Origin of the sequence: Streptomyces sp. NPDC046215, assembly GCF_040646215.1 — a bacterium.
Taxonomy (GTDB): Bacteria; Actinomycetota; Actinomycetes; order Streptomycetales; family Streptomycetaceae; genus Streptomyces; species Streptomyces stramineus.
On sequence record NZ_JBEYZW010000016.1, the window covers coordinates 57001 to 107663 of the forward strand.

Sequence of the window (50663 nt, forward strand, 5' to 3'; positions counted from 1 at the left end):
CGCGGTCGGTGACGTTCGGGTAGTGGTCGGAGATGCCGTCGAGGATGAGCATCCTGGAGCTGTCGACGGCGTCGACGATCTCGCGGCGCGGATTCTCCTGCCAGCCCAGGATGGCCCAGAGCGCCTCGGGGTGTGCGGCCCGCAGCGCCTTCTCCACGGCCCGGGCGGCATCGGCGACCGGTACGTCACCGGGCTTCCCGCCCTCGTGCAGCAGGTCCATCTTGTACATCGACGTGGCGCCGTACAGCTCCTTCTGCACCCGGTAGAAGGTGCGGGCGACGCGTGAGAAGTGGCGGGTGCGCGGGTCGAGCCAGTCCGGACGGCGGAAGCCTCCCCAGTCGCCCTGGGGGACGGTGCGGGCGCCGGGGTTGCGCTGCGCGAAGCCGGGCGGGACGGTGCCGAAGTAGCCGGGGAACACCGGGGTCATGCCCAGCTCGCGCAGCCGCCGCACGATCCGCTGCGCCAAAGCGGTGCGCCGCTCCAGGAGGGCGGCGGAGACGGGCCCGCCGAAGGAGGACATGTTCTGCAGCAGCCACCACGGCTGGTGGGCGGGGCCGGGCACCCACCGGCGCAGTTCCGCGTCGCTGTAGCCGTGCTCCGCGAACGTCCGGGCGTAGACGGCGTCGGCGCCCGCGTAGACGAGGACCTCGTTGTAGCCGTGCAGGGCCAGCACATCGATTTCGTGTTCCCAGTAGTCCCACCCTCTGTACGGCCCGGTGTAGCCGTCGTTGGTGTCGTTGAGGGCGAAGCGGTGGGTGACGTTCGCGGACTTCACCAGCGGGGTACGGACGCCGGGTAGACGGTCGGGGAGGGCGGTCTGCGCACCGTTCCAGGAGAAGTGGGCGTGGGCCGTGTGTCTGAGGTACCAGTGGAAGCCTGTGAGCTGCACGGCCGGCGTGGTGCCCTCGACGACGATCGCGCCCGCGGCCCCCGACACCCGGAAGGCGTCCGCGCCGCCCCTGCGGGGCACGGTGCGGAAGGTGACCTGGCGGTGGTGGCGCGGCAGCAGCCGGGCCACGGCCGCGGCGGCCCCGGACGCGGCCCCGCGCTCCGTCCAGGCGCCGGCACCCTCCCCGGCCCCGGGAACGGCCCCGGTGACGGTCTCAGGGACGGCTCCGGGAACGGCTCCGGCGGAGGACGGTCCCACCGCCCCCAGGACGGCGGATCCCGCGAAGGCGCCGAGGAGCGTACGACGGGCGATGTGCATGAGTGACCTCCACCGTTGCACCGCGACGACCGGACCGGACCACTTGAGCGCGGTGATCCTACGAGCTGACGACCGCCAGGAGGCAAGGGCGCGGGCGGCAATCCAGCCACGCCGGTTACATTTGGCACGAATGGCCCCGTCGGGCCTGCCCGACCTGCTACGTCCCCGCGACCGCACCCCGGGCCCCCGGTCCACCGACCGCCCCGCCCCACCCGCCGCATCCGACCCGAGGAAACCCGTGCGCCCACTGACCGCGTCCCTCGCCGCCGTGGCCCTCGCCGCGGCGCTGTCGGCCGCGCTGCTGTGCGGGTGCTCCGACCCCGGCGGCCTGCGCGTGACGGGGCAGGCCCAGCAGCCCACGGCGGGACCCGGCCCGGTCGGGGTGTCCGAGGGCCCCGGCAAGCCGTCGCTGCGCCGTCCGGCGGCCTTCGCGGCCTCCGCCGCCCTCGGCCTGTCCGATCTGCGCTGGCGCAGCTGGGGCGGGCCCACCGCCGAGGGCCGCGGCAGCGTCCGGGGCACCTGGTGCCTGCCGGAGTGCCGCGACCGGCCGTACCGGGCCAAGGTCACCCTCAGCGGGCTCGTGCGGCAGGGCGGCGCCGCGTACTACAGCCGGGTCACCGTCGACGCCGCCGACCTGCCCACCGGGCGCCGCACCGAGCTGCGCGACGTGCCGCTCCACGTGCCCGAGCGCTAGCCGCCGAGGAGCCTTCACACCATGGGACTGCGTACGAAGATCGGCGTGGCCATCACCGCCACCGCCGCCCTGGTCGCGGTCATCATGGGCCTCGTCGTGCACCACCGCACCGCCGTCAACCAGCTCGACACCGCCCGCGACACCATCGACACCCGCCTCGGCGTGGCCGTCGAGGACCACGCGGCGGGCGTCGACCGGCCCCGGACGCTCATCAACCCCGAGCGGATGCCCGGTCCGCTGCGCAAAGCCGCCGAGCAGGGCAAGCGCGCCACCTACCTCGACACCAGTGGCCGCGAGCCGATGCTGTGGGCGGCCAGCCGGCTGGGCGACGACCTCGTCGTCGTCCGGCACCCCTACGTCCGGCAGGCCAAGGACCTCCGCGACCTCGACGAGGTCCTGTGGTGGGCAGGCGGCCTCGGCACCGCGTTCGCCGGTGTCGTCGGCGTGGCTCTCGCGACCGTCGCCGGACGCCGCCTCAACGCCTCCGCCCGCACCGCCGAGCGGATAGCCGACGGTGACCTCAGCGCCCGGCTCAGGCCCCGCGGCGGCCGGGACGAGATCGCCCGGCTGATCGTCTCCGTCAACACCATGGCCGACGCGCTCGCCGCCCGCCTCCAGGCCGAACGCGAGGTGACGTCGAACATCGCGCACGAGCTGCGCACGCCCGTCGCGGGTCTGGTCGCCGCGGCCGCGCTGCTCCCGCCCGGCCGGGCCGCGGAGATGGTGCGGGAGCGGGCCGGGCGGGTGCGCGGCCTCATGGAGGACGTCCTGGAGGTCGCCCGGCTCGACGCCCGCACCGAACGGGCCGACGCGGACGTCCGCGAGCTGGGCGCTTTGACCCGGCGGGCGGTGGCCGCCACGGCCGTACCGGAGCCGGGGGCGGTGGACGTGCGGGTCGTGACCGACTGCCTGGTGGAGACCGACGCCCGGCGCGTCGAGCGGATCCTCGCCAACCTCGTCACCAACGCCTTCCGGCACGGCGGCGCGCCCGTCGTCGTCGAGGTCGACGCCGGGACCGTCCGGGTGCGGGACGGCGGTCCCGGCTTCCCCGCCCAGCTGCTCGCCCGGGGCCCGCAGCGCTTTCTCACCGGGTCGGGGTCCGGGCTGGGCCTGGGCCTGACGATCGCCGCCGGGCAGGCGGGGGTGCTCGGGGCCCGGCTGACGTTCGCCAACCCCGAGGGCGGTGGCGCGGAGGCCACCTTGGACCTCACCGCCTCGGTACGGCCGCCCGGCGACGGCGGACCGGGTGCCTGACATGCGGTCCGGTGGGGTAGGCGCGACAGTGGAAGGCACGATTTCCGCCGACGCAGGGGAGCCGCCACGATGGACGAGCACGTCCTCTTCATGAACGTCGACAGCCCCGCCGCCGGGCACCGGGCGCTGGAGGCGCTCCGGCGGGTGCACGGCGACGGTGACATCAAGCTGCGCGAGGCCACGGTGATCACCCGGGACGCCGGGGGCGCCCTCGACTTCCCCGACAGCGAGGACAACACCGGGACGGCGCGGGGCTTCGCCGTGGGCGGGCTGGTCGGCGGGCTCGTCGGCATCCTCGGCGGCCCGCTCGGCATCATGATCGGCTTTGGGGCGGGCGGGCTGATCGGCGGTGCGCGGGACGCGCGCGAGGCGACCGCCGCCAACGCCGCCGTCGAGATGCTGGCGGCGGAGGTGCCGCCGGGCAGCACGGTCCTGATCGCGGAGCTCGCCGAGGACCGGCCGGAGCTGCTGGACGACATCCTGGAGCCCTACGGCACCGCGCTGGAGCGGTACCCGGCGGACCGGGTGCGCGAGGCGGTGGAGGCGGCGATCGAGGAGGGCGGCAGGGGGTAGCCCCGCGCCTCACAGGCGCAGCGGCTTCGTGAAGCAGCGGCTGTTGGTGTGGTGGCGGTAGAGGCCGAATTTCACGGCCGCCGGCTCGTAGCCGCTGGAGGTGTACAGGGCTATCGCCTCCGGCTGCTTGGTTCCGGTCTCCAGGACCATCCGCGTGCGGCCGGCCTCGCGCGCGCTGTCCTCCAGCGCCGCGAGGATCTTCCGGGCCAGCCCCCGGCCGCGGGCCCCCGGCACGACGTACATCCGCTTCAGCTCGGCGTCCCCGTTCGCGTACCCCTCCCCGTTCGCGTCCTGCGAACGCCAGCCGCCGGTGGCGACGGGGGTGCCGTCGTCCTCGTACGCGATGAGATAAAGGCCACGCGGCGGGGCGAACTGCGCCGGGTCCATGGGGGTCAGGTCACCCTCGCCGCCGTACCGCTGCGCGTATTCGATTTGTACCTGGTCACTGAGCTTCACGGCGTCCGGGTGGTCATAGCCGGCGGGCACGATGCGCATCCGGAAATCGTACGGTCGTACCGGCGGCGTGTGCCGGGGGTGTCGTGGAAGTCGGTATCGTGCCGTAATGCTCACCGTGACCACCGTGAACGTCAATGGCCTGCGCGCCGCCGCGAAGAAGGGCTTCGTGGAGTGGCTCGCGGCCACCGAGGCCGACGTCGTCTGCCTTCAGGAAGTCCGCGCCGAACCCCACCAGCTCCCCGATGAGGTCCGCGACCCCGCCGGCTGGCACACCGTGCACGCCCCGGCCGCCGCCAAGGGCCGTGCGGGCGTCTCCCTGTACTCCCGGCGCGAGCCGGACGCGGTGCGGGTCGGGTTCGGCTCGGCGGAGTTCGACGGCAGCGGCCGCTACGTCGAGATCGACCTGCCCGGCGTCACCGTCGCCAGTCTCTACCTGCCCTCCGGTGAGGTCGGTACCGACCGTCAGGACGAGAAGGAACGCTTCATGGCGGAGTTCCTCCCCTACCTCGTCGCCCTGCGGGCGCGGGCGGCGGCGGAGGGGCGCGAGGTCCTCGTGTGCGGCGACTGGAACATCGCCCACACCGAAGCCGACCTCAAGAACTGGAAGGCCAACCGCAAGAGCGCGGGTTTCCTCCCCGAGGAGCGCGCCTGGCTTACGCGGGTGTTCGACGAGGCGGAGTACGTGGACGTGGTCCGCGCCCTGCACCCGGGTGTCGAGGGTCCCTACTCCTGGTGGTCCTACCGGGGTCGCGCCTTCGACAACGACTCGGGCTGGCGCATCGATTACCTGGTCGCGACGCCGGGCCTGGCGGAGCGGGCCCTGAAGGCCGTGGTGGAGCGCGCGGCCTCGCACGACCTGCGCTGGAGCGACCACGCGCCGGTGACGGCGGTGTTCGGCTAGCGGTACCGCAGGAGGCAGCCCCCGCCCGGCCGCACGGCCGGGCGGGGGCTTTCCGCTGCCCGGCGCGACCAACGGTGGGACTGTCCGCCCCGCCGAAGCCTCAGAGCGCCGCCCGGCTCCCCGTGCTCACCGGTGTCGTGGCCCCGGCCGCCCGTTCGGCGGCGGCCGCGACCTGGTCGGCGGTCAGGACGTAGCCCGTCTCGGCGTCGGAGGTGGAGCGGGCGAAGACGACGCCGTAGACCTTGCCGGACGGGGTCAGCAGGGGGCCGCCGGAGTTGCCGGGGCGGACCGTGGAGCGGACGGAGTAGACGGTGCGGGTGGTCACGCCGTCGCCGTAGATGTCCTGGCCCTTGGCGCGGACCTCGTTGGCGACGGTCGCCGCGCGGAGGTCGAGGCCGCCGTTCTCGGGGAAGCCCGCGACGACGGCCGCGTCACCCCGCTTCGCCGTCTTGTCGAAGGGCAGGACGGGCGCCCGCAGGCCGGGGACGTCCAGGACGGCCACGTCCGTCTTCGCGTCGAAGTGCACGACCTTCGCCCGGTACGCCGTGCCGACGCCGCCGACCCGTACGGTCGGGGCGGTCACCCCGGCGACCACGTGCGCGTTGGTCATCACGTGCTCGGTGGCGTAGACGAAGCCGCTGCCCTCCTGGCCGCGCCGGCCGCTGCCGACGTCGGCGACGCCCTCGACCTTGACGACGGACTCGCGGGCCGCCCGGGTCGCCGCCGGGGTGACCGCGTCACCGGACGGCTCGGCGACACCGGTGGCCGGTTCATGTTCGAAGGGGTTGAAGACCTGGGGGAAGCCGGCGCCGGACAGCGCGTCCGTGGTGCGGCTGAACCAGGTGGGCGCCTGCTCGGGCATCGACTCCTGGACGGCGCCCAGCAGCGTCGAGTCCCTGATCTGCCGGCTCAGCAGGGTGGAGTTCGCGGAGACGAGGACGCTCGCGGCGACCCAGCCGACCAGCAGGACGGCCAGCGAATTGACGGCCGCGCCGCCGATCCCGTCGACCCCGCGCACCGGCGCCCAGGTCAGCCGGCGCCGCATCCGCCAGGCGACGCGCCCGGCGAGGGCGTGGCCGATCGCGGCGGGCAGCAGGACGACGAGGACGGCGGCGAACGCCGCCGTCGAGGTGCCGGCCTCGAAGGGCTCCAGGGCGTACGGGAGGGCCCAGACGCCGAGCACCGCCCCGCCGAGGAACCCGGCGAACAGCACGAGACCGGCCACCAGGCCCCGCCGGTAGCCGGAGACGGCATAGGCGATCACGATCAGCAGCAGAATGACATCGAGCAGGTTCAACGCGGAGCCCTTTCCCTCGCACGCGCCCCCGACCGCGCCCACAGGTGTGGACTAAGAAAAACGCCCGTAGTGGGACCAACGGTTCCGTCGCATGGCACAGACCACAGGTGTAAGAGGCGTGTAAGAGCGCGAAAAAGGCCCGGCGGCCGCTCCCCGCGTGTGCGGGGGGCGGCCGCCGGGCCGGCCGGTCATCGGCTGTCAGACGCGGCTCGGCTCCCGCAGCGGCTCCGCGTCCGGGGCGCCGTGCGCAAGCTGCTTCTGGAGCTGCTCGCCCTCGACGTCCACGTTCGGCAGGATCTTGCCCAGCCAGCCGGGCAGCCACCAGGCGGTCTTGCCGAGCAGGGCGAGGACGGCCGGGACGATGGCCATGCGGACGACGAACGCGTCGAAGAAGACGGCGATGGCCAGGCCGAAGCCGATCATCTTGATCATCGATTCCGAGGAGCCGATGAAGCCCGCGAAGACGCTGATCATGATGACGGCGGCGGCCGAGACGACCCGCGCGCCGTGCTTGAAGCCGGTCACGATCGCCTGGCCCGGACGCTCCCCGTGCACGAACGCCTCGCGCATCCGGGTCACGAGGAAGACCTCGTAGTCCATCGCCAGACCGAAGACGACGCCCACCATGAAGATCGGCATCATGCTCATGATCGGGCCGGTCTCCTCGACGCCGAAGAGCCCGCCGAGCCAGCCCCACTGGAAGACCGCGACGACCGCGCCGAGCGCGGCGACCACGGACAGCAGGAAGCCGAGGGCCGCCTTGAGCGGGACGAGCACGGAGCGGAAGACGACCATCAGCAGCAGGAAGGCGAGACCGACGACGAGCGCCAGGTAGGGCAGCAGCGCGTCGTTGAGCTTCTCCGAGACGTCGATGTTCATCGCCGTCTGGCCGGTGACGAGCACCTTGGCGCCGGTGTCGGCGGTGAACGAGGCGCCCTTGTCACGGATGGCGTGGACGAGGTCCTCGGTCTCCGTGCCCGTCGGCTTCGACTTGGGCATGACCATGATGGTCGCGAAGTCGCCGCTCTTGTTGAACGTGGCGGGGGAGACCATGGCGACGTTGTCCAGGCCCTTGACGGTCGTGACGACCGACTCGGCCGCGGCCTTGGCGTCCTTCGTCCCCGCGCCGTCGAAGGCCAGCATCAGCGGGCCGTTGAAGCCGGGGCCGAAGCCGTCGGACAGCAGGTCGTACGCCTTGCGCTGGGTGCTCTTCTTGGACGCCGCTCCGTCGTCGGGCAGGCCCAGCTGAAGGGACGCGGCGGGGACGGCGATCGCGCCGAGCCCGAGCACACCGGCGGCCAGCACCCACACGGGCTTGCGCAGGACGAAGCGGGCCCAGCGGGTGCCCATGTTGGGCTTGCCCTCGGCCTTGGCGCCGTCCTCGGCCTTGCGGTCCTTGCGGGCCAGGACCTTGCGGCCCGCGAAGCCCAGCAGCGCCGGAATGAGGGTGAGCGCGATCAGCACGGCGATGGCGACGGTGCCGGCGGCGGCCATGCCCATCTTCGTCAGCATCGGGATGTTGACGACCAGCAGCCCGGCCAGCGCGATAACGACCGTCAGACCGGCGAAGACCACCGCGGAACCCGCGGTGCCGACCGCCCGGCCGGCGGCCTCCTCGCGCTCCCGGCCCTCGGCCAGCTCGGCGCGGTAGCGGGAGACGATGAACAGCGCGTAGTCGATGCCGACGGCGAGGCCGATCATCATGGCGAGCGTCGAGGTGTTGCTGGACAGGTCCAGGACCGGCGCCAGGGCGGCGATCGAGGACACGCCGATGCCGACGCCGATGATCGCGGTGAGCAGCGGCAGCCCGGCCGCGACCAGCGAGCTGAAGGTGATCAGCAGGACGACCGCCGATATCGCGATGCCGATGATCTCGGTGGAGCCCTGCTCCGGCATGGCCTGGAGCGCGCTGCCGCCGATCTCGACGGTCAGCCCGGCGTCCCGGCCGTGCTCGGCGGAGTCCTTGAGGACATCGCGCGCGTCATCGGTCAGGGCGTCGGCCTTGACCTTGTACGAGACCGAGGCGTAGGCGGTGGTCCCGTCCGCGCTGACGGCGTTGCCCGCGAACGGGTCGACGGCCGTGTCGACCTGCGGGCCGCCCTTCAGCTCGCCGACGACCTTCTCGATCACCGCCTTGTTCTTCTCGGCGGTGACCTTCTGGCCGTCGGGGGCCTTGAAGACGACGCGGGCGCTGGCGCCCTCGGCGTTCTGGGCGGGGAAGCGCTTCTCCAGCAGGTCGAACGCCTGCTGCGCCTCCGTGCCGGGTATGGAGAAGTCGTTGTTGGTGGACTTCGAGGCGGTCGCGGCGCCCACACCGGCCAGCACCAGCAGCGTCACCCATATGAGCAGCGCGGACCAGCGGCGGCGATAGGAGAGCCGACCGAGTTTGTAGAGGAACGTTGCCATGAGGCGTGTAGCTCCCGTCGGATCGAGATACGGAGAAACAGGGCGTGGGGTATCCGCCCGACGACGAGAGCGGCGCGTCAGGTGGGGGGCGTGGGGGCCCGGTGGGGATTTACAGGCCGAGAGCGGGGAGGATCACGGCGTCGATATAGCGGGACAGGTACGCCGGGTCCGCGGGCCTGTCGTCGATCATCGGCCGGGCGATGAAGGCGCCCAGCATGGTGTGGGCGACGTACTCCAGGGCGGGGTTGTCCGCGGCGACCTCGCCCCGGTCGACCGCGCGCCGCAGCATCGCGTCGAAACCCTCGGTCTCCGGCTTGATCAGCAGTTCGCGCAGGGCGCGGTGGAGATCGGCATTGGTGTGGATCGCGTGGCCGAGCCCGCGCATGAGAGCGGTGTCCTGCTCCATCTGCGCCTCGTCGGCCTCGCACACCACGGCGTGGAGGTCGCCGCGCAGTGTGCCGGTGTCGATGTCCGCCAGTCTGACGGGCTTCTTGTGGCGCAGCGCGTGGACGACCAGCTCCGGCTTGCCCTTCCACTGGCGGTAGAGGGTGGCCTTGCTGGAGTGGGTACGGGCCGCGACGGCGTCCATGGTGAGGGCGTCGTAACCGACCTCACGCAGGATGTCGAGCACGGCGTCGTACAGCTCGCCCTCCCGTTCGGGCGTCAGGCGGGTACGGCGCGCCGCCGGCTTGGGTGAGTCCGAAGGCATTCCCTGCCCCCTTTCCGACGCTGAACGAAACGGTTTCGTACACCAGCAGGGTACGCCGTCCGAAAAGGCCAAAAAGCGAAACGGTGCCGTTTCGCTGAGTGTTCTGCGTCACGGACCGAGTTGCCGCCAGGTACGGGGACCGAAACCATGGGTGGGTGAGAGAGGACCCTGGCTCGTACCTCCGCTTCCCGCACCTTCACGGTGACCTCCTCTGCTTCGCCGCCGAGGACGACCTCTGGGTGGCCCCGCTGGCCACGGAGGGCTCCGACCCGGCGGCGCGGGCCTGGCGGCTCACCGTCGACCGGACCCGCGTCGGCCACCCCCGCTTCTCGCCCGACGGCCGGCACATCGCCTACACCAGCTGGCGCAGCCTCGACCCCGAGATCCACCTGGCACCCGTCGCGGGCGGGCCCGCCCGCCGGCTCACCTACTGGGGCAGCAGCGACGCCCGGGTCTGCGGCTGGTCGCCGCCCGACCAGGACGGGCACAGCGACATCCTCGCCGTCTCCTCGCACGGCCAGCCCTTCTCGTACTTCTCCTGGGCGTACCGGCTGCCCACCGACGGCAGCCCCGGCGGCCGGCTCCCCTGGGGGCCCGTCTCGGACCTCGCGATCCGCGGCTCGGACGGCAAGACGCTGCTGCTGACGGGCAAGCCCCCGCACGAGCCGGCCTCGTGGAAGCGCTACCGGGGCGGGGCGACCGGCCGCCTGTGGCTGCACGGCACCCGGCTGGTCCCGGACCTCGGCGGCCACCTGGACTCGGTGATGTGCGTCGGCGACCGCATCGCCTTCCTCTCCGACCACGAGGGCGTCGGCAACCTCTACTCCTGTCTGCCCGACAGCTCCGACCTGCGCCGGCACACCGACCACGACGACTTCTACGCCCGCCACGCCGCCACCGACGGCTCGCGCGTCGTCTACCAGTGCGCGGGCGAACTGTGGCTGGTCGACGACCTCGGGCCCGATGCCGGGCCGCGGCGCCTGAGCGTCCGCCTGGGCGGGCCGCGCGCCGGCCGCCGCACCTACCAGGTGCAGGCCGCCTCCCACGTCGACGCGCTGACCGTGGACTCCACGGGCCGGGCCAGCGCCGTCCAGGTGCGCGGCAGCCTCTACTGGCTCACGCACCGCGACGGGCCCGCCCGGACGATCGCCGACACCCCCGGGGTGCGGGTGCGGCTGCCGGAGATGCTGGGCTCGACCGGGCAGGTCGCCTATGTGACGGACGCGGAGGGCGAGGACGCGATCGAGATCGCACAGCTGCCCCGCGCCACCGGGCCCGCCGAGCCGCGCCGCCTCGCGTCCGGTCGGGTCGGGCGGGTGCACGAGCTGATCGCCGCACCGGACGGCGAACGGCTGGCCGTCGCCGCGCACGACGGGCGCCTCCTGCTCGTCGACACCGCGCCCGAGGGCGACGGCGAGGTCAGCGAGCTGATCCGGTCGGCCAACGGGCCCGTGCGCGACCTCGCGTTCTCCCCGGACTCGGCCTGGCTGACCTGGTCGCACCCCGGCATCGGCCGCTCCCTGCGCCAGATCAAGATGGCCCGGCTCTCGGACCGGCTCGTCGTGGACGTCACCAACGGCCGCTTCGAGGACGAGCAGCCGGTCTTCACCCGGGACGGCCGCTACCTCGCGTTCCTGTCGTGGCGCGGCTTCGACCCGGTCTACGACGTGCACACCGGTGACCTGTCGTTCCCGCTGGGCTGCCGCCCCTACCTCGTACCGCTGTCGTCGGCGACGCCTTCCCCCTTCGCCCTGTCGGCGGAGGGCCGGCCGGCGGGCGGGGGCCTGGACATGGAGGACAGCGGCGGCGACGGTGCGGCGCTGATCGAGGTGGAGGGCGTGGAGAGCCGGGTGACGCCCTTCCCGGTCGCCGCCTCCAAGTACTCGGCCCTGCACCCCGTCGCCGGTGGCGGCCTGGTGTGGCTGCGCTGGCCGATCTCCGGCGCCCTGGGCGAGACGTTCGCCAACCCCGCCGACACCTCCGGCCGCCCCACACTCGAACACTTCGACCTGGCCAAGGCCAAGCGCACCGAACTCACCAGCTCCCTCGACTGGTTCGCGGTGAGCGGCGACGGCACCCGGCTGGTCGTCTACGACGAGGGCGAGCTGCGGGCGGTGCCCGCGGCGGACGTGGGCGACTCCGACTCCACCGTCTACATCGACATGCGCCGGATCCTCCACGAGGTGGACCCGGCGGCGGAGTGGCGGCAGGCGTACGAGGAGGCGGGCCGGATCATCCGGGCGTACTTCTGGGAGCCGGGCATGTGCGGCATCGACTGGGACGCGGTGCTGGACCAGTACCGGCCGCTGGTCGAACGCGTCGCCACCCCCGACGACTTCGCGGACCTGCTGCGCGAGGTCCTCGGCGAGCTGGGCACCTCGCACGCCTACGTGGCCCCCGCGCGCCGCAACGAGGGCCCGCCGCACTACCAGCGCGCCATCGGTTTGCTCGGCGCGAACCTCGTCCACGGCAAGAACGGCTCCTGGACGGTGCGCCGCATCCTGCCCGGCGACTCCTCCGACTCCAAGGCCCGCTCTCCGCTGGCCGGTTCGGGCATCCGCGAGGGCGCTGCCCTCACCCACGTCGACGGCCGTCCCGTGGACCCGGTCGCCGGCCCTTACCCGCTGCTGTCGGCGGCGGGCGGCACCACCGTCGAGCTGACGTTCAGCCCCGCCGAGGGCGAGGGGCCCGCGCGCCGGGTGGCCGTGGTGCCGCTGGTGGACGAGCGGCCCCTGCGCTACCAGGACTGGGTGGCCAAGCGGCGCGCGGTCGTCCGGGAGCTGAGCGACGGCAAGTGCGGCTACCTGCACATCCCCGACATGGGCGGCTCAGGCTGGGCGCAGTTCAACCGCGACCTGCGCATGGAGATGTCCCGCCCGGCCCTGATCGTGGACGTCCGCGGCAACGCGGGCGGCAACATCAGCGAGCTGGTGGTGGAGAAGCTCACCCGCACGATCATCGGCTGGGACCTGACGCGCGGCGCCCAGCCGGTGTCCTACGCGAGCAACGCCCCCCGCGGCCCGGTGGTGGCCATCGCCGACGAGATGACGTCCTCCGACGGTGACATGATCACCGCGGCCTTCAAGCTCCAGGGCATCGGGCCGGTGGTGGGCCTGCGCACCTGGGGCGGGGTGGTCGGGATGACCGGGCGGCACCGGCTCGGCGACGGCACGGCCATCACCGTGCCGATGAACGCGGCCTGGTTCGACGCGTACGGGTGGGGGGTGGAGAACCACGGCGTCGACCCGGACATCGAGGTCGACCGCACCCCGCTGGACTGGGCGGAGGGCCGGCACAAGCAACTGGACGACGCGGTGCGGGTCGCCCTCGACCTGCTGGAGCGGCACGGTGCGGCGAAACCGCCTGACTACTCGGGCGTACCGGACCTGCGGCGCCCGAAGCTGCCGCCGCGCGCAGGCCGTTGACGGGCCGAGTGTGGCCTTTGCCGTGCCGAGCGGGGCGGCAGCTCCGGGTGCGGCAGTAGCAGCTCCGAGTGCGGCATAGGTAAGGGGCGCGCCTCCAAGAGGCACGCCCCTTACCCGGTCCGCGTCACGACACGGGCGTCACGAGACCGGCGTCACCGGCGGTCGTCCATGTCGTCCTGGATGTCGTCGAAGGACCGCTGGCCCGACTGCCGCGTCTCGTCGGCGCGCTCGCGCAGGCGGTCCTGTTCGGTCCGGCCGCGCTGCGCCGCCTCGTCCTGCTTGTTCTGCAGCTTCTCCTTGGCCTTCTGGGCCTTGTCCTGCATCTCGTCCTTGATGCCCATGCTGGTTCACTCCTCGTGGGGGTGGGTGCTCGGGGCCGTCGGCCCCGAAATCAGCCTGGCACGCACCCTCACGCCACGCATATCCTATGATTACCCTCCGCTACCGTCCTGCCGCCCGGTCCGCGCGGGCTTTCTCGTCCGCCGCGCCCCCGGCGCCCACCAGCCCCGAGGGCCGCCCCGCCAGCCTCGGTTCGATGCGCCGCATCTCGCGCCGCGCGCCCGCCGCGAGCAGGGCGGGCACCCAGCTGCGCGCCGCCTGCATGCCCCGCAGCCAGCCCTGCCCGTAGACGTGGGCGGAGCGCCGTTCGATGCCGGCCACCAGGCGGTCGGTGGTCGGGCCGAGGGGGTAGGTGCGGTTCATCGGCCACGGCAGCCGCGCCCGCATCTCCCGCATCACCTCGTCTTCATCCGCCCCGCGCACCATGTCGGTGTCGGTCCAGCTCAGATAGGCGACCCCGACCCGCACGCCCTTGTGGCCCACCTCGGCGCGCAGACAGTGCGCGTACGCCTCGACCCCCGACTTCGACGCGCAGTAGGCGCTCATCAGCGGTGCCGGGGTGAGCGCCGCGAGCGAGGCGATCTGCAGCAGATAGCCGCGGCTCTCGGTCAGGACGGGCAGGAAGGCGCGGCCGGTGACGGCGCTGCCGACGAGGTTGACCTCGATGACCCGGCGCCACTGCTCGGCGTCGGAGTCGGCGAAGCTGCCGCCGCCGGCCACCCCGGCGTTCGCGACCACGATGTCGACCTTGCCGAAGCGGGCCTTCACCTCGCGCGCCACCTGATGCATCGCGGCCTGGTCGGTGACGTCGGCGTACCAGTGCGCCGCGTCCTCGTGGCACGCGGCGGCGACCCGCCGCAGTTCCTCCGCCTCCAGGCCCACCAGCGCGACCCGGGCGCCGCGCGCCGAGAGCTTGCGGGCGAGCTGCTCGCCGACGCCCCGCGCCGCGCCGGTGACCACGGCGACCTGTCCTTCCAGGCACGTACGGGCCAGCGGGCTCATCGGGCCGCCTCCGTCCTGGCCGGGGTGCGGGGGGTGCTGCGGACCCGCAGCAGCTGGTACTCCGCGAGGTCGACCTGCCGGGTGACCCTGCGGAACTCGGAGGTGGTGCCCGGCCAGATGACGGTGTTGTTGCCGCGCGCGTCCAGATACCAGCTGTCGCAGCCGGAGTTCCACACCGTGCCGGTCATCCGGTCCTGGAGCCGCCGGTTCCAGGCGCGGACGGCGGAGGGGCGGGCGTCCAGGGCCGCGCGGCCGCCGATGGTGTCCAGCTGGCGGAGGAAGTCGGCCAGGTAGTTCAGCTGCGATTCAATGATGAGGATCATCGAGTTGTTCCCCAGGCCGGTGTTGGGCCCGATGACGAAGAGGAAGTTGGGGAAGCCCGCGGCGCTGGCCCCGCGCAGCGACGCCATGCCCTCCCGCCACTCCTCGGCGAGCGTGGTGCCGGCGGCACCGGTCACCCGCTCGGCGATGGGCATGTCCGTCACCCGGAAGCCGGTGCCGAAGACGATCGCGTCGGCCTCGCTCTCCGTGCCGTCGGCGGCCACCAGCGTGGAACCGCGGACCTCGGCCAGCGCGGAGGCCACCAGATCCACATTCGGCCGGGTGAGCGCGGGGTAGTAGGTGTTGGAGAGCAGGATGCGCTTGCAGCCGATGGAGTAGTCGGGGGTGAGGCGGGCGCGCAGCGCGGGGTCCTTGACGGCCCTGCGCAGGTGGGCCTTGGCGAAGTTCTCCACCAGGCGGAGCCGGCCCGGGCGCTTGGTGAACGCGCTGACCTGCGCTTCCCTTGCCGCCCACAACAGCCCCCGGCGCAGTGCGGCGGTCGCCGGGACTTTCGCGTGCAGCCATTGCTCGGCAGAGGTGATCCGCCGGTCGGCGCGCGGCAGCACCCAGGGGGGCGTGCGCTGGAAGAGGGTGAGCCGGTCCACGTCCGGCTGGATCGCGGGCACGATCTGGACCGCCGAGGCGCCCGTGCCGACCATCGCGACGCGCTTGCCGCGCAGGTCGTAATCGTGGTCCCAGCGGGAGGAGTGGAAGACCTTGCCGGGGAAGGTGTCCAGACCGGGGACGTCCGGGATCCGCGGGTCGGACAGCGGTCCGGTCGCGGAGACGACGACGTCGGCGGTGAGCGCGCCGGAGGCGGTTTCGATCTCCCAGCGCAGCTGCTCGGTGTCCCAGCGCAGGGCTTTCACCTCGGAGTTGAGGCGCAGGTGCGGCCGGATGCCGAAGGTGTCGGTGACGTGCTCCAGGTAGGCGCGGATGTGCGGCTGGCCGGAGAAGCTGTGCGGCCAGGCGGGGTTGGGGGCGAAGGAGAAGGAGTAGAGGTGGGAGGGCACGTCACAGGCGCAGCCGGGGTAGGAGTTGTCCCGCCAAGTGCCGCCTACGGATCCGGCGCGTTCGAGGACCACGAAATCGGTGACGCCCTCGCGGCGCAGCCGCACGGCCGCGCCCAGCCCGCCGAACCCGGCTCCGATCACCGCCACCCGTACGTGCTCGCGCTGACGTTGGTAGTCGGACATGCCGTCGCCTCCCGCAATAGCGCCAACCGTGCCAGCGATGACTGGCACGGTGGGGAGCGTAGGGCAGTGATCCGGCGAGCGATAGGGGTCCCGTACAAGGAAGTTACCGACGGTCTCACCCCATTGTGTCCACGGCTCGAACGCATAGGCTGCCGGTGTGGCGATAGAGCAGAGGGCCCCCGACCAGGGGAGCGAGGAGCGGGAGTACCGCACGGCGGAGCTGGCCGAGGCCGCCGGGATCACCGTCCGCACGCTCCGCTTCTACCGCGAGCGCAGACTCATCCCGCCACCGCGCCGCGAGGGCCGGATCGCCTGGTACGGCCACCACCACCTGGCCCGGCTGCGCACGATCGGCGCGCTCCTGGACCGCGGTCACACGCTCGGCGGCATCGCGGAGCTGCTCACCGCTTTCGAGTGCGGGCGGAACGTGGGCGAACTCCTGGGCCTCAGCGGGGCCCTGGCATCGCCGTGGTCCGAGGAGACGCCGGTGCGGCTGGCGCCGGAGGAGCTGGCGGACCAGTTCGAGGGCGAGGTCACCGCCGAGAACCTCGCCGCCTCCCTCGACCTGGGCTACCTGGCCGTCGACGGCGACCGCGAAGAGCTCGTCCACATCAGCCGCCGCCTCCTGGACGCCTCGACGGAGCTCGTCCGCAGCGGCGTCCCGCTGGCCGCCGTCCTGGCGGCGGGCCGCGAGGTCCGCTCCCATGCCGACGCCATCGCCGAAACGTTCCTGGCACTGGTCCGCACGCATGTCCTGCCGGACGTGCCGGGGGCCGCGGACGCGCCGGACGAGGCGGCCCGGATCGCCGGAACCCTCGCCCGGCTGCGCCCGACCGCCAAGGCCGTCGTCGACGCGGAGTTCGCCCTGGCGATGGACCGCCGGGTGCGCAGCGGACTGGAAGGCGGGGCCTCCCGGGAGGGGGAGAGGCCGGGCTCGGACGCGCGCGGGGTGACGCACGGCTCGGACCCGAGGTGACGCCGGGCTCGGACCCGGGGTGACGGACGGGGCCGGCGGCGGCCCGGGGCCCGGTGTGGGCAGGTGCGGTGTGCCGCGGAGATGCCGGCGGACGACGGGAGCCGACGCTGCGGGCCGCGAGGCCGCGGCGTCGACGAACTCGGCGCGCCCCGCACCCGGCCAGGGCACGGGCGGCCCGCCGCTTCACGCGAGCGGGCCGCCCGCAGGCGGGCACGGTCAGGCGCCGTCGGCAGAAGTCCCGTTGGGGCTGAGGAGGTTGAGCAGGGTCTGAACGAGCTTTTCGACGGCCTTGAGGACCTTGTCGATGCCGCCGTTCACCTTTCCGGTGGCCGTCTCCTTCGCCAGCTGGTCGACCGCCTGCTTCAGGCCGGCGACGGCGTCCGCCTTGGGGTCCACCGCCTTCGCCTGGGACGCGACCTGCGTGCCCTTCTGCGGGGCGGCGATCCGGTCCACGGCCGCGTGCACCTTCTTCTGCAGCGCCGCGATCTTCTGCTGGTCCGGCTTGGCGGCCAGGGCCTCGTTGAGGAACTCGACCACGGGCGCGGCCACCGCGCTCAGTTCGCCGAGTGACTTCACCTGCGCGGTGATCCTGGCGCGGTCGTCGGGCGGCGGATCCTGGGCGACGGTCCTGGCGGCCCCGGGCGCCTGGGCGGCGGTCGCGGTGCCCACGGCACCGAGGACGAGGGCGCCGGCGAGTGCGGGGGCGGTGAGGAAGCTGATCGTCCGGGATATGCGCATGAAACTGTTCCCTTCGGTGCGGGGTTCTGGAGATGTGACCACCATGGAAAGACGGCATACCGCCCGCAACTCGTCAGCCGCCCACCGCCGCCCGTCACAGGCCCGTCGGCCCGGTGCCTGCGGGGGCCGCGGGGGAGCGGGCGGGGCCCGGGGGCCGTGCGGCCATCGGGGTGGCCGGGCCCGTGGGGCGCCAGGCGCCGGCCCGCGCTGGTGGGGTGTCCGCCCCCGGCCTCCCGGAGCAGCCTCAAGCCCGCTCCGCAGGGGATCGGGTCAGGCCCCCAGCCCCGCGTCGCGGGCCAGGAGCGCCGCCTGCACCCGGTTCTCGCAGTCCAGCTTCGCGAGAATGCGGCTGACGTACGTCTTCACCGTGGCCTCGCTCATGTGGATGCGCCGCCCCGCCTCGGCGTTGGACAGGCCCTCGCCGAGCAGCGCCAGCACCTCCCGCTCCCGCCCGCTCAGCGACGCCACCTGCCGGCGGGCCTCCTCGGCCCGGCCCGTGGCCGGCCCGGACGCCAGCGAGTCCGCCACGTGCCGCGCCGCCGCGGGCGAGAGGTACGCGTTGCCCGCCGCGGCCGCCCTGACCGCCCCGATCAGCTCCGCGGGCGCCGAGTCCTTCAGGAGGAAGCCGGCCCCGCCGTGCCGCAGGGCCCGCAGCACGTTGTCGCGTTCGCCGAAGGTGGTCAGGATCAGCGCCCGCACGCCGGGGGCGGAACGCCCCAGTTCGGCGAGGGCCGCGAGCCCGTCCATGACGGGCATCTGGATGTCGAGCAGGGCGACGTCCACCAGGTGCCGGTGGGCCAGCTCGACCGCCTCGCGCCCGTTCGCCGCCTCCGCCACGACCTCGATGTCGTCGGCGGACGTGAGGATCATCCGGATCCCCGCCCGGATGAGCGGTTCGTCGTCGGCGATGAGGACGCGGATCAACGGATCTCCCGTGGTGCTAGTTCTTGACGTCGAACTCACGCTTCTCGATCAGCTTGCCGCCCTGGAAGCAGAACCGGTACACGGTGTCGGTGGTCAAACCCTTGGACGTGTCGGTGGACAGAAGGCTAAGGCAGCTCGCACCGGCGGGTTCGGCCGGTCCCTTGTCCTTGACGTCCGAGGTGAGGAAGGACTTGCCGGAGGGCAGCTTCCCGCGCACCTGCTCCTCGGGGTCGCCCTCCTGCACGGACGCGTAGAGGCTCGGCTCGATCATGCCCTTATCGGCCTCGTCCATGACCTTGCTGACCCCGAACACCAGGGCCACCGCGAGCCCCACAAGAATCAGCAGGCCCACGCCACAGCCGATCATCAGGCCGTTCTTCTTCTTCGAACCCATGATGTTCTCGAACTCCTCGCGCGGATCGGACCAGTCGATGACCGGTCCACCGTCGCCAGGGGGCACCGCGCCGCTCTGCCCCCGAAAGTCGTCCGCCGCGTCGACGAAGGTCTCCTCCCGCGCCTCCTTCGTCCCGTACGGGAGCACCCCCGCCAGCCGGAAGCCGCCGCCGTCCACAGGACCGGCGTGCACCATCCCGCCGACCAGCCGGGCCCGCTCCCGCAGCCCCGTCAGCCCCTGGCCGCCGCTGACCGCCGCCGGCCACGGGCCGTGGCCGGCGGGGGCCGGCCCGTTGGCCACCTCCACCAGCAGCGAGTCCGGCTCGTAGCGCAGGCCGACGGTGATCGGCGCGCCGGGGGCGTGCTTGTACGCGTTCGTCAGCCCCTCCTGCGCGATGCGGTACGCGGCGTGGTCGGCCGCCGGGGCCAGCGGCCGGGGCTCACCCGAGCGGTCGAGCCGGACGGGGGTGCCCGCCGCGGCCGCGGACTCCACCAGCGCCTCGATCCCGGCCGCCACCCGGGAGACGGGCTCCACCGCCGGCTCCTCGGCGACCCCGTCCTTGAGGATGCCGACGACCTCGCGCAGCTCGTGCATCGCCGCCACGGACGCTTCCCGCAGCACCCCGACCGCCTCGCGCTGCCGGCCGGTCAGCTCCCGGTCCACCTCCAGGGCGCCGGTGTGCACGGCGATGAGGGCGAGCTGGTGGCCGAGGCTGTCGTGCATGTCCTGGGCGATCCGCTGCCGCTCGCGCATCCGCGCCTGCCCGGCGACCATCTGGCGCTCGCGCAGCAGCTGGGTGTTGCGCTCCTGGAGGGCGCGCAGAAGGGTGCGGCGCTGGGCCCAGTAGCGGCTGGCGAGCCCCGGGACGACCGCCGCGACGAGATAGAACAGGACGGTGAACACCAGCGTCGCGGGGGTCGGCGGCTCGTGGAGGGCGGTGAGCGCCACACACACCGCGCCGGACACGGAGAAGGCCGCGACGGCGTGCAGCACCCCGGGGATCCGGCGGCCCGCGGACCAGCCGACCGGCACCAGCAGCAGCACACCGCCCGGGGTGCTCCCGGTCAGGGCCGCGGCGGCGATGAGGGCGGGCGTGGGCAGCGCGCGGCGCAGCAGCGACAGCGCGGCGACGGCGAGCGCCACCGTGAGGGTCCGCACCGGGCCGCTGTGGCTGAGATCCTCCAGCCCGGCCGCGAGCAGGGCGAGCACCGCGGCCACCAGGCCCTCGACCACCAGCCGCCGCCGGGACCACTGCCCGGGTTCGAGCACCTGCCGCCACAGGTCACGGGCCCACGATGTCGCTCTCATGACCGCACCCTAAGCAGGCGGGGCGGCCCGGCGCGTACATCGAAAGTCGCGATTCGGGCGGCGGTGTCCGGGCTTCCGGGGCGGGACTCCTCCTCGCGGCCTCCGTCCTCGCCCGCACCACGCTGCGCCGCCCCCGGCCCCGCCCCCCCCCGGCACCGGCTCGCCGCGCCCGGCGAGGGCGGCGCCCCGGCCATGGCTCCCGGCGAGGGCGGCGCCCCGGCCGTGGCTCCCGGCCGACCCGGGCCCACCGGGTGCGTCCGGCCCGCGGACGCCCCGCCTGATGGCAGGCTGGGGCCCATGCGTCCGTACCGCTTCCTCTCCCGGCCCCTCACGGCCGCCGCGCTCAGTGCGCTGGCCGTGCTGCCCGCCGCCGTCCCCGCCGTGGCCGACAGCGGTACGCCCCCGGCCTTCACCATCGAGGATCCGCGGATCAGGGAGTCCAGCGGCCTGGCCGCCAGCCGTGTCCACCCCGGCGTCTACTGGACGCACAACGACAGCGACGACGGCCCGTACGTCTACGCCGTCGACAGCCGCACCGGGCGGACCGTCGCGAGGGTCACCCTCGCGGGGATCACGCCCCGCGATGTGGAGGCCATCAGCATCGGCCCCGACGGGAACGTCTACGTCGGGGACATCGGGGACAACCTCGGCGGGAGCTGGCCGCAGGTGTGGATCTACCGGTTCCCCGAGCCGAAGACGCTGAAGGACACCACCGTCACCCCTGTCCGGTACACCGTGCGCTACGAAGACGGGCCCCGGGACGCCGAGTCGCTGATGGTGCACCCGAAGACCGGGCGGGTGTACCTGGTCAGCAAGAAGCGGTCGGGCAAGGGCGCGCTGTACGCCGGTCCGGAGAACCTGTCGGCGTCGGGCACGAACACCTTCCGCCGCGTCGCGGACATCAACGTCTGGGCCACGGACGGGGCGTTCTCCCCGGACGGCACCCGGCTCGTCGTCCGCGGCTACTTCAACGCCCGGGAGTACCGCTGGGAGAACGGGCTGCCGAAGGAGATCGGCAGCCCCGGCGTGCCGTTCCAGGGTCAGGGCGAGTCGGTGACGTTCACCCCGGACGGGCGGACGCTGATGTACGGGTCGGAGGGCAAGCGCAGTTCGGTGCAGCCGATCGCGCTGGAGGGGGAGCTGCTGCCCGAGCAGGCGGCGAAAGCCCCGGACGACTCCAAGGGCGGCGGCCCGGCGGCCCCGGAGAGCGAGGGCGGCGGGGACCGCAACCGCAACCTCTTCGTCGGGGCCGCCGTCCTCGCCGCCGCCGTGGTCCTGGTGACGGGGCTGCGCAAACTGGTGCGGCGGAAGTGACTCCGCCCGCCGTCAGAGCCGCTCGATGACGTAGTCCACGCACGCCGTGAGCGCCTCGACGTCCGCCGGGTCGATCGCCGGGAACATCGCCACCCGCAGCTGGTTCCGGCCCAGCTTGCGGTAGGGCTCGGTGTCGACGACGCCGTTGGCGCGCAGGGCCTTGGCGACGGCCGCGGCGTCCACGTCGTCGGAGAAGTCGATCGTGCCGATGACCTGCGAGCGCTTCGCCGGGTCGGTGACGAACGGGGTCGCGTGCTTGGACGCCTCGGCCCACCCGTAGAGGGTGCGCGCGGAGGCCGCGGTGCGGGCGACCGCCCAGTCCAGACCGCCCTGGCCGTTCATCCACTCCAGCTGCTCGTTGAGGAGGAACAGCGTGGAGAGAGCCGGGGTGTTGTACGTCTGGTTCTTCAGCGAGTTGTCGATCGCGGTCGGCAGGGAGAAGAACTCCGGGATGTGCCGGCCGGACGCGTGGACGCGGGCCGCCCGCTCCAGGGCCGCCGGCGAGAACGCCGCCAGCCACAGGCCGCCGTCGGCGGCGAAGGACTTCTGCGGGGCGAAGTAGTAGACGTCGGACTCGGTGATGTCGACCGGCAGGCCGCCCGCGCCGGAGGTGGCGTCGACGAGCACGAGCGACCCGGCGTCGGCGCCCGCGACCCGCTTGACCGGGGCCGCGACACCGGTGGAGGTCTCGTTGTGGGTGAGGGCGTAGACGTCGACGCCCGCCTCGGCCACCGGCTCCGGGTGGGTGCCGGGCGCGGAGGAGATGACGCTGGGCTCCGCCAGCCACGGCGCGGCCTTGGCGGCCGTGGCGAACTTCGAGGAGAACTCGCCGAAGGAAAGGTGCTGCGACCTGGACTCGATCAGCCCGTGCGTCGCGATGTCCCAGAACGCGGTGGACCCGCCGTTGCCGAGGATCACCTCGTAGCCCTCGGGGAGGGCGAACAGCTCGCGGATGCCCTCGCGCACCCTGCCGACCAGGTTCTTCACCGGGGCCTGGCGGTGGGAGGTGCCGAGAAGAGAGGTTCCGGTGGCAGCCAGGGCGCCGAGCGCCTCCGTACGCACCTTGGACGGGCCCGCGCCGAAGCGACCATCGGCGGGCTTGATGTCAGCGGGAATCTGGATATCAGCCACGGGGGCAGCCTAATCCGTCCCGGTGACGGCCACGGCTGAACGTCCATCCGGTGAGATGACCTCACGCCGACCTCAGGTGGATAAATGATCTGTTCTGGGCAGGATCCGGTCATGGTCGATCGCGATGCGCTGTACGCCGGACTGCGGGCCGCCGTGCGCGGCGACGTCGACTTCGGGGCCACCGCCCGGGCGCTGACGACCATGGACGCCTCGAACTACCGCCGCGTGCCGCTGGGTGTCGTCGCCCCGTTCGACGCCGGTGACGTGGCGGCGGCCCTCGCCGTCTGCCGGGAACACGGCGTTCCGGTGGTGCCGCGCGGCGGCGGGACGTCCATCGCCGGGCAGGCGACCGGCGTCGGCGTCGTCCTGGACTTCACCCGCCACATGAACGCCGTCGTCGGTATCGACCCCGCCGCCCGCACGGCCGTGGTGCAGCCGGGCGTCGTCCTCGACACGCTGCGGGCGGCCGCCGCCGCGCACGGCCTGACGTTCGGCCCCGACCCCTCGACGCACGCGCGGTGCACGCTCGGCGGGATGATCGGCAACAACGCGTGCGGCTCGCACTCCGTGGCCTGGGGGACCACCGCCGACAACGTGCGCTCCCTGGACGTCCTGACGTACGACGGCGAACGCGCCCGCCTGGGCCGCGGGCTCGACGGGCTCCCGGAACACCTGGCCGACGGGCTGCGCGACCTGATCGACGGCGAACTCGCCCTGCTGCGCACAGGTTTCCCCCCACTGCCCCGGCGGATCTCCGGCTACGCCCTGGACGCGCTGCTGCCGGAGCGGCACACCGACATCGCCCGGGCGTTCACCGGCAGCGAGGGAACGCTCGGGGTGCTGACGGAGGCCACCGTCGCTCTCGTGCCGGCACCCCGCGCACGGGCCCTGGCCGTGCTGGGCTACGCGGACGAGAGCGCCGCCGCCGACGCGGCCCACCTGCTGCTTCCTTACGGCCCGTTGACGGTCGAGGGCATGGCCGCCGACCTGGTGGGGAAGACCGCCGGGCTGCCCGAGGGCGCGGCGTGGCTGTTCGTCGAGACCGGCGGCGCGACGGGCGGGGAGGCGGCCGCCCGCACGGCGGAGATCGTCCGGGCGGCCGCCCCCGGCACGACCGGCCGGGCCGTCGTCAGCGACCCGGCCGGGCAGCGCGCCCTGTGGCGCGTCCGGGACGACGCGGCCGGCACCGCGACCCGGCTGCCCGACGGCTCCGAGGCGTGGCCGGGCTGGGAGGACTGCGCCGTGCCGCCGCCCCGCCTCGGCGCCTACCTGCGGGAATTCCGGGCCCTGCTGGCCCGCTACGGGCTGCGCGGCGCCCCCTACGGGCACTTCGGTGACGGCTGCGTCCACGTGCGCATCGACTTCGACCTGCTGAGCCCGGACGGGGTGCGGCGCTTCCGTGACTTCTCCGCCGACGCCGCCGAACTCGTCGTCGCGCACGGCGGTTCCCTCTCGGGCGAGCACGGCGACGGACAGGCACGGGCCGAGCTGCTGCCCCGGATGTACGGGCCGGAACTGGTGCGCCTCTTCGAACGGGTCAAGGACCTGTGGGACCCGGCGGGCGGCCTGAACCCCGGCATGCTCGTCCGCCCGCACCGGCTGGACGAGAACCTGCGCTTCGCGGTCCTGCCGGGCCGGGGCGCGGTGCCGGTGGAGTTCGGCTACCCGCACGACGGCGGAGACTTCACCGCCGCCGTCCGCCGGTGCGTCGGCGTGGCCAAGTGCCGGGAGACGGCGACGGATACGGGCGTGGGAGTGATGTGCCCGTCCTACCGCGTGACCGGCGAGGAACGGCACTCCACGCGCGGGCGCGCGCGTCTGCTGCACGAAATGCTGGCGGGCGAACGGGGCGGTGTCGTCACCGACGGCTGGCGGTCGGAGGAGGTACGGGACGCCCTCGACCTGTGCCTGTCGTGCAAGGGCTGCCGCAGCGACTGCCCGGCCGGAGTGGACATGGCCACCTACAAGGCGGAGTTCCTCCACCACCACTACGCCGGGCGGCTGCGGCCCGCCGCGCACTACACGATGGGCCGGCTGCCGCTGTGGCTCCGCGCGGCGGCGGCGCTGCGGGCCGCGCCCGCGCTGAACGCGGCGGCGCGGGTACCGGCGGTGAGCGGCCTCATGAAGCGGGTGGGCGGCATCGCGCCGGAGCGGGAGCTGCCGGAGGTGGCGGGGGAGACGTTCAGGAGGTGGTGGCGGGCGCGCGCCGCGGCTGCCGGGGAGCGCGCCGGCCGGACCGTCGTCCTGTGGCCCGACACCTTCACCGACCACCTCTCTCCCGCCGTCGGACGCGCCGCCGTGACCGTGTTCGAAGCCGCGGGCCTGCGGGTCGTCCTGCCGCCCCGCGCGGTCTGCTGCGGGCTCACCCGGGTCTCCACGGGCCAGCTCGGCCAGGCCCGCCGCACCATGCGGCGCACCCTCGGCGTCCTGGCCCCCGCCCTCGCCGCCGGGCTGCCCGTCGCCGTCCTCGAACCGAGCTGCGCCGCCGCCCTGCGCACCGACGTCCCCGAGCTGCTGCCCGATGACCCACGCGCCCGGCAACTCGCCGCCTCCGTCCGGACCTTCGCCGAGACGCTGGAGGAGCTCGCCCCGGACTGGCGGCCTCCGTACATCGGCCGCCCGGTGGCCGGGCAGACGCACTGCCACCAGCACGCCGTCCTGGGCGACGCCGCCGAACGACGCCTGCGGTCCCGCGCCGGGCTCGACGGGGAACTGAGCGGCGGCTGCTGCGGCCTGGCGGGTAACTTCGGCTTCGAGCGCGGCCACTACGAGGTGTCGGTGGCCTGCGCGGAGGAACAACTGCTGCCGGCGGTACGCGGCGCGCCACGGGGGGCGGAGCTGCTGGCGGACGGCTACTCCTGCCGAACCCAGCTCGCCCAACTGGCGGGCCACCGGGCGCGACACCTCGCGGAGGTACTGGCGGAAGCGCTGGGGTGACGATGGCGGGGCCACCGATCGCGGAACCCCGCCCTCCGTAAAGCCGCCGGAGGCCGTGCCCCCGCCGGCTACCCCCGCCCCGCCTCTGCATCCGCCTCCGTCTACGTCTACGTCTACGTCTACGTCTTCGACGGGCCGGAGGAGCGGGAATGGCGGCGCCGGGCAACCTTTAGTAATCGAACGTCTCGAAGGTGACGGCGGCGGTGTCCCCGCCTTCCCAGCGGACGTCCACCCTCACCTCGTCGGCGTGAAGGCGGCCCGGCGGCCTGAGGATGTCGAGGGCGAGCCCTTCCTTCCGTTCCACCACGCTGTCGGATCCCGCCCCCTCCCGCCTGTTCCGCTCTCCGGGGAGCGAAGCGAGCCAGGGGCGGACATCGGCGCGCGGCATGCGGAAGGTGCCCGACTGGGTGTGGCCCGCCAGGCCGCCGGTGAGCTCGGTGCACCGTTGGTCGCTGGCATGGTCGGGAAGCACCCAGTCCATGGCGTACATAGCCTCCGAGCAGGCCTTCGGGCGTTCTTTGAAGCCCTCGTCAACGGTGTCCCCGCCCCTGGTGACGGCGTACGCCAGGCCGCCCGAGGCCGCGATCACGGCCAAAGGGGTGAGCCACAGCGCCTTGCGGCGCTTCGGGCGAGGGGCGGGCGCTGGGATCTCCGTGGCTATAGGCATCAAGAAAGTATGACCTAAGCGACATGACAGCAGGTCAACCAGCCGTAGGAGCGCGGCCGGCCGCCTCCCTGCGGACCGGCCCACCCTCCGCGACGTGATGAGTGTTCGATCCGGACAGGAGACAGGCCCGGATCGCCCCTCAACCTCCAACTCCCGGAACCCGCCCGAAGGGCACCCCGCGTTCCGAAAAAAATAAAGGCAAGCACGCTTGATTGTTTCTGTGGGCACTGCCACGCTCTTCCTGCGACGGGGGTCGACGGGCGTCTCTATGGAGATGACGCGCCGTCAAGTCACCTTTCCCGAGGGGAGTGCGGCGTGGTCGACCCGGTGGAGTTACTCGCGGAACTGCGAGCGGAAGGCGAGGAGCTGGACGGCCTGGTGGCCGGGCTTCCCGCCGAGCGGTGGGCCGAGGCCACCCCCGCGGCCGGGTGGACCGTGGCCCACCAGATCGCCCACCTGGCCTGGACCGACGCCCGGTGCGCCCGGGCCGCCACCGACCCGGACGGTTTCACCCGGGAAGCCACCGCCGCCCTCGCCGCGCCCACCGCCTTCGTCGCCGAGGGCGCCGAGACCCTGGCGCGCACGGCACCCGCCGACCTCCTGGCCCACTGGCGCGAGACCCGCGCCGCCGTGCGGGCCGCCCTGGCCGCCGTGCCGCCCGGGGTGAAGCTGCCCTGGTACGGGCCGCCCATGAGCCCCGCCTCCGCCGCCTCCGCCCGGCTGATGGAGACCTGGGCGCACGGCCAGGACATCGCGGACACCCTGGGCGTCCGCCGCACCCCCACCGCCCGGCTGCGGCACGTGGCGCGCATCGGGGTGCGGGCCCGCGACTACGCCTTCGCCGTTCGCGGACTCCGGCCTCCCGCATCGGAGTTCCGGGTGGAGCTGCTGGCCCCGGACGGGCGGAGCACCTGGGCCTACGGGCCCGAGGGCGCCGCCCAGAGCGTCACCGGCCCCGCCCTGGACTTCTGCCTGCTCGCCACGCAGCGCGCCCACCGCTCGGACCTGGCGCTGACCGCCCGGGGCGCCGACGCCGAGCGGTGGCTGGACATCGCCCAGGCGTTCGCCGGGCCGCCCGGCACCGGCCGCCCGCCGAGAGGAGGCGCACGGTGACCGAACCGCCCCGCACCCCGCCCAGCCTCCTCCGCGAGCCCCTGCGCATCGGCAACGCCTCCGGTTTCTACGGCGACCGCTTCTCCGCCCTGCGCGAGATGCTCACCGGCGGCCCCCTGGACGTGCTCACCGGCGACTACCTCGCCGAGCTGACCATGCTCATCCTCGGCCGGGACCGGCTGAAGGACCCCCGCCGGGGCTACGCGACGTCCTTCCTCTGCCAGCTGGAGGAAGGGCTCGGCCTCGCCGCCGACCGCGGCGTGAAGATCGTCGCGAACGCGGGCGGCGTGAACCCCGCCGGGCTCGCCCGGGAGATCCGGGAACTGGCCGACCGCGTCGGCGTCCCCGTGCGCGTCGCCCACGTCGAGGGCGACGACCTGCGCGGGGAGCGCGACTGGGGCACGGGCGTGCTCACCGCCAACGCCTACCTGGGCGGCGCCGGCATCGCCGGCTGTCTGCGGGCAGGCGCGGACATCGTCGTGACCGGGCGCGTCACCGACGCGGCCCTCGTCACCGGCCCCGCCGCCGCGCACTTCGGCTGGCTCTGCGACGACCTGGACGCGCTCGCCGGGTCGGTCGTCGCCGGGCACGTCCTGGAGTGCGGCACCCAGGCCACCGGCGGCAACTACTCCTTCTTCGAGGAGCTGTCCCGCACCGCCGACCTCCGCCACCCCGGCTTCCCCGTCGCCGAGATCCACGCGGACGGCTCCGCCGTCATCACCAAGCACCCCGGCACGGGCGGCGCCGTCACCGTCGGCACGGTCACGGCTCAGCTGCTGTACGAGACGGCGGGCCCCCGCTACCTCGGCCCCGACGTCACCGCCCGCCTGGACACCGTCCGGCTGAGCGACGACGGCCCCGACCGGGTCCGGATCAGCGGGGTGCGCGGCGAGGCACCGCCCGCCACCCTCAAGACCGGCCTGACCCGGGTGGCCGGCTGGCGCAACGAGGTCGTCTTCGTCCTGACCGGCCTCGACATCGAGGGCAAGGCCCGCCTGGTGCGCGAACAGCTCGAAGCGAGCCTGGCCGGACGCCGCCCCGCCGAGCTCCGCTGGACCCTCGCCCGCACGGACCGGGCCGACGCGGACGTCCAGGAGGAGGCGAGCGCGCTGCTGCGGCTCGTCGTGCGCGATCCCGACCCCGAGTCGGTGGGCCGGGCCGTCAGCGGCGCGGCGATCGAGCTCGCCCTCGCCAGCTACCCCGGCTTCCACGTGACGGCTCCGCCGGGCAAGGGCACCCCGTACGGCGTCTTCGAGGCCGCGTACGTCGACGCGTACAGCGTCCGGCACGTGGCGGTGCTGCCGGACGGCACCCGGGTGCGCGTACCCCCCTCGACGGCGGCACCGTCCATGGACCCCGCGGACGAGACAGCCGGCGCCGAGGGGCCGGAGCCCGTGCCGGAGCCCGCCCTGCCCCCGCCGCTCGCCCCCGGGCCCACCCGGCGCGCCCCCCTCGGCCTGGTCGCCGGGGCCCGCAGCGGCGACAAGGGCGGCTCCGCGAACGTCGGCGTCTGGGTCCGCGGCGACGACGCGTGGCGCTGGCTCGTCCACGAGCTCACCGTCGAGCGCTTTTGCGAACTGCTGCCGGAGACGGCGCCGTTCGCCGTGGAGCGGCACGTGCTCCCCAACCTGCGGGCCCTGAACTTCACCGTCGCCGGCCTGCTCGGCGAGGGCGGCGGCGCCCAGGCCCGCTTCGACCCGCAGGCGAAGGCCGTGGGGGAGTGGCTGCGCGCCCGCTGCCTGGAGATACCGGAGGTGCTGCTGTGACCGTGCTGGCGTCCGCGCTGGACACGTCGGGCCCCGCGTACACGGCCCACCGCGAGGCCATGCTGGAGCGGCTCGCCGCCATCGGGGCGGAGCACGCCAAGGCGCTCGCGGGCGGCGGCGAGAAGTACACCGCCCGCCACCGCGCCCGCGGCAAGCTCCTCGCCCGGGAGCGCGTCGAGCTGCTCCTGGACCCCGACACCCCGTTCCTGGAGCTGTCGCCGCTGGCCGGCTGGGGCAGCGACTACACCGTCGGCGCGTCGATCGTCACCGGCATCGGTGTCGTCGAGGGCGTCGAGTGCCTGATCACCGCCAACGACCCGACCGTGCGCGGCGGGGCCAGCAACCCCTGGACGCTGAAGAAGGCCCTGCGCGCCAACGAGATCGCCCGCGCCAACCGGCTGCCGTGCATCGCCCTCGTGGAGTCCGGCGGCGCCGACCTGCCCAGCCAGAAGGAGATCTTCATCCCCGGCGGGGCGCTGTTCAAGGACATCACCCGGCTGTCGGCCGCCGGGATCCCCACCGTGGCCGTCGTCTTCGGCAACTCCACGGCCGGCGGCGCGTACGTCCCCGGCATGTCCGACCACGTCATCATGGTCAGGGACCAGGCCAAGGTCTTCCTCGGCGGGCCCCCGCTGGTCAAGATGGCGACCGGCGAGGACGCCGACGACGAAGCGCTGGGCGGCGCGGAGATGCACGCCCGCACCTCCGGCCTCGCCGACCACTTCGCCGCCGACGAAGCCGACGCCCTGCGGCAGGCCCGGCGGGTGGTGGCCCGCCTCAACTGGCACAAGGCCCACCCCGATCCCGCGCCCGCCGAGCCCCCGAAGTACGCGGAGGAGGAACTCCTCGGCATCGTCCCCGGCGAGCTCAAGGTGCCCTTCGACCCGCGCGAGGTCATCGCCCGGATCGTCGACGGCTCCGACTTCGACGAGTTCAAGCCGCTGTACGGGCCCAGCCTCGTCACCGGGTGGGCCCGGCTGCACGGCTACCCCGTCGGTGTCCTGGCCAACGCCCAGGGCGTGTTGTTCAGCGCCGAGTCGCAGAAGGCCGCGCAGTTCATCCAGCTGGCCAACCAGCGGGACATCCCCCTGGTCTTCCTGCACAACACCACCGGCTACATGGTGGGCCGGGAGTACGAGCAGGGCGGCATCGTCAAACACGGATCCCTGATGATCAACGCGGTGTCCAACTCCCGCGTCCCGCACCTGTCCGTCCTGATGGGCGCCTCCTACGGGGCCGGCCACTACGGCATGTGCGGACGGGCCTTCGACCCCCGCTTCCTCTTCGCCTGGCCCAGCGCCAAATCCGCCGTGATGGGCCCCCAGCAGCTCGCCGGGGTCCTGTCGATCGTCGCCCGCGCCTCGGCCGCCGCCAAGGGACAGCCCTACGACGACGAGGCCGACGCCGGGCTGCGCGCCATGGTCGAGCGGCAGATCGAGGCGGAGTCGCTGCCGGTGTTCCTCTCCGGACGGCTCTACGACGACGGGGTCATCGACCCCCGCGACACCCGGACCGTGCTCGGGCTGTGTCTCTCCGCCATCCACACGGCGCCGGTCGAGGGCGTGCGCGGTGGCTTCGGCGTCTTCCGGATGTGAGGTTCCCGTGATCCGCTCTGTGCTTGTCGCCAACCGAGGCGAGATCGCCTGCCGCGTCTTCCGCACCTGCCGCGAGCTCGGCATCGCCACGGTCGCCGTGCACGCGGACGCCGACGCCGGCGCCCGCCACGTCCGCGAGGCCGACACATCCGTGCGCCTGCCCGGCTCGGCGCCCGCCGACACCTACCTCCGGGGCGACCTGCTGGTGAAGGCCGCCCTCGCGGCCGGCGCGGACGCCGTCCACCCGGGGTACGGGTTCCTCTCCGAGAACGCGGACTTCGCGCGGGCCGTGCACGACGCGGGCCTGGTGTGGATCGGACCGCCGCCGGCCGCCGTCGAGGCCATGGCGTCGAAGACCCGGGCGAAGGAGCTGATGGCCGCGGCCGGGGTGCCGCTCCTCGCGCCCGTCGACCCCGCGGCGGTACCGGAGACGTCCCTGCCGCTGCTGCTGAAGGCCGCGGCGGGCGGTGGCGGGCGCGGCATGCGCGTCGTGCGCGACCTCGCCGCCCTGCCCGGCGAGCTGGCCTCCGCCCGGGCCGAGGCGGCCGCCGCCTTCGGGGACGGCGAGGTGTTCGCCGAACCATATGTGGAGGGCGGCCGCCACGTGGAGGTGCAGGTCCTCGCCGACGGCCGGGGCACCGTCTGGGCCCTGGGCACCCGCGACTGCTCGCTCCAGCGCCGCCACCAGAAGGTCGTCGAGGAGGCCCCCGCGCCCGGCCTGCCCGACGGCCTGCGGGAGTCCCTGCACACCTGGGCGGCCGACGCCGCACGGGCCATCGGTTACGTGGGCGCGGGCACCGTCGAGTTCCTGCTCTCCGCCGGCGGACGCCCGTACTTCCTGGAGATGAACACCCGGCTCCAGGTCGAACACCCGGTGACGGAGGCCGTGTACGGGGTGGACCTCGTCGCCTGGCAGATCCGCATCGCCGAAGGCCACGCACTGCCGCCGGCCCCGCCCCGGCCCACCGGGCACGCGGTGGAGGCGCGGCTGTACGCGGAGGACCCGGCCCGGGGGTGGCAGCCGCAGACCGGGGTCGTCCACCGGCTGGACCTCGGGCACGGCCCCGCCCTGCGCGTCGACTCCGGCGTCGAGGACGGCGACACCGTCGGCGTCCACTACGACCCCCTGCTCGCCAAGGTCGTCGCCCACGCCCCCACGCGCGAGGAAGCCGTCCGGCTGCTCGCCCGCACCCTGGAACGGGCCCGCATTCACGGCCTCGTCACCAACCGGGACCTGCTCGTGCGCACCCTCCGCCACCCCGGCTTCACCGCCGCGGCGATGGACACCGGTTTCCTCGACCGGCACCTCGCCGACCTCACCGCCGCGGACGAGGACGAGGAGGCCGTGCGGCTCGCCGCCCTCGCCGCCGCCCTCGCCGACGCCGCCGGCCGCCCCTCGCGCTTCGGCGGCTGGCGCAACCTCCCCTCCCAGCCGCAGGTCAAGCGCTACCGCCACGAACCCGCCGGGCGGGAGATCGAGGTGCGCTACCGCCTCGGCCGGGACGGCCTCACCGCCGAGGGCTTCCCCGGCGTCCGGCTGGTGAACTCCGGCCCCGGCCGCGTCGTCCTGGAGACCGGCGGGGTGCGCCGCGCCCTGGACGTGGCCGTCTACGGCACCCGGGTGCACGTCGGCCGCCACGCCCTGACCGCCCTGCCCCGCTTCCCGGAACCCGTCACCCGCGCCGAGCCCGGCTCGCTGCTCGCCCCCATGCCCGGCACCGTCGTCCGCGTCGCGGAGGGCGTCACCGTGGGGGCGCCCGTGACCGCCGGAGCGCCCCTGCTGTGGCTGGAGGCGATGAAGATGGAACACCGCGTCGTCGCCCCCGCCACCGGCACGCTCACCGCCCTGCACGCCGGCCCCGGCCGGCAGGTCGAGGTCGGAGCCCTGCTCGCCGTCGTCACCGAGACCGAGGAGCCCACGCCATGAGCACCGCCCTCATCGAGAGTCAGGAACACCGCGACCTGCGCACCGCCGTCGCCGCCCTCGGCCGCCGCTACGGTCACGACTACATGGCCGCGGCCGTCCGCGACGGCAAGCACACCGACGAGCTCTGGCGGGAGGCCGGCAAGCTCGGCTACCTCGGCGTCAACCTGCCGGAGGAATACGGCGGCGGCGGAGGCGGCATCGCCGAACTGTCCATCGTCCTGGAAGAACTGGGCACCGCGGGCTGCCCCCTGCTGATGATGGTCGTCTCGCCCGCCATCTGCGCCACCGTGATCGCCCGCTTCGGCACCGGCGCGCAGAAGCACCGCTGGCTGCCCGGGCTCGCCGCCGGCACCCTCAAGATGGCCTTCGGCATCACCGAGCCCGAAGCCGGCTCCAACTCCCACCGCATCACCACCACCGCCCGCCGCAACGGCACCGACTGGATCCTCACCGGCCGCAAGGTCTTCATCTCCGGTGTGGACGCCGCCGACGCCACCCTGATCGTCGGCCGCACCGAGGACGCCCGCACCGGCAAACTCAAGCCCTGCCTGTTCATCGTCGACCGCGACGCCCCCGGCTTCACGTACCACCGCATCCCCATGGAACTCGCCGCACCGGAAAAGCAGTTCGAGCTCGTCATCGACGACGTCCGGCTGCCCGCGGACGCCCTCGTCGGTGACGAGGACGCGGGACTGCTCCAGCTGTTCGCCGGGCTCAACCCCGAGCGGATCATGACGGCCGCGTTCGCCACCGGCATGGCCCGCTTCGCGCTCACCCGGGCCGTCGACTACGCCCGCACCCGACAGGTGTGGCAGGGGCCCATCGGCTCCCACCAGGCCGTCGCCCACCCGCTCGCCCAGTCGCACATCGAAGTCGAACTTGCCCGGCTGATGACGCAGAAGGCGGCCCACCTCTACGACGCGGGCGACGACGCCGCCGCGGGCGAGGCCGCGAACATGGCCAAGTACGCCGCCGCCGAAGCCGCCGTCCGCGCCGTCGACCACGCGGTGCACACCCTCGGCGGCAACGGCCTCACCACCGAGTACGGCCTCGCGTCGCTGATCACGGCGGCGCGGGTGGCGCGGATCGCCCCGGTCAGCCGGGAGATGATCCTCAACTACGTCTCCCACCAGACTCTGGGACTCCCCAAGTCCTACTGAAGGGAAAGGGGTTCGCCGGTGCTCGTTCGCCGCTCGTCCGCTGATGGCATCACCGGGCTGACGCTCGACTCACCGCACAACCGCAACGCCCTCTCCGCCCGGCTGGTGGCGGAGCTGCACGACGCCCTCACCGCGGCGGCGGCCGACCCCGCCACCCGCGCCGTCCTCCTCACCCACACCGGTGGCACCTTCTGCTCGGGCGCCGACCTCACCGAGGCGGGCACCGGCGCCGAGGGCCCGCTGGGGCTGGCCCGCCTCCTGCGGGCGGTCGTGGAACTGCCCAAACCCGTCGTCGCCGCGGTCAACGGGCACGTCCGGGCCGGCGGTCTCGGGCTGCTGGGGGCCTGCGACATCGCCGTGGCGGGCGCGGGCGCCTCCTTCGCGTTCACCGAGGCGCGGCTCGGCCTGGCCCCCGCCGTCATCTCCCTGCCCCTGCTGCCCCGCCTGGATCCCCGGGCGGCCGCCCGGTACTACCTGACCGGCGAGCGCTTCGACGCCACCGAAGCCGCCCGCATCGGGCTGATCACCGTCGCCGGGGAGCCCGAGGCGGTCCTCGGGCCGCTCCTGGACGGGCTGCGCAGAGCCTCCCCGCAAGGGCTCGCCGAGTCCAAACGGCTCCTCACCGCCGGTGTGCTGCGGGTGTTCGACCGAGACACGCAGGACCTCGCCGACCGCTCGGCCCGGCTGTTCGCCTCGGAAGAGGCCCGGGAGGGCATGACCGCGTTCCTGGAGCGGCGGGACCCCGCATGGGCCCGGTGACCGCCACCGGCCCCAAGCAGGACCGCAGCCGGGCCACCCGGCAGCGCCTGCTGGAGGCGGCCATCGCCTGCCTGGCGGAGCACGGCTGGGCCGGTTCGACGGTGGCCGTGGTCGCCGGCCGGGCCGGGGTGTCGCGGGGTGCCGCCCAGCACCACTTCCGCACCCGGGAGGACCTCTTCATGGCCGCCGTCGAGTACGTCGGCGACCAGCGGTCGGCCGCGGTACGGGACCTGCTGCCCACGGTGCGGCAGATCCTGGGCCCGGCCCGCACCCACCTCGTCGTCGAGGAACTCGTCGGCCTGTACACCGGCCCGCTCTTCCGCGCCGCCCTCCACCTGTGGATCGCCGCCTCCGACGAGGAGCCGCTGCGCACCCGGGTGCGGGAGCTGGAGGCGCGGACCGGCCGGGAGGTCCACCGCATGGCCCTGGACCTCCTCGGCGCCGACGAGGCACAGCCCGGGGTGCGGGAGACCGTCCAGGGCCTGCTCGACATGGCCCGCGGCCTCGGGCTCGCCAACCTGCTCACCGACGACCGGGCCCGGCGCGAGCGCGTCGTGAGCCAGTGGGCCGGCATCCTCGACGGCGTACTGCGCCGGCCCGGCTGAGCGGACGTGGCGCAGCCCTGCGCGGTTCGGCCGCGCCCCGAAGGGGCGCGGGGAACTGCGCGACCGGCCACGACGCGCCCGCAGATGACGCGCCGGCTTTCAGCGGGCGCTCGGGGCCCGCTCAGCTGCCCGAGATATCCCCGTACCCCGCGATCTCCCGCGGGTCGCGGGGGCCCGGCCCCACATAGCGGGCCGAGGGCCGCACAAGCCGGCCCGTGCGCTTCTGCTCCAGGATGTGGGCGCTCCAACCGGCCGTCCGGGCACAGGTGAACATCGACGTGAACATGTGCGCCGGGACCTCCGCGAAGTCCAGGACGATGGCCGCCCAGAACTCCACGTTCGTCGCCAGCACCCGGTCCGGGCGGCGGTTGTGGAGCTCCTCCAGGGCGGCCTTCTCCAGGGCCTCCGCGACCTCGAAGCGGGGCGCGGCGAGCTCCTTGGCCGTCCGGCGCAGCACGCGCGCGCGGGGGTCCTCGGCCCGGTAGACGCGGTGGCCGAAGCCCATGAGGCGCTCGCCGTTGTCCAGCGCCTGCTTGACGTATGCCTTCGCGTCGCCCGTGCGCTCGATCTCCTCGATCATCCCGAGGACGCGGGAGGGCGCGCCGCCGTGCAGCGGCCCGGACATGGCGCCGACCGCGCCGGAGAGCGCGGCGGCGACGTCGGCGCCCGTGGAGGCGATGACGCGGGCGGTGAACGTGGAGGCGTTCATGCCGTGCTCGGCGGCGGACGTCCAATAGGCGTCGACGGCTTTGACGTGCTTGGGGTCGGGCTCGCCGCGCCAGCGCTTCATGAACCGCTCGACGACCGTGTCCGCCTTGTCGATCTCCCGCTGCGGCACCATGGGCAGGCCCTGGCCGCGCGCCGACTGGGCGACGTAGGACAGCGCCATCACCGCGGCCCGCGCGAGGTTGTCGCGCGCGGTGGCCTCGTCGATGTCCAGGAGCGGCTTCAGGCCCCAGACGGGGGCGAGCATCGCGAGCGCCGACTGCACGTCGACGCGGATGTCACCGGAGTGCACCGGGATCGGGAACGGCTCGGCGGGCGGCAGACCGGGGTTGAAGGAGCCGTCGACGAGCAGGCCCCAGACGTTCCCGAAGGACACCTGGCCGACGAGATCCTCGATGTCCACGCCTCGGTAGCGGAGAGAGCCGCCTTCCTTGTCGGGTTCGGCGATCTCCGTCTCGAACGCGACGACTCCTTCGAGTCCGGGTACGAAGTCGGACATCAGGCGGCTCCTCATGATGTGTACGACAGGCGAGTGCCGAGCCGGTTACGCGGCGCTGTATCGCGGCTCGCGGTCCGTTATCGGTCAATCCGGTGATGCCCCGCACGGCAGGCTTTCACCCGGTTCCGCGCCCGGCCCTTCGCGGGCGGCGGTTTCCGGGATTCAGGGCGGTCACGATAGCTGGTGAGGTGCGGGCCTCACAGCTACCCGCCCTGCGATTTTGGAGGGTTCGCCACAAGCGGGGAAGGGTGATGTCCGGCACACTGCGGGTTTTTCCCGCGCGAGGATTACCGCGCGCCGGCACCGGGCAAGCTGAGGGGCTGCGTTCGCGTGGCAGCTGCTGAAAGGATGAGCGCGTGACGCACGCCGACGAGTTTTCCGCCGAGTTCCACGGCGGCGCCCTCGACCCCGCCGCCATGCGCGAGCAGTACGTTTCCGAGGGCCTCTTGGAAGACGACCTCGCCCCGGCCCCGTACGAGCAGTTCGCGCTCTGGTTCGCGCAGGCGTTCGCCGGCGGGCTCCAGGAGCCCAACGCGATGGTCCTGTCGACCGCGGACGCCGCCGGCCGGCCCAGCTCCCGGACGGTCCTGCTCAAGGGCTACGACGAGCGCGGCTTCGTCTTCTACACCAACTACGGCTCCCGCAAGGCCGGTGACCTGACGGCCAATCCGTACGCCTCGCTGCTCTTCCCCTGGCACCCGCTCGCCCGTCAGGTCATCGTCTCCGGCAGCGCCGGCCGGGTGGACGCGGCGGAGACCGCGGCGTACTTCCACTCGCGGCCGCGCGGTTCGCAGCTCGGGGCGTGGGCGTCCGCCCAGTCGACGGTGGCCGGCTCGCGCGCCGAGATCGACGCGGCGTACGAGCGGCTGGCGGCGCGCTACCCGGAGGGGGAGCCGGTGCCCGTGCCGCCGGGCTGGGGCGGCTTCCGGGTGGTGCCGGAGACGGTGGAGTTCTGGCAGGGGCGCGAGAACCGCCTGCACGACCGGCTGCGCTATGTGCGCGCCGGTTCCGGCTGGCGCGTCGAACGGCTCTGCCCTTAAGGCGTGGCCGGCGGTTTTCGGCTGCGGGTTCGTTGTTGCCGCCTGTGGCGGCGAGCGCCCTGCGGGCGCGTCCGTCCAGTTGTGGAGAACGCAGACGATCCGTGGGCCGGCTACCGCCGCGCCCTGCGGCGCGGCGGTGCCGAGCGGACGACTCGGCGGCCCACGGATCGGGTGACTGCTGGGGATTGGCCGGCAACGCCGGCGCTGCGCTTGGCGCGACGACGGGCGCTAGCCCGCAGTCACCTCACGCGTCCGGAAAGAAATCATGTCCCGAACCACCTCCCTTCTCGTGTGCTCACCACCCTAGGAAGCCCCCCGGCGCCCGACAACCCAATTTCCGGTGGGCAACGATTTTCGCGAAGACGGTGTGGTGCCCATCACGGTCGAGTTGAATACCGGACGTGCAGGACATGCAGCCGCGTCCGCCTGGGGGTACCTCGTGACCGCACCACACCCGTCCGGCCCCGCCCGTCCGGAAGCCCTTCCCGAGGCCGGGCCCGAGAGCGACGGCGCCGATCTGCTCGCGGCACTCCTCGACGGGATGGACGCCGCCCTGTGCGCCTTCGACGCGAGCGGCACGGTCACCCACTGGAACCGCGAGGCCGAACGGATACTGGGCTGGACCGCCGCGGAGGCCGTCGGCCGGCAGGGCCTGGACGGCTGGGCGGTACGGGCGGCCGACGCCGAGGAGGTCACCGCCCGCCTGATCGGCGCGATGCGCTCACCGGGCCGGCAGGTCCACGAGTTCGCGCTCCTCACCAAGGACGGCGGCCGCGTCCTGGTCCGCACCCAGCTGTCCGCCGTGCCCGGCCCGGACGGCACCCCCGCCGGCGCGTACTGCGCCTTCAGCGAGGTGCACACCCAGATCGACCTGGAGCGGTCGATCGCCCTGAGCGAGGCCCTCTTCGGGGACGCGTCCTGGAGCGTGGTCCTCGTCGACGCCGACCTGCGCCCCGCCCTCGCCAACGCCCACGCCGCCCGCGCCCTGCGCACGGGCCGCACGGCCCTCCTGGGCCGCCCGCTGGGCGAACTCCTGGACCAGGGCGTGGAAGAGGTCGAGGGGGCCCTCCAGCACGTCCTGGCGGCCGGCGCGCCGCCCGCGCCCACCGACCTGTGGGTGACCCTGCGCGACCAGGGCGGGGCGCCGCCCGAGCGCCGCTGCTGGCGCAGCGGCTTCCTGAAGCTGGCCTCCCCGCTCGCGGAGGAGCCCGTTCCGCTGGGGGTGGCCTGGCTGTTCCTCGACGTGACGGCGGCCCGGCTGGCGGAGCAGGAGAGCGCGCGGCTGCGGTTCCGCGGCAGCCAGCTGCACCGTGCCGGGCGGGCGGTCGCCGAGTGCGAGGACCCCATGGAGGCCGCCTCCCTCTACCTGGACTTCGCCCTCGCGGGCTTCGCCGACCACGCCGTGGTCGACCTGCTGCCCGCCCCGCAGGCGGCGCCCGAGCCACCGGTCTCCCTCGTCCGGTCCGCCGCGACGCCCACCGGCGCGCCCGGGCCCTGCCCGGCGGTCGGCCGGGGCGGGATCCCCGTGCCGTACGGCGAGGGCCACCCGGCGCTCCAGGCGGTCGAGCGCTGCGGCTCGGTGCGCGCCGCGTCGGACTGCACGGAGAGCTGGGCCGCGGCCCGCAAGTGGCCGGAAGGCACCGTGCACGCCCTGGCCACGGTGCTGCGCAGCCGGGGCCGGACGGTGGGCGTGGTGACGTTCCTGCGCGGCCCGTCCCGCCGCCCGTTCGACCGCGGGGACGCCACGTACGCGGAGGACATCGCGTCCAGGGTGGCGGCGTCGGTGGACCTGGCACTGGTGGCGGAGCGGTAGCCACGGCCACGGCGCCCGGCAGTCCGCGCGCCCGGTGAAGGGGCGCGGGGAACGGCGCGAGCAACCAAGAACGCGCCGCAGACGACGCGCTCAGCCCGGCTGAAGGGGCGCGGGGAACGGCGCGCCCAGCCACGAACGCGCCGCAGACGACGCACTCAGCCCGGCTGAAGGGGCGCGGGGAACGGCGCGAGCGACCACAACGCACCCGCGGACGACGACCGCACCCCCCGAAGAAACCACTCAGTGCCGGAAAAAGATCCGATCCCCGTAGTCATCCATGACCCGCCCGTTCCACTCATGGCCCCCGTCGACGTTCCCCGAACGCAGCATCGGCGGATCGATGCCCCGGGCGGCCAGCTCCCCCGCCGCCGAGGCGACGACGGCCTGCATCAGCGCGCTGGTGACCACCGTGGAGGCCGGCCCGAACGGCGCGGCGATGCCGTCGGCGGTCAGCTCCGCGTCCCCGATGGCGATCTTGCTGTCGATGACGAGGTCGCAGTGGTCCTTGAGGAACGTCCCCGACACGTGCCGGGACCGCGTCCGCTCGGCGTAGGCGAGCGACGTGACGCCGATGACCTTCAGGCCCAGCGCCCGGGCGTTCTGCGCCATCTCCACGGGGAGCGAGTTCCGCCCGGACAGCGAGATGACGACCAGTACGTCACCGGGCTGGACGGGGCTGGTGTCCAGGACCGCGCCGGCCAGCCCGTTCACCCGCTCCAGCGCGCTGCCGAGCGTGGCCGGCATGACGTCGAGGCCCACGACCCCGGGCACCGCGAGCAGGTTGACCAGCGCGAGGCCGCCCGCCCGGTAGACGATGTCCTGCGCGGGCAGCGAGGAGTGCCCGGCGCCGAAGACGAAGAGCCGCCCGCCGTCCGCCACGGCGTCGGCGAGCAGGGCACCGGCTGCGGCGATGTGCTCCGCCTCCTCGTCCCGCACCCGCTGCAGCAGCCCGATCGCGGCGTCGAAGAACTGCCCGGCCAGCTTGTTCTCGCTCATCGCTGAGGGGGCTCCTTGGGTCGGGATCCGGTGGCGCGCACGGTCTGGGCGTACGCTCGTGGCGCGGATCACGTTGCGGTCTGGACCAGCGCCCTGTCAATACGGCACCGGCGGGCAATGCCGTACGCGGCACCGTTGTCGGTGATATGCGTCAGAATTGGGTCCAGGGGCCAGCGCACGACTTATCAAGGGGCACGCATGTCCGGACTGATCGACACCACGGAGATGTATCTCCGCACCATTCTCGAGCTGGAGGAGGAAGGTGTGGTCCCCATGCGCGCGCGCATCGCCGAGCGGCTCGACCAGAGCGGTCCGACGGTGAGCCAGACCGTCGCGCGCATGGAGCGCGACGGCCTGGTCTCGGTCGCCGGCGACCGGCACCTGGAGCTCACCGAGGAGGGCCGCCGCCTGGCGACGCGCGTCATGCGCAAGCACCGCCTCGCGGAGTGCCTCCTCGTCGATGTGATCGGCCTGGAGTGGGAGCAGGTGCACGCCGAGGCGTGCCGCTGGGAGCACGTGATGAGCGAGGCCGTGGAGCGGCGGGTGCTGGAGCTGCTGCGCCACCCCACCGAGTCGCCCTACGGCAATCCGATCCCGGGCCTGGAGGAGCTGGGCGAGAAGGCCGAGCCGGACCCGTTCCTCAACGCCGGCATGGTCAGCCTGATGGATCTGGAGCCCGGCGCCGAGGCGAAGAACGTCATCGTGCGGCGCATCGGCGAGCCCATCCAGACCGACCCCCAGCTGATGTACACGCTGCGCCGCGCCGGCGTGCAGCCGGGCGCGGTGGTGACGGTGACGGAGTCCGCGGGCGGGGTCCTGGTGGGCAGCGGTGGCGAGGCCGCGGAGCTGGAGGCGGACATCGCCCAGCACGTTTTCGTCGCCAAGCGGTAGCAGAGCAGCAGCCGGGCGACAGCCGCTGACGGTACGGCGCTGGAAAAAGACGGGCGGCCCCTCACAGGGGCCGCCCGTCGGCGTTCCCGGCCCCGGCCGCCGTCCGTCCGCCGCGGCTGCGGGCGGGGCAACTCCCTTGAATCCGGCGGGAGTCGGTGTAATGGACGCGTGGGGCCCGCGGGCGTGTCACGCTGTCGCTGACGCATATGCGGGGTGCGCCGTCGTCCGGGAAGGGAGCTTGCGGTGGGGGCGGTGACCGGTCGTGCGAGGGCCCCGGCGCCCTTTCGAGCAGCCGGGGCCCTGCCTCCCCATATACCCCCGCGGCGACCCGGAGCCCCGAGCTCCCAGGGTCCGCCCCGCGGACCTTTCTTCCCCGAGCGGTCCGCGCCCAGGTCGAATACTCCCCTGAGCGCCGACGGTCAACCCTTCTGCAAGGTCACTCGAACGAGGGGTGTTGCCCGGAACACGCATGCATTCGAATGTCAGTTCTCTACAGTTGGGCTCTGCTCGGGGGAGAAGTGGGAGTGCCAGGACTCATGGTGCGGCGTATCGACGTGAGCGGGAGCGGCGGAGTGCGGCTCGCGGCCTGGGAGTTCGCCGACCCGCCGCAGGCCGGCGGCCGGAACGGCGCGGGCGCGGTGCTGCTGCTCCACGGCCTGCTGGGCCGGGCGGCGCACTGGGCCGAGACCGCCCGCTGGCTCTCCGTCCGCCACCGCGCGGTCGCCCTCGACCAGCGGGGCCACGGCCGCAGCGGACGCCCCGCCGACGGCCCCTACACCCGCGAGGCGTACGTCGCCGACGCCCAGGCCGCCGTCGAGCACCTGGGGCTCGCGCCCGTCATCCTCATCGGCCACGCCATGGGCGCCCTGACGGCCTGGCAGCTCGCCGCCCGCCGCCCCGACCTCGTCCGGGCCCTGGTCATCTGCGACATGCGGGCCTCCGCCCTGGGGGCGGCCGGCCAGCGCGAGTGGGGCGAGTGGTTCCGGTCCTGGCCGGTCCCCTTCGCCACGCTCGCGGACGTCCGCAAGTGGTTCGGCGAGGACGACCCGGCCCTGGAGCGGCCCAAGCCGGCCCGCGGTGATTTCTACGCCGAAGTGATGGCCGAGCGGGCGGACGGCTGGCGCCCGGTCTTCTCCCGCCGCCAGATGCTCCTCGCCCGCGAGACCTTCGTCCACGACGCCCACTGGGAGGACCTCGCCCTGGTCGAGTGCCCCACCCTCGTCGTCCGCGGCCTCGACGGCGAGCTGGGCCGCGCCGAGGCCCAGGAGATGGTCCGCGTCCTTCCGCGCGGCACCTACGCCGAGGTCCCCGACGCGGGCCATTTCGTCCACTACGACCAGCCGGAGGGCTGGCGCCGGGTGGTGGAGCCCTTCCTGGGGGCGGCCGCGCCGGCGTAGCGGGGCGCGGGTCGGGACCGCGCGCCGACATTAATTCAACAAGCGTTGACATAATTCGGGTGCCGGGTGTGCACTGGAAGTACGGCATGAACGGCGTGTACGCCGCGTACCGCCCTGCCCCGTCCCCGAGGAGATGTCATGTCCTCCCCACTGTCTTCGTCGTCCCATTTCTCACCTTCCTCCGCCGATGCCCGTGATGCGGATGTCCTCGTCGTCGGCGCGGGCCCCACCGGGCTGCTGCTCGCCGGGGACCTCGCCGCCGCCGGGGTGCGGGTCGTGCTGCTGGAGCGGCGGGCCCGGGAGTCCAACCTCACGCGGGCGTTCGCCGTGCACGCGCGGACCCTGGAGGTCCTCGACGCCCGGGGGCTCGCCGAGGACCTCCTCGCCACCGGGCTGTTCGCCCCCACCGCGCGGATCTTCGGACGGGCCCGGATCGACCTGTCGACACTGCCCAGCCGCTTCCCCGGCGTTCTGATCACTCCGCAGTACGAGACCGAGCGGGTGCTGGAGGAGCGCGCCGTGAAGTGCGGGGCGGAGATCCGGCGCGGCGCCCGGGTCACCGGCGTGCGGCAGGACGCCCACGGCGTCGAGCTGGACGTCACGGCGGACGGGCAGGACGGCGGGGAGACCGTACGCCTGCGCGCCGCCTACGCGGTCGGCGCCGACGGTGTGCACAGCTCCGTACGGCAGGCCCTGGGCATGCCCTTCCCGGGGAAGTCGGTCCTCCGCTCGGTCATGCTCGCCGATGTCCGCCTCGGCACCGAGCCCGACGGGCTGCCCGCCTTCAACGCCGTCGCCGAGGGCTTCTCCCTGCTCGTCCCCTTCGGGGACGGCTGGTACCGGGCCATCGTCTGGGAGCGCGGCTGCCGCCTGCCCTCGGACGCCCCCGTCGACATGGACGTCCTCCGGGCCGTCACCCGCGCCGCCTTCGGCACGGACTTCGGGATCGGCGCGCCCCGCTGGACCTCGCGCTTCCACAGCGACGAACGTCAGGTGCCCCGCTACCGCGACGGCCGGGTCTTCCTCGCCGGGGACGCCGCCCACGTCCACTCACCCGCCGGCGGCATGGGCATGAACGCCGGGATCCAGGACGCCGCCAACCTCGCCTGGAAGCTCGCCGCCGTCCTCCAAGGCCGGGCGGACGACGGCCTGCTCGACACCTACCACGGCGAACGGCACCCCGTCGGCAAGCTCGTCCTGCGCCTGAGCGGGGCCATCGTGCGCGCCGCGCTGCTCGCCTCGCCCGTCGCCCGGGGGCTGCGCGACGTGGCGACCGTCGCCGCCCGGGGCCTGCCGTTCGCCACCCGGCGCGGGGCGCTCCTGGTGTCCGGCATCGGCATCGACTACCCCGCGCCGCCCGGCGCCCACCCCCTGACCGGGCGGCGCGCCCCCGACCTGCCGCTCGCGGAGACCGCCGACGGGCCCGCCCGGCTGTACGAGGCGCTGCGCGCCGGCCGGTTCGTCCGGGTCCTGCCGCGCGGTGCGAGTGCCGGGCCGGAGGACGGCGTCACCACCGTCACCCGTGCCGACGCCGCCCGCGTCACCTTGCTCGTCCGGCCCGACGGGCACGTGGCGTCGGCGTCAGAAGGGTGAACGCGGCGGGACGGGAGGGGGATGGGAGGAGCGACGGCGGACGGCGCGGCCGGGTTCAGCGGCGGCGCGCGTCCGCGGCGTCCCGACCGCAGGCGTACGCCAGCGCGCTGACCAGCTCCTCCGCGTCGGGCAGCCAGCGGTTGGCGGCGGTGGGCTGGCGCGCCCACTGCACCGATCCGCGCGCGCCCATCCGGGTCGGCGGGGCGACCACGTAATCGCCCTCGCCGCGCGCGATCAGATCCAGCGAGGAGGGGTGCCAGCCCAGCTTCCGGGCCAGCTCCCCGACCTTCAGCGCCCCGCCGGGCAGCACGAAGAACAGCATCCGCCGGTACGGGGTGCAGGTGATCGGCCCGAGCTGGATGTCCATGCGCTCCATGCGGGCGAGCGCCAGGCAACCGGCGGTCTCCGGCACGTCGAGCGCGTCGAAGGTGCGGCCGGTCGGCAGCAGGACCGAGGCGGCGGGCTGTCTGGCCCACATCCGGCGGGCGGCGACGGCGCTGCCGGTGGCCTGGTTCGCCCAGTCCGGCCGGGCCGGATGCGCCCCGGGGGCCGGGCAGTCGGGCTCACCGCACGAGCAGCGCTCCCGCCCCTCGTCGGCCTCCAGCCACGTGCCGGCGAAAACGTCCCAGTGCCGCTCCTCCGCGTATCGAACCGCGGCGTCGAGCAGCTGCTCGCCGCGCTGTTGGGGGATCCGCGGTGCTCCTACTCCGATGGTCTCTTCCACGTTCATCACAACTCCCCTTGTCACCAGGGGTTACGGCTCAGGGTCACGCTTGTCGGCGGCGGCCCGATATGCACGTGGGGCGCACGGATGCATGTACGGGGGCGCAGGGGCGGGTTCCCCGCCGAGGGTGGGTAGCCACCTGCGAGGCGCGGGGGCGGGACGACTCAAGACCGTTGTCGTCCGGCTTTTGCCGCCTTTGCTGTCATTACCGTTAAGTCCGCATTCTCCGGACATCCAGGGGGCAAAGATCACAGGGGAAGGCGCTCTCAGCTGTTCCAGCTTCTCCACACCTCGCGGCGGCACCTGCCGCGAACGCTTAGCAGTATCAGGGGGTACAGCATGGCCGCACGGCCACTCGTGGCGCGGCAGCCGAACGAACGGCTGCAGGCGCTCATTCAGGAAGCCGCCTGTTCCAACGCCGGCCTGGCCCGGCGCGTCAATATGTGCGGCGCCGAGCACGGTCTCGATCTGCGGTACGACAAAACGTCCGTAGCGCGGTGGCTGCGCGGCCAGCAGCCGCGGGGGCGCGCCCCCGCGATCATCGCGGAGGCGCTCGGCCGCAAGCTGGGCCGTACGGTCACGATCGACGAGATCGGCATGGCCAACGGCAAGAATCTCGCCTCGGGGGTCGGCCTCCAGTTCTCCCCGACCGTCCTGGGCGCGATCGAGCAGGTCTGCGAGCTGTGGCGCAGCGACGTCGGCCGCCGGGACTTCCTCAGCGGCACCTCGGTGGCGTCCTCCGCGCTCGTCGAGCCCAGCCGCGACTGGCTGATCACCGGCGCCGACGCCCAGGTCGCGCGGAACGCCGGGGCCCGCGTCGGATCGTCCGACGTCGACGCCGTACGGGCCACGACCGAGGCCCTCGTGGAGCTCGACCACCGGTACGGCAGCGGGCACGTCCGGCCCGTGGTGGTCCACTACCTCAACAGCGTCGTCTCCGGGCTGCTCGCCGGCTCCTACCGGGAATCCGTGGGGCGTGAACTCTTCGCGGCCGTCGCCCGGTTGACGGAGCTGGCCGGCTACATGGCCGTCGACACCGGCCAGCCCGGCCTCGCCCAGCGGTACTACATCCAGGCGCTGCGGCTCGCCCAGGCCGCCGGGGACCGCGGCTACGGCGGCTACGTCCTGGCCGCCAGCATGAGCCACCTCGCCGCCTCCCTGGGCAACCCCAGGGAGATCGCCCAGCTCGCGAAGGCGGCGCAGGAGGGCGCACGGGGGCACGTCACACCGCGTGCCGAGGCGATGTTCTGCGCGGCCGAGGCCCGGGGGCACGCGCTCCTGGGCGACGCGCGCTCCTTCCAGGCCGTGGCCACCCGGGCCCTGGCCAAGCTCGAACAGGCCGACAACAAGGAGGAGTCCGGCGACGACCCGGCGTGGATCCGGCACTTCGACCACGCCTACCTCGCGGACGAACTGGCCCACTGCCACCGCGACCTCGGCCAGGCCGAACTGGCCCGCCGGCAGGCGGAGGACGCCATCGCCGGCCACCCCGAGGGCCGCGTCCGCCGCCGCGCGATCGGCATGCTGCTCCTGGCCACCGCCCAGGTCCAGCAGCGCGACGTGGACGAGGCGTGCGCCACGGGGGCGCGCGCGCTGGAGTTGCTGGGGACGCTGCGGTCGAATCGGGGGGCGGAGTACCTGGACGACTTCCAGCAGCGCCTGGCTCCCTACCGGGAGGAGCCGGTGGTGCGGGAATTCGGGGCGAGGTTGGAGGTACAGGCGGCTTAGCGGGCTGCCGCCCCTGCGGAGGGGGCGGGCCGGGCCACGGAGGGGTTGCCGCTACCGCCCCCTCCGCGGCGGCCCGCCCCCGGGCCGGGGTGCGGCCGGTGGCCGATGGCGCGGCCTTCGGCCGGCCGGGTCACCGACCGGCCGAAGGCCGTGAGCGAGGTCGCGGTCCGGCTTGCCCGGCGAGGCTCGGCGGCCGGTGTCCAACCGGGGGTTACGGCCGGGTCTGTGGGCCCGGCGGGGCTTTGCAGTTTGCGGTTGGCCGGGTGGACGCTCTCGTCGGGGTCGCCGGTCGGCCGAAGGCCGTGAGTGAGGCTGCGGTTCGGCGCGCCCGGCGCTGGATGTGTGAGGTCGGACTTTTGGCTGTGGACTGCGGCCGGGTCTGTGGGCCCGGCGGGGCGCTGTGGGGTGCGGCTGGCCGGGCGGTGGATCCGGGCCGTGGTCCGCCGGCGCGCGTCGCTGGGTGAGGCAGGGGCGGAGGCGCCGCCTACCGGCATGAGCCGCGGGTGAGGCCGCGCTTCGGGCCGCTCGGCCGAGGGCCGCCGGCTGAGCGATGCGGTCGGCCGCGCAAGGTGACGGCCGGCGGTGAGGGGTGCGGGGCCGGGCCGCCGGTGACCGGCGGGGGGACCGAGGTTCGGTTCGCTCGGCCTCGGGCCGTCGGCGTGGGTTGATCCGGGCCGGTCGTCCCCTGGGCGTGGCTCCCGTCGACGGGAGCAGGGCACGTCGATACCCGTGCACGGCAGTGCGCCCGCGAGGGGCCTCGGCGGGGACAGGGGAGCCGCCGCCCGTCAGGGAACTGGTACCGGACTGGTACGGGACCGGCACAGAGTCCATGGTCGAACACCGGAGCGACCCGGTAGCGTGAGTCGACGCTTCCGTAAGTCCCGTACAGCTTGAGGAGTCCCGGTGTCGCAGAGCGGACAGGGAAACGTGCCGGGTGCCAACCGGCACCGCGCGCCCGCGGCCGGTGAGTCCTGGGGGGAGCCCTGGGGTGCCGGTGCGCACCGTGCGCCCCTGCCTCCCGAGGCTCCGCCGGGTGCGCCCCGTCCGCCCGCCCACGCGCCGGGCCGGCCCGCCGCGGGGGACTCCGAGGCCACCCAGTACCTGGCGCCCCCGCTCGGCGACGCCCCCGGCGCGGGCCCCGCGCCGGACGCCGGTTCGGAGGCGACCCGGTACCTCCCGCCGGTGGGGGCGGGCCCCGTCCCGGGCGCCCCGCCGCCGCCCGCCCCGTACGCGCAGGGCGCGCCGGGCGGAAGCGCCGAGGCCACGCAGTACCTGCCGCCGGTGGGCTCCGGTCCGCTGCCCGCGGCGGACGGCGGCGCGGACGGCCCGCAGTACCTGCCGGCGCCCGGCGACGGCTACCCGGAGTCCGGTGCCGCGACCCAGTACTTGCCGCCGGTCGGCGACGGCCCTGCCCCCGAGCCCGCGTCAGCGGCGACCCAGTACCTGCCCCCGGTGAGCGCCGCCCCGGCGTCACCGCAGGCGGAGCCCGCCACCCAGTACCTCCCGCCGGTCGGCGCCGGGGCCGCTCCGGAGTCCGGTGCGGCCACCCAGTACTTGCCGCCGGTCGCCGCGGGCCCGCCCCCCGGCGCCGCCTCCGCGGCCACCCAGTACCTGCCGCCCGTCGGCACCGGCCGCACGCCGCCGCAGGCCCCGCAGGGCGACGCTGCCACCCAGTACCTGCCGCCCGTACCCGGCGGCCCGGCGCCGTCCCCGGCCACCGGGGAGCGCCCGCCGCCCGCCGAGTTCGACGGGCTGTTCCGCACCGAGGGCGGCTCGCTGCGCGCCGGGCCCGCCCAGCAGCTGCCGCCCGCCCGGGGCCCCGTCCCCCCGCCGCCGCCCGCGCCCCGGGCGCCCGCGCCCCCGCAGCCTGCCGGGCGCCGGCGGAAGATCCCGACCGCCGCGATCGTCGGCATCGTCGTCGCCGGCTGCGCCGCCGCCGGGCTCGGCGCGGGCGCGCTGCTCAGCGGCGGGGATGAGGGCAAGAGCACGCAGCAGGAGAACACGGCGGTCAGCTCGGCCACCCCGGACGCCCCCGCGAAGGACGAAGGCGGCAAGAACCAGCCGTCGCCGGCCGCCGACCCGGCCGCGGCCCAGGCCAAGGCGCTGGACGCGCTGCTCAAGGACAGCAACAACAGCCGTGAGTCCGTCATCAAGGCCGTCGACTCCACCAAGAGCTGCAAGGACCTCGACAAGTCCGCGTCCGACCTGCGCGACGCGGCCAAGCAGCGCGACGGCCTGGTGACCCGGCTGGAGCGCACGCCGATCGACAAGCTCCCCAACAGCGCCGAGCTGTCGGCGCAGCTGACGAAGGCGTGGAAGTCGTCCTCCTCGGCGGACTCCCACTACGCCGCGTGGGCCGGCCAGGTCGGCGGCAAGGGCGGCTGTGTGAAGGGCCACGCCCGTACGACGGACGAGAGCGCCGCCGCCGACCGGGCGAGCGGCGACGCCACCGCCGCCAAGAAGAAGGCGGCGGACCTGTGGAACCCCATCGCGCAGAAGTACCGCCTGTCCTCGCACAAGTGGACGCAGCTGTGACGAGGGGCCGTGACGGGCGGCCGCGGGCCGCGCACCGCCGGCCGGCCCGGGGCGGGTGACGGGGCCCGAGGCGAACCGTTCGCCAAGGGAACGTACGATCGATTGCTGTGCAAGGTTCGGAGAAGTCTTCCCGTCGCGGCCGCCGCTCGACCACCATGGACGGCATGCCGCTCAATGACATGCCGTGGTGGCGCTGGCGTACGAACGTACGCTCCGCGCTGCACATGCTCTCGGACCCGGTCTTCCAGCAGGAGTGCTGGCTCACCGGCCGCGAGGGGTTCGGGGATGTGACCGACGCCGTCTACCGGCTGGTCGAGGACACCTGGCTGGACAACTGGTCGGCCGAGAAATACATCGGGACGATCTTCCGCGACTCCGGCGAGGCCGCGCTGGTCGACGTCGCCGTGCTGCGCGTGCTGCGGATCATGCACCAGGTCGGGGCCGACGCCCCGGTCTCGGCCTATCTGGAGCACCACGGCTGGTCCGAGGCCGTCCGGGCGGCACGGGAGGCGCACGTGCGGATGGCGGCCGGCGACGGCGACGACCCCGACGTCCCCCCGCGCCCGCTGGAGGTCCTGGCGCAGCTCACCGGCGCGCGCTGAGGCGGCCGGGGGCCGCGCGGTCGGGAGGCGGTCCGCGGATGTGCGACGCTATTGGGCTATGAACGCCTCGCAGTCCCCTGTCGCCGGAGCGGCTCCCGCCCAGCCCGAGCAGTACGTCCTCACCCTCTCCTGCCCGGACAAGCAGGGCATCGTGCACGCGGTGTCCAGCTATCTCTTCATGACCGGGTGCAACATCGAGGACAGCCAGCAGTTCGGTGACCACGACACCGGGCTCTTCTTCATGCGCGTCCACTTCGGCGCGGAGGCGCCGGTGACCCTGGAGAAGCTGCGGGCCAGCTTCGCGGCGATCGGCGACTCCTTCCAGATGGACTGGCAGATCCACCGCGCCGACGCCAAGATGCGCATCGTGCTCATGGTGTCCAAGTTCGGGCACTGCCTGAACGACCTGCTCTTCCGCTCGCGGATCGGCGCCCTGCCGGTGGAGATCGCCGCCGTCGTCTCCAACCACACCGACTTCGCCGAGCTCGTCGCCTCCTACGACATCCCCTTCCACCACATCCCGGTGACGAAGGAGACGAAGGCGGCCGCGGAGGCCGAGCTGCTCAAGCTCATCGACGCCGAGAACGTCGAGCTGGTCGTCCTCGCCCGCTACATGCAGGTGCTCTCCGACGACCTGTGCAAGGCGCTCTCCGGGCGGATCATCAACATCCACCACTCCTTCCTGCCGAGCTTCAAGGGCGCGAAGCCCTATCACCAGGCACACGCGCGCGGGGTGAAGCTGATCGGTGCGACGGCGCACTACGTGACCGCCGACCTCGACGAGGGCCCGATCATCGAGCAGGAGGTCGAGCGCGTCGGCCACCAGGTCACCCCCGACCAGCTGGTGGCCGTCGGCCGCGACGTGGAGTGCCAGGCGCTCGCCCGCGCCGTGAAGTGGCACAGCGAGCACCGGGTGCTTCTCAATGGCCGCCGGACGGTCGTCTTCGCGTAGGTGCCCCTGGACGGGGGGGTGGGGGGGGGGGGGTGGGGGCCGCCCCCCCGCAGCCCCGGGCGCGACAGGCCCC

At 74.0% G+C, this 50663-nt stretch carries 40 protein-coding genes (1 of these 40 running past the window's edge); 24 read left to right on the top strand and 16 right to left on the bottom strand.

All coding sequences use genetic code 11. The annotated features are described in order from the left end of the window. On the bottom strand, positions 1–1207 hold the 5' portion of the coding sequence (locus tag ABZ951_RS10010) for an alpha-N-acetylglucosaminidase (RefSeq protein ID WP_344092991.1). 1046 nt of this gene lie to the left of the window's left edge; 1207 of the gene's 2253 nt are visible here — the first part of the coding sequence; it begins with the start codon at positions 1205–1207; the stop codon falls past the left edge of the window. Between the two features lie 238 nt (positions 1208–1445). Here ABZ951_RS10010 and ABZ951_RS10015 point away from each other — a divergent pair, with 238 nt between their 5' ends. The 3 genes from ABZ951_RS10015 to ABZ951_RS10025 all read left to right on the top strand — a co-directional run bounded on the left by ABZ951_RS10015 (position 1446) and on the right by ABZ951_RS10025 (position 3728). Next, positions 1446–1901, top strand: a complete 456-nt coding sequence (locus ABZ951_RS10015; RefSeq protein WP_344092993.1) for a hypothetical protein — start codon at positions 1446–1448, stop codon at positions 1899–1901. Positions 1902–1922: 21 nt separating this feature from the next. Then, complete coding sequence (locus tag ABZ951_RS10020; RefSeq protein WP_344092995.1) at positions 1923–3155, top strand: HAMP domain-containing sensor histidine kinase; 1233 nt, start codon at positions 1923–1925, stop codon at positions 3153–3155. Positions 3156–3224: 69 nt separating this feature from the next. Further along, complete coding sequence (locus tag ABZ951_RS10025; RefSeq protein WP_344092997.1) at positions 3225–3728, top strand: DUF1269 domain-containing protein; 504 nt, start codon at positions 3225–3227, stop codon at positions 3726–3728. Positions 3729–3737: 9 nt separating this feature from the next. On the opposite strand, the gene ABZ951_RS10030 is transcribed toward ABZ951_RS10025, so the two are convergent. Further along, on the bottom strand, positions 3738–4223 hold the full coding sequence (locus ABZ951_RS10030) for a GNAT family N-acetyltransferase (protein ID WP_344092999.1): 486 nt from the start codon (positions 4221–4223) through the stop codon (positions 3738–3740). Between the two features lie 67 nt (positions 4224–4290). Here ABZ951_RS10030 and ABZ951_RS10035 point away from each other — a divergent pair, with 67 nt between their 5' ends. Continuing rightward, complete coding sequence (locus tag ABZ951_RS10035) at positions 4291–5085, top strand: exodeoxyribonuclease III (protein WP_344093001.1); 795 nt, start codon at positions 4291–4293, stop codon at positions 5083–5085. A gap of 100 nt (positions 5086–5185) precedes the next feature. Here ABZ951_RS10035 and ABZ951_RS10040 read toward each other — a convergent pair whose 3' ends face one another. The 3 genes from ABZ951_RS10040 to ABZ951_RS10050 all read right to left on the bottom strand — a co-directional run bounded on the left by ABZ951_RS10040 (position 5186) and on the right by ABZ951_RS10050 (position 9497). Next, positions 5186–6382: a MarP family serine protease gene (locus ABZ951_RS10040; protein ID WP_344093004.1), complete on the bottom strand. Its 1197-nt coding sequence runs from the start codon at positions 6380–6382 to the stop codon at positions 5186–5188. Between the two features lie 198 nt (positions 6383–6580). Next, complete coding sequence (locus tag ABZ951_RS10045; RefSeq protein WP_344093006.1) at positions 6581–8788, bottom strand: MMPL family transporter; 2208 nt, start codon at positions 8786–8788, stop codon at positions 6581–6583. Between the two features lie 109 nt (positions 8789–8897). Next, on the bottom strand, positions 8898–9497 hold the full coding sequence (locus ABZ951_RS10050; protein ID WP_344093008.1) for a TetR/AcrR family transcriptional regulator: 600 nt from the start codon (positions 9495–9497) through the stop codon (positions 8898–8900). Between the two features lie 155 nt (positions 9498–9652). On the opposite strand from ABZ951_RS10050, the gene ABZ951_RS10055 reads away from it, so the two are divergent. Next, a complete protein-coding gene (locus tag ABZ951_RS10055; protein WP_344093010.1) occupies positions 9653–12922 on the top strand; it encodes a S41 family peptidase in 3270 nt (1089 codons plus the stop codon). A 152-nt stretch (positions 12923–13074) separates the two neighbouring features. Here the strand turns inward: ABZ951_RS10055 and ABZ951_RS10060 are convergent, their stop codons facing one another. From ABZ951_RS10060 to ABZ951_RS10070, 3 genes are all read right to left on the bottom strand, one after another. Then, positions 13075–13263: a hypothetical protein gene (locus tag ABZ951_RS10060; protein ID WP_344093012.1), complete on the bottom strand. Its 189-nt coding sequence runs from the start codon at positions 13261–13263 to the stop codon at positions 13075–13077. Positions 13264–13363: 100 nt separating this feature from the next. Beyond that, positions 13364–14263 (bottom strand): SDR family oxidoreductase, encoded by a 900-nt coding sequence (locus ABZ951_RS10065; protein WP_344093014.1) that lies wholly within the window; start codon positions 14261–14263, stop codon positions 13364–13366. Continuing rightward, the gene (locus tag ABZ951_RS10070) at positions 14260–15780 is read right to left on the bottom strand and encodes an NAD(P)/FAD-dependent oxidoreductase (protein ID WP_344093016.1); all 1521 of its coding nucleotides are present in this window, start codon (positions 15778–15780) and stop codon (positions 14260–14262) included. The genes ABZ951_RS10065 and ABZ951_RS10070 overlap by 4 nt, the downstream gene beginning before the upstream one ends. Positions 15781–15937: 157 nt before the next feature. On the opposite strand from ABZ951_RS10070, the gene ABZ951_RS10075 reads away from it, so the two are divergent. Beyond that, a complete protein-coding gene (locus ABZ951_RS10075) occupies positions 15938–16756 on the top strand; it encodes a MerR family transcriptional regulator (RefSeq protein ID WP_344093018.1) in 819 nt (272 codons plus the stop codon). Between the two features lie 216 nt (positions 16757–16972). Here the strand turns inward: ABZ951_RS10075 and ABZ951_RS10080 are convergent, their stop codons facing one another. From ABZ951_RS10080 to ABZ951_RS10090, 3 genes are all read right to left on the bottom strand, one after another. Beyond that, positions 16973–17494 carry a hypothetical protein gene (locus ABZ951_RS10080; RefSeq protein WP_344093021.1) on the bottom strand — a complete coding sequence of 174 codons (522 nt, stop codon included), beginning with the start codon at positions 17492–17494 and terminating at the stop codon, positions 16973–16975. 270 nt (positions 17495–17764) lie between these two features. Beyond that, positions 17765–18418, bottom strand: a complete 654-nt coding sequence (locus ABZ951_RS10085) for a response regulator transcription factor (RefSeq protein ID WP_344093023.1) — start codon at positions 18416–18418, stop codon at positions 17765–17767. 16 nt (positions 18419–18434) lie between these two features. Beyond that, entirely contained in the window at positions 18435–20120 is a 1686-nt protein-coding gene (locus ABZ951_RS10090) for a histidine kinase (RefSeq protein ID WP_344093025.1), read from the bottom strand. Positions 20121–20417: 297 nt separating this feature from the next. Between ABZ951_RS10090 and ABZ951_RS10095 the strand changes: the two genes are divergently transcribed. Next, positions 20418–21434 (top strand): hypothetical protein, encoded by a 1017-nt coding sequence (locus ABZ951_RS10095; protein ID WP_344093028.1) that lies wholly within the window; start codon positions 20418–20420, stop codon positions 21432–21434. Positions 21435–21446: 12 nt separating this feature from the next. Here the strand turns inward: ABZ951_RS10095 and serC are convergent, their stop codons facing one another. Beyond that, positions 21447–22565, bottom strand: a complete 1119-nt coding sequence (serC, locus tag ABZ951_RS10100) for a phosphoserine transaminase (RefSeq protein WP_344093030.1) — start codon at positions 22563–22565, stop codon at positions 21447–21449. A 111-nt stretch (positions 22566–22676) separates the two neighbouring features. Here serC and ABZ951_RS10105 point away from each other — a divergent pair, with 111 nt between their 5' ends. After that, complete coding sequence (locus ABZ951_RS10105; RefSeq protein WP_344093032.1) at positions 22677–25502, top strand: FAD-binding and (Fe-S)-binding domain-containing protein; 2826 nt, start codon at positions 22677–22679, stop codon at positions 25500–25502. Positions 25503–25671: 169 nt separating this feature from the next. On the opposite strand, the gene ABZ951_RS10110 is transcribed toward ABZ951_RS10105, so the two are convergent. Beyond that, complete coding sequence (locus tag ABZ951_RS10110) at positions 25672–26169, bottom strand: hypothetical protein (RefSeq protein ID WP_344093034.1); 498 nt, start codon at positions 26167–26169, stop codon at positions 25672–25674. 315 nt (positions 26170–26484) lie between these two features. Here ABZ951_RS10110 and ABZ951_RS10115 point away from each other — a divergent pair, with 315 nt between their 5' ends. The 7 genes from ABZ951_RS10115 (at position 26485) to ABZ951_RS10145 (ending at position 35094) form a co-directional block, all read left to right on the top strand. Further along, positions 26485–27282, top strand: a complete 798-nt coding sequence (locus tag ABZ951_RS10115; RefSeq protein ID WP_344093037.1) for a TIGR03084 family metal-binding protein — start codon at positions 26485–26487, stop codon at positions 27280–27282. Between the two features lie 98 nt (positions 27283–27380). Next, positions 27381–29048: an acyclic terpene utilization AtuA family protein gene (locus ABZ951_RS10120; RefSeq protein WP_344093064.1), complete on the top strand. Its 1668-nt coding sequence runs from the start codon at positions 27381–27383 to the stop codon at positions 29046–29048. Then, entirely contained in the window at positions 29045–30643 is a 1599-nt protein-coding gene (locus ABZ951_RS10125) for a carboxyl transferase domain-containing protein (RefSeq protein WP_344093040.1), read from the top strand. The genes ABZ951_RS10120 and ABZ951_RS10125 overlap by 4 nt, the downstream gene beginning before the upstream one ends. A gap of 7 nt (positions 30644–30650) precedes the next feature. Then, positions 30651–32570 (top strand): biotin carboxylase N-terminal domain-containing protein, encoded by a 1920-nt coding sequence (locus ABZ951_RS10130; RefSeq protein WP_344093042.1) that lies wholly within the window; start codon positions 30651–30653, stop codon positions 32568–32570. Beyond that, complete coding sequence (locus ABZ951_RS10135; protein ID WP_344093044.1) at positions 32567–33730, top strand: acyl-CoA dehydrogenase; 1164 nt, start codon at positions 32567–32569, stop codon at positions 33728–33730. The genes ABZ951_RS10130 and ABZ951_RS10135 overlap by 4 nt, the downstream gene beginning before the upstream one ends. A gap of 18 nt (positions 33731–33748) precedes the next feature. Then, a complete protein-coding gene (locus tag ABZ951_RS10140; protein WP_344093046.1) occupies positions 33749–34489 on the top strand; it encodes an enoyl-CoA hydratase family protein in 741 nt (246 codons plus the stop codon). Next, complete coding sequence (locus ABZ951_RS10145; protein WP_344093048.1) at positions 34477–35094, top strand: TetR/AcrR family transcriptional regulator; 618 nt, start codon at positions 34477–34479, stop codon at positions 35092–35094. The genes ABZ951_RS10140 and ABZ951_RS10145 overlap by 13 nt, the downstream gene beginning before the upstream one ends. A gap of 121 nt (positions 35095–35215) precedes the next feature. On the opposite strand, the gene ABZ951_RS10150 is transcribed toward ABZ951_RS10145, so the two are convergent. Beyond that, entirely contained in the window at positions 35216–36319 is a 1104-nt protein-coding gene (locus ABZ951_RS10150) for a citrate synthase 2 (RefSeq protein ID WP_344093050.1), read from the bottom strand. Positions 36320–36735: 416 nt separating this feature from the next. Between ABZ951_RS10150 and pdxH the strand changes: the two genes are divergently transcribed. Together pdxH and ABZ951_RS10160 are read left to right on the top strand one after the other, a co-directional pair. Continuing rightward, positions 36736–37359, top strand: a complete 624-nt coding sequence (gene pdxH, locus ABZ951_RS10155; protein WP_344093067.1) for a pyridoxamine 5'-phosphate oxidase — start codon at positions 36736–36738, stop codon at positions 37357–37359. Positions 37360–37798: 439 nt separating this feature from the next. Then, the gene (locus tag ABZ951_RS10160; protein ID WP_344093052.1) at positions 37799–39172 is read left to right on the top strand and encodes a PAS domain-containing protein; all 1374 of its coding nucleotides are present in this window, start codon (positions 37799–37801) and stop codon (positions 39170–39172) included. Positions 39173–39412: 240 nt separating this feature from the next. On the opposite strand, the gene ABZ951_RS10165 is transcribed toward ABZ951_RS10160, so the two are convergent. Next, entirely contained in the window at positions 39413–40168 is a 756-nt protein-coding gene (locus ABZ951_RS10165) for an SIS domain-containing protein (RefSeq protein ID WP_344093054.1), read from the bottom strand. A gap of 198 nt (positions 40169–40366) precedes the next feature. On the opposite strand from ABZ951_RS10165, the gene ABZ951_RS10170 reads away from it, so the two are divergent. The 3 genes from ABZ951_RS10170 (at position 40367) to ABZ951_RS10180 (ending at position 44049) form a co-directional block, all read left to right on the top strand. Continuing rightward, positions 40367–41059, top strand: a complete 693-nt coding sequence (locus tag ABZ951_RS10170) for a metal-dependent transcriptional regulator (protein ID WP_344093056.1) — start codon at positions 40367–40369, stop codon at positions 41057–41059. Positions 41060–41595: 536 nt separating this feature from the next. Further along, entirely contained in the window at positions 41596–42456 is an 861-nt protein-coding gene (locus ABZ951_RS10175; RefSeq protein WP_344093069.1) for an alpha/beta hydrolase, read from the top strand. 138 nt (positions 42457–42594) lie between these two features. Beyond that, on the top strand, positions 42595–44049 hold the full coding sequence (locus ABZ951_RS10180; RefSeq protein WP_344093058.1) for an FAD-dependent monooxygenase: 1455 nt from the start codon (positions 42595–42597) through the stop codon (positions 44047–44049). Between the two features lie 55 nt (positions 44050–44104). On the opposite strand, the gene ABZ951_RS10185 is transcribed toward ABZ951_RS10180, so the two are convergent. Then, entirely contained in the window at positions 44105–44779 is a 675-nt protein-coding gene (locus tag ABZ951_RS10185; protein WP_344093060.1) for a bifunctional DNA primase/polymerase, read from the bottom strand. Positions 44780–45112: 333 nt separating this feature from the next. On the opposite strand from ABZ951_RS10185, the gene ABZ951_RS10190 reads away from it, so the two are divergent. The 4 genes from ABZ951_RS10190 to purU all read left to right on the top strand — a co-directional run bounded on the left by ABZ951_RS10190 (position 45113) and on the right by purU (position 50590). Beyond that, positions 45113–46501 (top strand): transcriptional regulator, encoded by a 1389-nt coding sequence (locus tag ABZ951_RS10190; protein WP_344093062.1) that lies wholly within the window; start codon positions 45113–45115, stop codon positions 46499–46501. A gap of 903 nt (positions 46502–47404) precedes the next feature. Then, positions 47405–49036: a hypothetical protein gene (locus tag ABZ951_RS10195; protein WP_361279596.1), complete on the top strand. Its 1632-nt coding sequence runs from the start codon at positions 47405–47407 to the stop codon at positions 49034–49036. Between the two features lie 155 nt (positions 49037–49191). Further along, entirely contained in the window at positions 49192–49638 is a 447-nt protein-coding gene (locus tag ABZ951_RS10200; RefSeq protein ID WP_344095450.1) for a hypothetical protein, read from the top strand. A 58-nt stretch (positions 49639–49696) separates the two neighbouring features. Beyond that, positions 49697–50590 carry a formyltetrahydrofolate deformylase gene (gene purU / locus ABZ951_RS10205; RefSeq protein WP_344095404.1) on the top strand — a complete coding sequence of 298 codons (894 nt, stop codon included), beginning with the start codon at positions 49697–49699 and terminating at the stop codon, positions 50588–50590. Positions 50591–50663: the final 73 nt, after the last annotated feature.

Bases quoted from the DNA above. Each gene is read 5' to 3' on its own strand.
- ABZ951_RS10020 (WP_344092995.1), top strand. From the start codon at position 1,923: ATGGGACTGCGTACGAAGATCGGCGTGGCCATCACCGCCACCGCCGCC.
- ABZ951_RS10025 (WP_344092997.1), top strand. From the start codon at position 3,225: ATGGACGAGCACGTCCTCTTCATGAACGTCGACAGCCCCGCCGCCGGG.
- ABZ951_RS10030 (WP_344092999.1), bottom strand. From the start codon at position 4,223: ATGCGCATCGTGCCCGCCGGCTATGACCACCCGGACGCCGTGAAGCTC.
- ABZ951_RS10035 (WP_344093001.1), top strand. From the start codon at position 4,291: ATGCTCACCGTGACCACCGTGAACGTCAATGGCCTGCGCGCCGCCGCG.
- ABZ951_RS10045 (WP_344093006.1), bottom strand. From the start codon at position 8,788: ATGGCAACGTTCCTCTACAAACTCGGTCGGCTCTCCTATCGCCGCCGC.
- ABZ951_RS10050 (WP_344093008.1), bottom strand. From the start codon at position 9,497: ATGCCTTCGGACTCACCCAAGCCGGCGGCGCGCCGTACCCGCCTGACG.
- ABZ951_RS10060 (WP_344093012.1), bottom strand. From the start codon at position 13,263: ATGGGCATCAAGGACGAGATGCAGGACAAGGCCCAGAAGGCCAAGGAG.
- ABZ951_RS10065 (WP_344093014.1), bottom strand. From the start codon at position 14,263: ATGAGCCCGCTGGCCCGTACGTGCCTGGAAGGACAGGTCGCCGTGGTC.
- ABZ951_RS10070 (WP_344093016.1), bottom strand. From the start codon at position 15,780: ATGTCCGACTACCAACGTCAGCGCGAGCACGTACGGGTGGCGGTGATC.
- ABZ951_RS10080 (WP_344093021.1), bottom strand. From the start codon at position 17,494: ATGCGCATATCCCGGACGATCAGCTTCCTCACCGCCCCCGCACTCGCC.
- ABZ951_RS10090 (WP_344093025.1), bottom strand. From the start codon at position 20,120: ATGAGAGCGACATCGTGGGCCCGTGACCTGTGGCGGCAGGTGCTCGAA.
- ABZ951_RS10095 (WP_344093028.1), top strand. From the start codon at position 20,418: ATGCGTCCGTACCGCTTCCTCTCCCGGCCCCTCACGGCCGCCGCGCTC.
- ABZ951_RS10105 (WP_344093032.1), top strand. From the start codon at position 22,677: ATGGTCGATCGCGATGCGCTGTACGCCGGACTGCGGGCCGCCGTGCGC.
- ABZ951_RS10110 (WP_344093034.1), bottom strand. From the start codon at position 26,169: ATGCCTATAGCCACGGAGATCCCAGCGCCCGCCCCTCGCCCGAAGCGC.
- ABZ951_RS10120 (WP_344093064.1), top strand. From the start codon at position 27,381: ATGCTCACCGGCGGCCCCCTGGACGTGCTCACCGGCGACTACCTCGCC.
- ABZ951_RS10135 (WP_344093044.1), top strand. From the start codon at position 32,567: ATGAGCACCGCCCTCATCGAGAGTCAGGAACACCGCGACCTGCGCACC.
- ABZ951_RS10145 (WP_344093048.1), top strand. From the start codon at position 34,477: ATGGGCCCGGTGACCGCCACCGGCCCCAAGCAGGACCGCAGCCGGGCC.
- ABZ951_RS10150 (WP_344093050.1), bottom strand. From the start codon at position 36,319: ATGTCCGACTTCGTACCCGGACTCGAAGGAGTCGTCGCGTTCGAGACG.
- pdxH (WP_344093067.1), top strand. From the start codon at position 36,736: ATGCGCGAGCAGTACGTTTCCGAGGGCCTCTTGGAAGACGACCTCGCC.
- ABZ951_RS10165 (WP_344093054.1), bottom strand. From the start codon at position 40,168: ATGAGCGAGAACAAGCTGGCCGGGCAGTTCTTCGACGCCGCGATCGGG.
- ABZ951_RS10170 (WP_344093056.1), top strand. From the start codon at position 40,367: ATGTCCGGACTGATCGACACCACGGAGATGTATCTCCGCACCATTCTC.
- ABZ951_RS10175 (WP_344093069.1), top strand. From the start codon at position 41,596: ATGGTGCGGCGTATCGACGTGAGCGGGAGCGGCGGAGTGCGGCTCGCG.
- ABZ951_RS10180 (WP_344093058.1), top strand. From the start codon at position 42,595: ATGTCCTCCCCACTGTCTTCGTCGTCCCATTTCTCACCTTCCTCCGCC.
- ABZ951_RS10185 (WP_344093060.1), bottom strand. From the start codon at position 44,779: ATGAACGTGGAAGAGACCATCGGAGTAGGAGCACCGCGGATCCCCCAA.
- ABZ951_RS10190 (WP_344093062.1), top strand. From the start codon at position 45,113: ATGGCCGCACGGCCACTCGTGGCGCGGCAGCCGAACGAACGGCTGCAG.
- ABZ951_RS10200 (WP_344095450.1), top strand. From the start codon at position 49,192: ATGGACGGCATGCCGCTCAATGACATGCCGTGGTGGCGCTGGCGTACG.
- purU (WP_344095404.1), top strand. From the start codon at position 49,697: ATGAACGCCTCGCAGTCCCCTGTCGCCGGAGCGGCTCCCGCCCAGCCC.